The organism is Halanaerobium saccharolyticum, assembly GCF_003259895.1.
In the GTDB taxonomy this organism is placed as follows: domain Bacteria; phylum Bacillota; class Halanaerobiia; order Halanaerobiales; family Halanaerobiaceae; genus Halanaerobium; species Halanaerobium saccharolyticum_A.
Genome location: NZ_QLME01000011.1, coordinates 1 through 57,671 on the forward strand (window position 1 = coordinate 1; position 57,671 = coordinate 57,671).

Genomic DNA, 57,671 nt, shown 5'->3' on the forward strand with positions numbered 1-57,671 from the left:
AATCCCAATTATAAGGAGTTTTTCTATTTTAAGCAAGTATTTTCGCTGAAAATAGAACTTGACTTTTCTTAAATATTTTTATGCAATGCTAGTGATATTTACTCTAAATATTTAAGTAAATATACTTATATTTTTAAAAATTATTTATTTAAATATTAATCTATTATTAAAAACCTTCGTAAGCACTTTCAAAGATTTCAATTACTTCTTCTACAGTTGCCTGTCTTGGGTTAGTAGCACTACTTGCATCAGCTAAAGCATTTTTAGCTAAGGTTTCAAAGTCTTTAGGATCAACATCATCCAGTTCCTCTAAGCTTCCAGGTATACCTAAGTCTGCAGCTAAATCAACAATAGCCATAATTCCTTCATCTGCTGCTTCCATAACTGTCATACCCTCAGTTTTAGCTCCTAATAACCTACCCATTTTAGCTACTTTTTCTGGTTTAGCAAGTTTATTAAAGTTTGTTACATGAGGAAGTAAAATAGCATTACAAACACCATGTGGTAGGTCATAAAATCCACCAAGCTGATGTGCCATACCGTGAACTAAACCAAGAGAAGCATTATTGAATGCCATACCCGCTAAAAACTGAGCATAAGCCATTTTTTCTCTGAGTTCATAGTCAGAACCATTAGCTACAACCTTACGCAAATTCTCTCCAATCAATTCAAATGCTTTTTCTGCAGCTGAATCGGTTAAAGGATTAGCAATAGTAGAAACATAAGCTTCTACAGCATGAGTAAGAGCATCCATGCCGGTATTAGCAGTTAAGGCCTGAGGTTTTTCCAGCATTAATACTGGATCATTAATTGATACATTAGGTGTTACTCTCCAGTCAACTATAGCCATTTTAATATGTCTTTCTTCATCAGTTATAATACAGAAACGAGTCATTTCACTAGCTGTACCAGCTGTAGTATTAACAGCTACTAAGGGCATAATAGCTTTATTAAGTTCATTTAAGCCCTCATAATCCTGAATTTTACCACCATTAGTGGCAACAGTAGCAATACCTTTAGCACAGTCATGAGAGCTTCCCCCACCAAGTGAGACAATAACATCAACATTTTCGGAGTCTATAAGTTTTAAACCATCCTCTACATTAGAAACAGTAGGGTTTGGCTGTACTCCATCAAAAACAACAAAATCTATACCTGCTTCTTCAAGATGATCAGTTACAGTTTCAACTATACCAATTTTAACTAATACTTCATCAGTTACAATTAAAGCCTTTGAACCATTTTGACGTTTAATATGCTCACCAATTTCACTAACTGTGTCTTTACCTAATACATTAACTGAGGGAATAAAATATCTACTTACTTGTGCCATTTACTTAACCACCCTTTTTTGAATTTAGACTAAATTAAGAAAATTTAAATAAGTTGTCTAGATTATAAAAGATAGAGGTCGAGTTGTCAAGAAATTCCATTAAATTATTTTTTTCACATTTTTAATTAATTTTTTCACATTAGTTTTTTTGATTCAAGGACACTGAATAACTCCGCGAGCCCAGAGGCAGTCTCCACAGACCGGAAATTCATTACCATGGCAGTCTTCTGTATTTTCTTTAGACATCTCACAGCCCGAACACTGAGTACAGTCGGAAAAAGGAAATTCCTTAACTTTTTTGCGAAAATCTTTAAATTGCTCCTTATTCCAGATTTCTAAGAGCGATTCTTCTGTTATTTTTCCCAGCGAAAATTTATTAATATGTTTTTCTCGTTCTCTAATATAGAGGTCGTAGCTGTGCATTAAAGCAATACAGGGGCTTATCTCTCCCTGCCAGTTAACTGCAATTGAACCATCCTCTATAAATTTACAGTAACCACGATGTGGATTAAATGGAACCTGGGTTGTGCTGATCGAACTTGATTTTCCTCCCACTGCAGATAGATCACGGATAATATCTTCTCGCAAATCAGTTGGCGGCAGATAAATTTCAGGTCTGTGTTTAGTTCTGATTTCAGGTTGAGAGCGGCTGATAGAAAAAGAATAGAGTATCTCATCTGTCATATCTTCAGTATAGGGCAGTAAATTTGTCAGAAAAATAAATGAGGCTCCCATCCTGAAGGCAAGTTTGCGCAGATCTTTAAGTTCATCCACATTGGATTTCATTATTACATATTCAATCCCAATCTCACACTCTTTCTGTTTTTTATTCCGCAAACTGCGAAAGTTCTGTACATTTTCAATTACAGTTTTTAAATCTGCACCGGAACGAATATCAGCCATAGTTTCCGGAGACGTTCCATCTACAGAAACTACCAGGCTATCCAGGCCGTCTTCAAGTAGGGCTTCTGCTTTTTCCTGATCCAGTAAAAGTCCATTTGTAATTATCTGAGTTTTTACTCCCAGCCGGGAAGCCAGCCCAATCATTTCTGCAATCTGAGGATGAAAAAGTGGTTCTCCAATTCCCCAGAAAGAAATTTTATCCAGCCCCTTAAAATCTTTAAGCTCCTCTATTAATTTCAAATAAGCTGCCATCTCCATAAATCCCATCTCTTCATCCCAGGAATGACGGACACAAGTCTTGCAGTTTAAGTTGCAGTCACTCGTTGGTTCAATATAAACTCTTGTCAGTCTGGGATCAGCTCTTTCGATATAGATCCCATTCTGATTAAATTGAAGCTTAACTTTAGTCCCGGAATCAAGACCTATTTTTTCATTTAATTCTTCCGGCAGTTCAAGTTTACCATCTTTTAATTTAAGTTCCACTGCTTCCGGTAGTTCTTCCGTTAAACCAGCACTGCGCCAGAATTGTGGATTGTTGATTAAAAACTGCATAATTTGCCCCTTTCTGCTGCTAAATATTTTTAGTATTAATAACTTTGTTAAATTAAACCTGAATCAACATTTTCACTCCCAGTCCAGCAATCTCTGTTCTCCTTCTAATTCTCTAAGTTCTGTAAGATCCTGACTGACTTCAATTGTGCCTCTGTAATTTCTATTATCATCTCTTAAAGCATAATATTCAATCAGAATAAATTTGCCCCGCATTTGAATCCAGAAACGGGCTTTATCTTTCTCTCCTTCTTTAAAAGCAGTTAGTATTTTTTCCACAATGTGCACACTTTCCGGTGGATGACAGTTCTGAACTGTGCGGCCGATAATAGCTTTAGAACGCGGAAAAAATCTATCGTCCGGATTGGAAAAAAATTTAACCCTGTTATTTTGATCAACATAGGTAATGTCCAGCGGTAGTTTGTTAATCATCATTTTCACTTCTTCCAGACTTAAATTACCTGTTCCCAGACCCAGCATTACACCTTCTAAAGGAATTTCTCCGGTCACAGTATCTGATTCCATTTCCGGCAGTGAACCTGGATGAGTGTAATCGGAATCTTCTTCAGCAGAAGATCCCGGCTGCCCCTGCTTATTTAAGGCTTTCTGTTTCGATTCTTCATTTTTTATTTTCTTTCCATTTTCGTCTTTTTTAGCAAGAATGTTTTTTTGCGGTGGTTCAATATAAACATAGCCCATCTGCATACTTTCTCGCTGGATTTGCTTCCATTCTTTAAGAGTTAAAGTTTCCATTGCTACCGGGAAAACTACATTTTCCTCTTTAAAAATCATTCTGTACATTAACATTAAAATTTCACCCAGGAGCTGTCTGATCTCCATATCAAAATTATCTCTGTTACTGAGCAAATTTAGTAATTTTTTAAGATTTTTTCGGATATCATCATGCAGTGACCACATAACTTTTAAGGGACGATAATTCTCCCATTTTTTCTCCAGATAGGGAAAGAGAATATTTTCTTTTCTGACAAAGTGTCTATCAAATTCCTGCAGCTGCATAGTCAAACTGCGTAAGTTTTCAATTTCCTCTTCCTTTACTGTTTCTGAATCAAATTCTATCCTTTTTATATTGTCCTTAAATTTTCGCAGCAGTTTTTCCAGTTCCCGGTTTTCGTTCATTAAATAATAAAGAGGGTGGCCTTCTTCCGGCTTATCCCACTCATATTTTTCCAGATGTGGATTTAAGACATTCATTATTTTTTCTATATCCTCTTTGATCTCAGCCGGTTTGACACCCTTTTTGATCTGTAAATCCTCCATAGCAATCATATCATGAGGAGTTACATTTTCTATTGCTTCCTGATATTGATCAATCAGCTCTTTACCATTTTTTCCTGCCATCATTCCCATCGAAAATTCTAGTAACTGCTGAACCCGCTGCTCACTGTTATTTATAAATTCGGACATTAAATCCGCCTCCAGTTAATTAGTTTTAATTTTTAGTTAATTTTATTTTATCTTTTCTAGAAGTTTTTTGCAATGGCATAAGGGGTTTTAGATCGAAAATAGCCAGCCCCGGTTCAGGGCTGGCTTAGTTTGAAAAAATTATAATGGAAATAAATAATATATTGGAAATAATAAAACTACCCTAATAAATAAATCTGATCCATAAATTCTATTTTAAATCTGGCTGGAGTATTTTCTTTTGCTGCTGCTTTTTCACCGGCAAGAGAGTAATAATAGACTGCTGTTTTAGCTGCCTCAAATAAAGATAGACCTGACTTTTTGGCTGCTGCAGCAAAAACCGCCAGAGTTGAGCCCAGCATACAGCCAGTACCAACAACCTTCCCCATCAGTGGGTGGCCTCGATTTATTTCTGCCAGCTGACTGCCCTCAGCAATTAAATCTGTTTCTGAACTGACAACAACAGCTGTATCCAATCTCTGAGCCAGCAGCAATGCATTTTCTGCTATCTCTTCATATTCTCCTATCGACTCTACACCTTTAACCTCCGCTGTCTTTCCGGCCAGTAAAGAAATTTCTCCTTTATTTCCTTTGATCAGGTCAATTTTTAACTCAGATAATATTTGTTGAGCAGCTTCAGTTCTAAATTTCGTGGCTCCAACTCCAACCGGATCTAAAACTATGGGAATCTCCAGTTGATTTGCTCTCCTTCCAGCCTGCAGCATCGATTCCAGCTGAGCAGAAGAAATTGTACCTAGATTTAGAACTAAAGCAGAAGCATTTTCCACCATCTGGGCTGACTCCTCTGCTGCCGGGGCCATCACCGGCAGAGCTCCCCAGTTAAGTGTTAGATTAGCACAGTCATTAACAGTTACATTATTGGTAATATGATGAATTAATGGTTTTTCTGAATTGATCGTCTTTTTTATTAGCTTCCAGTTTTGAGAGAATTCTGCTGCAGTTTTATTATTTTCTGCTGACAATTTAGGGCCCTCCTTTTAGATTTTGCTTTTTTGATTATTTGCTTAAATTCTCGAGCTTCATTTTCTATCTTTTCCGCTTTTGTCAGAGCTGTGATCACCGAAATACAGTCAGCTCCATTTTTAATCACCTGAGGGGCATTGTTTTTATTCAGGCCTCCAATTGCTATCAGCGGTAAATCAGTATTTTTTCTAATTTCAGCCAATTTCTGCAGACCAATTCCATTTTTATCTGGGTTAAGCTGCTTAGATTTAGTTTCAAAAATTGCTCCCACTCCCAGATAATCAGCACCATCAGCCTCAGCAGCTGTGATTTCCTGATTGAGCCAGGCAGAAAGGCCAATAATTTTATCCGGCCCCAGGATTTTGCGAGCAGACCGCAGAGGCAGGTCGCTCTGCCCCAGATGAACCCCATCTGCATCTAGAGCCTGGGCCAGATCTACCCGATCATTGACTATAAAATTAATTCCATACTGGCGGCAGATTTTTTTAATTTGCTTTCCCAGCTGGAATTTTTCTCTCAAAGACAGATTTTTTTCCCGCAGCTGAACCACATCCACTCCGGCAGCAGCTGCTTCTTTAACAACTTCTATAGATTTTCTGCCTGCTGATAAACTTTCTTCTGTAATTAAGTAAAGATCCCAGTTTAACATTTTTATTTTTACCTCCTCAGATATTTTCTCTTACTGCTAGATAAACTTAAGAGAACTAATAAGTTGATTATCACTCTGCTGCTGATTATTACTCTGATTTTGAAGCTGCCAGAGATGATTAACCGGGCTATTACCCTGACCAACAGGAAAATAATTTTTGATGGCTCCGGTGATAAACTCTTTTGCCTGTCCCACTGCTTTTTCCATCTTCATTCCCCGGGCCAGATTGGAAGCAATTGCAGCGGACAGTGTACAGCCCGTCCCGTGAGTATTGCTGCTTGGAATATAATCTGCTTCAAATTCAATAAACTGACTGCCATCATAGAGCAGATCAACAGCCTTCTGCAGCTTCTTTTCTTTACTGCTGTGGCCGCCTTTAATCAGAACATAGCTGCTGCCGTATTTGATCAATTCTTCTGCCAGATAATGAGGATCAACAGCTTCTTCTGGAGCAGCTCCGGTCAGCACCCGGGCCTCATGCAGATTGGGGGTAATAATTTCTGCCAGTGGAAAAAGTTTTTCCTGATAGGTCGTTACTGCTTCTGGTTCTAAAAGCAGATCTCCACTGGTGGCTACCATAACCGGATCCACTACCAGATTGGAAAGGGAATATTCTTTAATTTTTAGAGCTACTTCTGCAATAATTTTACTATTGGCCAGCATACCAGTTTTCAGAGCAGAAAACTCTATATCTCTTAAAACTGATTCCAGCTGAGAAGCTACAGCTGTCACAGAAAGAGTTTTAACATCCTGAACTCCCAGAGTATTCTGAGCTGTAACTGCAGTAATTACAGAAGCACCATAAACCTGATGAACAGTCATCGTTTTCAAATCAGCCTGAATTCCGGCACCACCACCAGAATCAGAACCGGCAATTGTTAACACCTTTTTCAAATTTATCAGCTCCTTTTGTTCGCTTTAATTTAATTAACCAATCTTAAAATTTATTCAGTCATTTTTCTATCTTAAAGTATTAGCCTAAATCTTCAATAAATGTTAAGCTGTCAGCCTTTTCCACAGCTTTTAAGAATAAATAAGCAATAACTGCCCCTCCAGCTGCACTCAAGGAAAAAGGAATGACAAAGAAAAAAACTGCAGAATTGCTGCCCATCAAAAAGCGGGCAATCGGATAGGCGGCTACTGCTCCCAGGAGGCCTGTACCAATTAACTCTCCTGCCAGTGCCCAGCGCTGTTCTTTAAACTTTTGATAAAGCAATCCGGCTATTAAGGCCCCAATCATACTGCCCGGAAAGGCCAGCAGAGAACCGGTACCCAGCATATTTCTGAGCAGAGAAATTGCAAAAGCATTCCAAACTGCATAGGCTGGCCCCAGTAAAACAGCAGATAAAATGTTAATCAAATGCTGGACCGGAAAAGCTTTTGCCACTCCCACTGGAATATAAATTAAGTGTCCGGTCATTGTTCCCAGAGCAATTAAAAGTGCAGAAAAAGTCAGTTTTTTATTATCCATCTTAATCATCCTTTCAGAATTAATTTGATATTTACTTTAATTGTTTGTCTACTATTTTCATCGCACAATAAGAACCGCACATTGTACAGGCATCTTCTGCTTTTAAAGACTGATTATGTTCTTTTCTTGACTCTCTCAATTTCTCCGGAGCCAGGGCCAGCTCAATTTGTTTTTCCCAGTCTAGTTTCTTCCTGGCTCTTGCCATCTTATTATCTCGCTCTTTTGCTCCCTTAACTCCTTTGGCAATATCGGCTGCATGAGCTGCAATTTTGCAGGCAATAACTCCTTCTCGCACATCTTGAATATCAGGTAAACCAATATGTTCAGCCGGGGTCACATAACAGAGGAAATCAGCTCCAGCCGCTGCCGCTGCAGTACCACCAATAGCAGCTGTAATATGATCATAGCCTGCTGCAATATCTGTAACCAGAGGTCCCAGAACATAAAATGGAGCTTCTTTACAGAGTTCTTTCTGCAGTTTAATATTTGTTTCAATCTGATCATAGGGTACATGTCCAGGTCCCTCTACCATTACCTGAACATCTGCTTCTCTAGCTCGATCTACCAGTTCACCCAGAACTAAAAGTTCATGGATCTGAGCTCGATCTGTTGCATCTGCCAGACTGCCCGGACGGAGGGCATCCCCCAGACTTAAAGTTACATCATTTTTATAACAAATTTCTAAGAGACGGTCATAATACTCAAAAAGTGGGTTTTCCTGATCATTATGCAGCATCCAGGCTGCCATAAACGAACCACCCCGGCTGACAATATCAGTTACTCTCCCTTCAGCTGCCAGATGCCTTAGAGTTTCTAAAGTCAGACCACAGTGAACTGTAATAAAATCGACTCCTTCTTCAGCCTGATCTGCAATCACTCCAAATAATTCTTCAACTTCCATTTCTATTATTCCCCGGCCGGACTTTACCGTTTCTACAGCTGCCTGGTAAATAGGCACTGTTCCTACCGGCAGTTTTGAATTGTTTAAAATTGCCTCTCTGGTTTCTTTAATTTTATCTCCAGTTGAGAGGTCCATCACCGCGTCTGCACCAGCCTCAACAGCTGCTTTTAATTTTTCTAATTCATTCTCAATCTGATCACAGTCTTCTGAAGTTCCAAAATTAGCATTAACCTTCGTTTTTAAACCCTGACCAAAGGCTACAGCTTCCAGCTTACTGTGATTTACATTTGCCGGAATCACTATCCTTCCAGTCGCCACTTTGTCTCTGATATATTCTGCACTAACCCCTTCATTTACTGCTGCCAGTCTCATTTCTGCGCTTATCTCACCATTTTTTGCTCTTGTTACCTGAGTCATAATCGTCAGCTCCTTTTATTTTAAATTATTTTTAATTATATTTTTTTGATTCTACTCTTGCTTTTGAAAATAAAGTTTCATATAAAAACAAAAAACACAGCCTCCCAACTAAGGAAACTGTGTTTAATAACTTAAGCAATTATTTAAATAATCACTCCGCACAACTCCCTTCGCTGGTATTATCCAGATCAGGTCCAAAGGGTCAAAGCATCTGCTTTATCTCAACCAAAAGGCTCCCCTGTCAATATTCAATTTTCTGATTAAAGCTTAATTTTTTAACTTACTAGTTTTGCGAACTCGACATTATTTGTTTTCCAGTGCCTTCATTACCATTATCAGCACAATATAGGTTACTATAGTTGTTGGAATCAAAAATGTCGCATTATAAACTGTGGAGTATACCCAGACATTCTGGCCTTCTGGCGCATAACTGCTAAAAAAGATAACTCCTGATATAATGTGAACAATTAACCTTAATGCCGAGGCCACTACCACTGCCCAGAACATTTTAAGAGGCTGAATAATCTTGTCTTTTCTGATCTTAAACATTCCCGCTACTCCTAAAACCATATAGGGTAAAGGATAATCCATAATCAGCTGAACTGGATGAATAATATAGGCTCCAAACATCAGCTGCAGCAGTCCATAGGCCAGACCACTAAACATTCCTGCACCTAGACCCCAGCGAAAAGCAATAACAAAGATCGGCAGCATTTCTAAAGTAACAGAACCACCCTGAGGCATCCGCCAGAGTTTGAGAAAATTAAGCACAACTGCCAGAGCAACAGCCACCCCAATTTCTGCCATCATTCTTGTTGAAAATTTATTTTGCATAGTAAAAACCCTCCTGATTTGTGAGGAGCAAACCGGAGGGTTTAAAGTCTTTATATAGCTACCTACGCCTGCATTACCAGGTTCAGGTTAATGGGTCGATGATTGCTCATCCTCTCAGCCTCCAGTTTGGCTCCCCAGTCTTTAATTTTTAAATCTAGTCATGTAGAAATCTCTATCTAGCTGTATTATACAATAGAAATTGAGATTAATCAAATGAAATCTTGATACTTTTGCCGTCCGGACAAAACTCGCATAATAACAACTTCATTTTCATCTTCATTAACTAAATAAAATGCTACATATTTATTTATTATTAATTTTCTATATCCTTTATTTTGTAAAACTTGATCAGCAACTAAACTACCGGATAATGGAAACTGCTTCAATCTCAAGACTTTATCTTCAATTTTATTTAACAAATTTTTTGCAGAAGCTTTATCATCAAATTCAGAAACAATATAAGAATAAATATTATCTAAATCATTATATGCCTGTTTTGTTATTTTTAAACTATAATCATTCTTCACCATATTTTTCCCTTAGCTCTGAAAAAACCTGTTCACCGTCTAATAATTCTGCTCCATTTTTTATTTCATTTTCTGCTTCAGCCAGTTTTTGATATAAATCTAGTTTAGCAATTGATCTATCATAAGTCTCAACACTCATCACAACAAGGTCACCATAACCGTTTTTTGTAATAAAAATTGGTTCATCACTTTTATGACAGATTTCAGATATTTCTTTAGTATTTCTTAATTCTTTTATCGGTTTGATTTGAGGCATATTATCAACTCCTCTTTTTATTATGTCATAATTATATCATTTAAATGACATATATACAATTATTTAATCTGAAATCTGCAAATAAATATTGTTGCTACTCAACCCGAATAATCACAGTTTCATTTTCATCATCAACCCTTAGAATTTCTTTTTCTTCCGAAAGGTCATCAATAGTCTTGGTCAGAGCATTTAGATCAATATCTTTTGCCGCCATTTTATCTTTTGCTGATTGCGGTACAAAATTCAAAAGACTCTTCGCTACTCCCAGCGGCAGCGACATATTAACCTTATCTTTGCCACCTTCATTGACAATTATTCTTAAGTGTCTTTTCTTTCCAGCCTGCCCATTCTCACTTTCATTTCTGCTTTTTAACTGAACAGCATTTGAATGTCCGGACTCTTCTTCACCTAAAGCAGCCAATAATTTCTCAGTTTCTTCAGCATTAATCTTACCATCCTGCAGCATTTCTAAAATTCTCATTTTCTCTTCTTTCATTATTTTCAGCTCCCTTTTAATTTAATGAAATATTCTTTAATAAAACTTAATTACCTAAAACTTATCACTCAAAATTTAAATACCAGACTAAATCTCCTTCAACTTCTGTGCTGCTTCAACAGCTTCAATTTCGCCCGCTTCTAACTGATCCAGAATCTCTCTTCTTTTTTCCTGCTGTTCTTCTTCAGCAAAATCATCCTCATAACCCAAGCTCTTAATCAGTTCATTCAGCTTATTTCTGACTGTGGGATAGGACATCTCAAGCTCCTTTTCCATATTCTTGATGTTACCTCTGGTTTTAATAAAAATCTTTAAAAACTGCTGCTGCTCGTAATTTAATTGAAAAAGCTCATCCAGGTAAAAATCACCGCTAATTTTAGTCTGACAGTTATTACATCTTAGTTCAGTTACATTTAATTTCCCCTCACAGGTTGGACATTTAGCCGGAATTGGATAACTCATTTAACTTCACCCCTCTCTTGTTTAATATTATAAACTAAAAATTAATATTTGTAAAGTATTTTTTAAAAAAATTAATTATTTTAATAAAAATATTAAATATATTGATTTATACATCAAAAAAAGAGCGAAAGTGGTTAAATTATGACCAATCACTTTTCGCTCCTGAAATAATTATTTATTTTTTTATTTTCTCTGAAATCAAATTTATTATAAGCCACCATTATTTTGGCCACTTAAAAGCCCCAGAACAGCCTGACCAACAGCGGCACAAAGATTGCCAGCAAAAGCTGCAGCGGAGCTCCAACAATAATAAAATCTTTAAACTTAAATCCACCTGAACTGTAAACCATCAGGTTTGTCTGATAACCGACAGGACTGGCAAAGGCAGCACTGGCAGCAAAAGTGGTTATTAAAACAAAGGCAAATGGATTTATCGCCAGCTGCTGAGCTGTCCCAATAGCTATCGGCAGCATCAGGAGGGCACTGGCATTATTCCCCACCACATTGGCCATCACCGAAGTTGCCAGGTAAACAATCATTGCAATTACAATTGCGGGAAAAAGATCTGCCAGGTTCAAAATTTTAGCAGCTATATAAGAAGCAGTTCCAGACTTTTCAATTGCCATTCCCATCGGAATCAGACCTGAAAGCAGAAAATAAACCTCCCAGTCAATGGAGCTAAAAAAGTCACTTTTATTTATCACACCGGTTAAAACCATCAAAAAGGCCCCGCTTAAGGCAGCTATAGCGACCGGTAAAATGTTTAAAGACACTGTCAGAATAAAAAAAGCCAGAATTGCGGCTGAAATTAACATTTTACTTTTATCAAATAAATTTGGATCATATTCGTGGTCAATAATAAAATTGTTATTTTTACTCAAACGCTCACGTGTCTTTTCTGTAGCTAAAAGCAAAATTAAATCTCCAGGTTGAAAGCGATAATCCCGCATTTTCTGGTGAGTTAACTCTTCCCCACGCCGCAGAGCCAGTACATTACAGTTATAACGCTCCAGAAAGTTAATTTCGTCTAAAGTTTTATTAACCATAAATGAGTGAGCAGGAACAACAACCTCAATTAAAGTCTCGCCTTCAAAAGGCTGCTCAATTGACTGATCATCAACCACCATTTCCGGCAGCGTCTTCATTCCTTTACTTTTAACAAGCTCCAGCAAAGTTTCTTCCCTGGCTCTGATAATTAAATGGTCACCAGCTCTAACTGTTTTTGCATTTAGCGGCTCCATAAACTGCTTGCCATTGCGAATAATCCGGATTATATCATAATCAAGTTCTTTATCTTCAGCTATCTCATCAAAGCTTTTACCTACAAAACTGCAGTCTTCACCAATCAAAACCTCTGTTAGATAACCACTCATCTCATACTCATCAGTTAAATCTTCTTCAACCTCCAGCCGGGATGGAATCAGCTTATAGCCGACTGTCAAAAGATAGGTAATTCCAATAAATAAAACTATTATACCCAGACCGGTAAACTCAAACATAGAAAAAGGGTGGTTTAGCATCCGATCTGAAACCTGACTCGCCAGCAGATTAGTTGAAGTTCCGATCAGAGTTACAGTTCCTCCCAGCATGGCTGTATAAGAGAGAGGAATTAATAACTTAGAAGGTGAGACTTTTGTTTTGCGTCCCAGTTCTCTAACCATTGGAATCAGGGCTGCAACTACCGGGGTGTTATTTATAATCCCCGAAGTTGAGCCAGTCAGAGCTGAAATCAGAGCAATCTGTCTTCTGGGATTTTCTCCGGTTAAATCAGAAATTTTATCACCCAGCAGCTGAACTGCTCCACTGCGCTGAATTCCAGCACTGAAGACAAACATTGCCATTACAGTAATTGTAGCTGAGTTGCCAAAACCTGAGAGGGCCTCCTCAACTGACATTCTGGATAAATCGCCAAAAATAGTTAACGAAATTGGAACCAAAACTGCCAGTAAACTGATCGGCATTGGTTCCCAGATAAATAAAATAATAAGTATTGAAATCAAAGCAATAATAAAAATTATACTGCTGTTCAACTGATCCTGCACTTCCAAATTTTCAGCTGCTCCATTCATCTCCAGGTTCTGGGCCGATAAATTAAAAGGAAAAAGCAGCAAAAATAACAGCATCCACAAAACTACAATATATTTATTTTCACTTAACGACATAATAACACCTCTTTTCAGCTAAGAAATATTTTATAAAAACTTTAAACCTTATATTATATTTTAACAAATTATAATTTAAATTTCTAGCTGCCAGAAAGAGTTGTCTAAAAATTATGTTTTAGATAAATAAATTTAAAACTTCACGAATTCAATTGAAACTTTTAAGCTGGCCTGTTAAACTATAACCACAGTTTGAATATAATAAAAAAACGGGGTGGATCACCTTGCAGATTATAAAGGATTTTTTCAAAAAATATAATAACGATATGGTGAGTGGTTTAACAACTGCCACCATTGCACTGCCGCAGAATATGGCCTATGCTTTAATTTTAGGCATCAACCCTATTTACGGAATTTATGCTTCCATTTTTTCAATGCTTTCTGCCTATTTTTTCAATCTATCTTCTTATATAATTGTCGGTCCAACCAATATGATGGCAGTAGCCCTCTACAGTAGTTTAAACAACTTTCAGGGAGAAAATTATCTTCCCATAATATTTTTAACAACATTTTTAATCGGGCTGTTTCAGTTTTTACTGGTCAGCTTTAATCTAAGTGAACTGGTCAAATATGTTTCTCACCCGGTCGTTGTCGCCCTTTCTCATGGGGCAGCTGTTTTAATTCTGTTTTCTCAGATAGAGAATTTTACCGGAGTCAGTGTCAGCGGTTCCAATGTAATTACCAAGGGCTGGCAGTTTATTTTAAATATTTCCCAAATTAACTATCTTAATCTAACGGTTGGAATTATAACATTAATTTTAATTTTCACAATTCCTTTAATCAAAAAATCACTGCCGGAATATCTTCTCACTGTTGTGATCATGACTATCTTAACTGCTGTTACCGGAATTAACCAGTCTATCCCACTGGTTGGTGAGATACCAAGCAGAATTATTGATTTTAACATAATAGACTTTGATCTGCATCTAATCGGCCGGGTTTACTCTAAAGCTTTTTCCATTGCCTTACTCGGTCTAATTCAGACAATGGCGGTTCTGCAGGCAATTTCCCTTAAAGAAGACGAGGATCCCGATTTTAAAAGGGAATTTAAAAGTCAGGGAATTACTAATATGATTATTTCATTTTTTAGCGGCTTTGCAATTTCCGCTTCCTTTTCCAATACTTTTGCTAATTTAAGTGCTGGAGCAACTCACAAAATATCTCAGCTTTTTTGTGCTCTCTCAATTATAATTTTCATTTTATTTTTTCGACCTCTTTTAACTTTTATTCCGGTTTCAGTACTTGCCGGACTGGTAATTGCTGCTGCAATTGGAATTGCTGACCTTAAAGAAGTAATCAGAAACATGAAGACCACCAAAGGAGATGCCCTGATCTTCTGGTCAACTTTTCTGGCCGCAATAGTACTGCCCAACCTTGATCAGGCAATTTATTTTGGCGTAATGGTTTCTCTGGTGGTAGTTTTACAAATTTCCAAAGAAGCTGATATAGACATGTTATATTATGACAAAAAGGATGATGATGAAGGATATCATCTGCACCATGTCCAGCATCAGGAAGCAGATAAATCAGATATTTCTGCAAAGCAGGCCCGGGTTGTTGACCTTAAAGGAGCAGTTCATTTTAGTGCTGCAGATGATATGAAAGATCAGCTGGATGAATTTTTTGAACCAGAGACTGACTTTATCATCAGACTCAGAAATGTGAGAAGAATTGATATTACAATTATCAAAGTTTTAGAAGATTTTGTTGACCAGGTTCAGGCAAATGGGGGAGAAATTATGCTGACCGGAGTTAATCAGCGGCTGCTTAATATTTTCCGCAAAATTGGTCTTGCAGAAAAAGTTGGAGAAGGCAATATTTATCTACCGGAAACTGAATATTTTGCTGCCACCCATAAAGCTCTCGATTTCAGTCATAATGGCTTTGGAGAAAAGGAAATTTCAGAAGAAGACAAAAATGGTGATCATGATAAAAACAAAACTGATGCTGAGCAAAAAGAATAATTAAATAAATAACTAAACTCCCACCAGAGCTGTTAAAGCAGATTATCTCAATCTTAGCTGCACAGCAGTGAGTGGGAGTTTTTTTAGCAAACATTTATTTATTTTATTAAGCTTTTATTTTTTAAAATCTGATATCAATTTTGCCTCAGGCTGTGTCCTTTATCCTGACTGACAAAACGGCCGAGTGAAGCAATAATTCCACCAATACACTGGCGGCAGTCTCCTGCTTCTTCATTGACACAGATTTTTTCTGGATAAATTTGATATTTAGTCCTGTACTTAGAATCTGTCACATTGGGCATTACAACATTGGCCCCGGCCAGCAGAGCTTTCTGGCGGCCTTCGTCATCAATTGTACCCAGAGCTGTGGTTGCCGGAATATGGGCCAGCGGCAGCAGCAGTCTGCTTAAGGCGGTAAACTTTAGAGTCATTTCTACTGTTCCAGTCTTACCATTTTTAAGCGGTGTCTGCTGATGAGGAATAAAAGGTCCCGAGCCAATCATATCAAGTTCTAAATCCTGAGATAAAAGCAGATCTTCAGCCATAATCTCAGGTGTCTGTCCCGGTAGATCAATTATAACCCCACTTCCAATCTGATAGCCGATTGTTTTAAGATATTTAAGGCTTTCTATCCTGTTGTCAAAACTCATCCCCGGATGATACTTTTCGTATAAAGCTCGATCTGCAATTTCATGTTTTAAGAGATAGCGGTCAGCGCCGGCTTCCCGCCAGAGTTTATAGGCAGCAAAATCTCTTTCTCCCAGGCTTAAAGTAATTGCCATCCCGGTAGTATTTTTAATTTCATTAATAATCTCTGTAATTTCAGCTGCCGGATATTCATCTTCTCCCGACTGCAGGACAACGGTCTGATAACCAAGTTCAGCCGCCATCTGAGCTGTTTTAATAATTTCCTCTTTTTCTAACTGATAACGTTCCAACTTCTCATTTTCCTTTCTCAAACCACAGTAATAGCAGTTTTGCTTACAGTAACTAGAAAGCTCAATGATGGCTCTTAAATGAACCTCATCACCACAGATTTCTTCCCTTTTTTGATCTGCCTTTTGCAGTAGATAATCTAAATCACTGATATCTGCAGCCAGCAGAGCCGTAATCTCTTCTTTATCTAATACTGCTTTTTCATAGGCCTGATCAACAAGCCTCTTTATTTCAAATTGATTCAATTAAATCACCTCTTTCATTTCATCTTGCTTGACTTCTGTTTGATCCTGCTGCCAGATTTTCAGTGCCTCTGGAAAAGGCTTTAAAGCTCTATCTAAAATTCCATGCAGCCAGGCAATTGCAATTCCATAATTAATTACCGGAATTCCCACCTTTTTTGCTTCCTCTAATCTTGATAAAACTTCCTTGCGGTTTAACATACAGCTGCCTCTTTCGACACTGTTTCAAAAGCCTGAGAATCTGTCACTACAATTTTAGGCTTCTTTTTCAATTTACTAATTTCGGAACTTACTTCAGCTTTTTTAGTCACCAGAGCGGTTGCATTATGATCCAGAATATCTCTAATTGTCTGGACCTGAGGCAAAATTAATCTTCCTTTAGGTGCTGCACTGTCAATAGGGGTCACTAAAACTGCAACTTCTCCCGCATCGATTAAATCTCCCATAATTGTATCCCGGCTGTGGTCCTCCGGCATTTTTTCTGCCGTTTTTTCTCTAATTAAATCTATATTGATTTCAGCTTCTGCACTGGCTTTTATAAACTCCAGCTTATATTTTTCAAAAAATTGATTGAATTCTGCTGAAACTGCAGCCTGCTCTTTACTTTCTGAATCCAGCAGTTCGATTTTATTTAAAACAGTTATAAAGGGAATATCCCTTTCTTCAAATTCCCTGATCAGCTCAGCTTCGAACTCTCCTGCCCCCTGGACAGCTGAAATAACCAGCAGTGCCAGATCAGTCTTCCGCATAATTTCCTTAGCCTTTTTGATCCGCATTTCTCCCAGCTCACCCTGATCATCAATCCCTGCTGTATCAATCATCATCACCGGTCCAATCGGCAGCAGTTCCATTGCCTTATAGACTGGATCAGTTGTAGTTCCAGGCTGGCTGGAAACAAGGGCCAGATTCTGATTTGTAAGTTTATTAATTAAAGAAGATTTACCAACATTTCGCCTGCCAAAAACTGCAATATGCGGCCGATCTCCCTTTGCTGTAGAATTCATTTTTCCACTTCCTTCTTTATAATGGTTAATTAGCTTAAAATTAGTTGGACTGAAAAATACCATCAGTAAAATAGAAATAAACTTTATCCGTTAAGATTTTAGCTTTAGATTTTAAGTTATATTTAAATTTAAAATCGGAAAATATTTTAGCATCAAATTCTGTTCTGTGACTTAGAAAGATTAATTAGAAGGAGTTGATTATTATGATGATTAAATCTGACTGACAAACACGATGTTTGTCACTGACCGTGCCACAGGATGTGGCAATCGGGAAGGAAGTCAGATTTAAGCTGAAATAATAATCTTACTCCCTTCTTTAATCTTAATTTGGAGCAGATCAGAATTTGATGCTTGAAATATTAACTATTCTAAAATGATGACAGCTTAAAATCTAAAGGTACAAATCGTGCTCTCCATCTGTAATTGCATCAAGTTTATCAGCAATATTTTCAGCTAACTTTGGCTTATCATTTTCCAGCTTTTCCATCAGTTCCGATAGACATTGCTTACCATTTTTTCGACTTTCTTCTGTTCCGAAATCCTCTAAATATTCTTTGAAAGTCAGCATTGCATTGGGGCGACAGAACTCCTGAATCTTACCCGGTTTGGCCAGATCCATAAAGTCTTTTCCAGTCCGACCGAGACGATAACAGGCGGTACAGAAACTTGGAATATAACCATCTTTAGCAATCCCGGAAATAATCTCATCAATTGGACGTAAATCATGGAGTGAAAACTGGGCCAGTTCTTCCTTCTTGTTTTCCTTTTTCTCATAACCACCTGGGGTTGTCCGGGAACCGGCAGATATCTGAGAAACTCCATGCTCAAATAATTCATTTCTCATCTCTGTAGTTTCTCTGGTCGATAAAATCATCCCTGTATAGGGAATTGCCAGTCTTAAAACTGCTACCAGTTTGCGAAAATCAGCATCTGATACTGGATAAGGAACTTCATCCAGAGGAGTTCCCGTAGCTGGATTAAGTCTGGGTACTGAAACTGTATGAGGCCCAACTCCCCACTTTTTATCCAGATACTCAGCATGTAAGAGCATTCCAATTACATCAAATTTATAATCATAAAGACCAAATAGGGCTCCAATTCCTACATCATCGATTCCAGCTTCCTGAGCTCGATCCATCACCGAAAGGCGCCATTCAAAATTACTCTTGGGACCTGAAGGATGGAGTTTAGCATACTGTTTGCGGTTGTATGTTTCCTGAAAACAGGTATAGGTACCAATTTCAGATTCTTTAAGTTTTTTAAAGTCTTCGGTACTTAAGGGAGCAATTTCTGCATTAATTCTTCTAATTTCTCCACCATTTTCAGTTTTGACATCATAGGCAGTTTTAATACTTTCTACAACATAATCAAGATCAGTCACAGGTGCCTCTCCGGTTAGAACAAGTAATCTTTTATGACCTTCCCGCTCTAAAGCCTCAACTTCATTTCTAATTTCAGTCTGAGTTAATTTTTTGCGATCAATCTGATGATTGTCTTTGCGAAAACCACAGTAAAGACAGTCATTAACACACTGATTAGCAAAATAAAGAGGTGCAAAAATAACCAGCCGCTTACCGTAAATTTCTTCCTTAACTTTCCGGGCAGCTTCCAGAAAGCGATCAATCAGCTCTTCATCCTCAACCTGCAGTAAAGTTGCCGCCTCCACCGAAGTTATTCCCTTGAGCTCTAAAGCTTTATCCACAATTCTATTTACTTCCTTCTGATCCGGCTCTTTTGCCTCTGCCAGAATTCTTTCAATCTTTTCATCAGTTATATAGTCACAGACCTCAGTCCGATAATCCTCACCAAATTCTTCTTTAAAATAATTAATATTACTCATAACATATTTTCCTCCTATTAATTTACTGTACCGGGTACCACCCGATTTATGTCGAAAAGTGTCTAAAAAGATTCTTTTTCAACATAGTTTTATATAGATCGACACAAACTGACAGGTGCACGGTGCGCCTGTATGATAATATTTACTCCACTTCTACCGAGGTCAAAGCCGATTTTAAATTAACTCCCGCCAGATTTCCCAGCTGACCTGTCATTGCTCCAATCTCATCCGGCGTTCCCTCTACAATTAAAGAAATCATTGATAGACCATGTTCAACTGAAGGAATTCCCATCCTTCCAATAATACAGTCCGCATTTTTACTTAAAATTTTATTAATTCGGTCACTTACCTTTTCTCTCTTTTCTACAACAACTGCTACTGAGCCAATTCTTTTTTTCATCCTCGTTCCTCCATTAGTTGTGATATTTTTCTCTTGTACCAGGTACAAAAAGGCCTTTTTGTACCTGGTACCTAACGTTTTATATTTATTTAAATTTGGACATAGAAAGACCCCTCCCCTGATCCTCAGAAATTATCCTTAAATTCAGGAAGTGCTAAAATATGATATCCTTTCAGACAGGTGGCCCCGGCTGATCAGATATTAACTTTGATAATATTATAACTCATCTGGGGGCTTTGTTCAAGTTTTCACTAAAAAAATAATTAATTTTTCCAATTATCAAGATTTTAGGTTTTAGGGCTGATATATCCAATAATCCCTGGATAGAAGCTTTAATTGGTTTTAAATGAAGATGCAGATTCTTGCTTTTTATCTTCAGATATAGTAAAATTATATAGGAACACTTTAATCTCAAAAAATAAATAAGTTAAAGTGTTAAAGTATTAAATTAATTTATTACAAGAAGGGAGAAGAGATAATTTATGTTAACAAAGAAAACTAATTTAGTTGTTTTAACTGCTGTTATTGTTTTCAGTCTTTTAATCACAGGGATGGTATCTGCACAGGATACTACTTTCCTCTCAATCGCAACCGGAGGTACTTCTGGTACTTATTACCCAGTGGGTGGTGCGATTGCAAAGGTTCTGAATGAGAATATAGACAATATGAATGCTTCTGCTCAATCAACAGGAGCTTCTGTTACAAATACTCGCCTGATTTATAATCAGGAAGTTGAGTTAGCAATTCTCCAGAATGATATTGCCAGTTATGCTGTAAATGGTCAAAATCAATTTGCAGATAATCAGGTTAATAACATGACTGGAATTGCCGCTTTATATCCAGAAGTTATTCAAATCATCGTTCGTGATGATGCCGGAATCGAAAGCATTGCAGATTTAGAAGGTAAAAGTGTAGCTGTTGGTGCTCCTGGTAGTGGTGCTGAAGCAAATGCCAGCCAGATTTTAGATTTCTTCGGTTTAACTTATGATGATATTGAAGAAGATTATCTGTCATTTGGAGAGGCTGCAAGTAGACTTAAAGATAGACAGATTGATGCCGCTTTCTTAACTGCCGGTATCCCAACTGCAGCGGTAATGGATGTTGCAGCAACTCAGGATATTTCACTGCTTAACTTTAGTGATTCCGATATTGAATCATTAAATGAAGCTTATCCATATCTAACCGGAGTAACTGTTCCAGCTGGAACTTATAATGGCTTAGACAGTGATGTTCAAACTGTAGCTTTAAAAGCTATTTTAGTTGCTGATTCAGACTTAAGTGAAGATGTAGTCTATAACATTACTAAAGCAATCTTCGAAAACAGAGATACTTTAATTGCAGCTCATGATAGAGCCAGAGATATTAAGTTAGAAAGTGCAATGGATGGAATGACAGTTGAACTTCATCCTGGTGCTCAAAGATACTATGATGAGGTAAACTAATTAGATTTTAAAAACGGCTTAGAGTTAAAATAAATCAAATTAATATTAAGCCTCTAAAATCTATTCAAAGGAGGAAAACCGGGTATTGAAAAATACCCGGCTCTCATTTTTATGAATAAAAATAAATTATTTAAATTTTTTTTGTTTGGATTATTGCTTTTTATAGTATTTTCACTCTTTGTTTTTAAAGTCAATACACTGCAGCTTGTTGATTATAGAGCAGATAAAATTATCTGGGAAGAAAGAATAAACGATGGTGATCATTTTGAGATTAAATATCAACACTCAGTTGCCAGAACCCCTGTAATTGAATTTTTTGAAATCAAAGATGGAAAAATATTATTAACAGGAACAGAATATCAGTCTTACGGAGCAGGTCTTCCTACCTCTGCTGAACAGGGAGATTACATAGTAGAAAATGATCGATTTATAATTGAAAATATAGATCAGTTTCTACCAGAAATTATGCTCAGAGTCAGTGATTATGCAGAGCATCAATTTATTTTCAAGCAGGAGAGTTTTAAACTATACAAAAATTTAAAAACAGAAACTCTTTTACAGATTAAGACTGACAAAATTAGCTATTTTACATTTATCTTAAGGAGGTTTTAAAATGGCTGAAAAAGAACATTTAAAAGAAGATGAATTATTAAAAAAATATGATCCCAGTGCAGATTATAGACATTATACTGGACTGGCAGCAATTATAGTTTCAACAATAGCCATAGTTTTATCTTTATTTCACCTTTATACAGCCGGTTTTGGAGTTCTGCTGGCTTTAAAGCAGCGGGCGGTTCACCTTGGTTTTATTTTCACTCTGATTTTCCTTTTATACCCGGCTTTAAAAAACAAAAAAGAGAGTAAGTTTATACTGGGTATTGATTTAATTTTAGCTTTAGGAAGTATTGCAATTTCGTCTTATATTATAGTTAATTACGAAGCTCTGGTCCACAGAGCCGGAATGTACACTCAGGTGGATCACTTTATGGCTATTCTGGCAATCATTATTGTGCTGGAAGGAACCCGGAGAGCTTTAGGTCCAGAGTTGCCTGTAATTGCAATTCTATTTTTGATTTATGCTCACTACGGCCAGCAGATGCCCGGTATGTTAGCACACCGCGGTTATTCCTGGTCCAGAATCGCAAGCCACATGTATTTTACAACAGAAGGTATTTTCGGAATTCCGCTGGGAGTATCAGCAACCTATATCTTCCTATTTTTACTCCTGGGAGCCTTTGCTAAAAGAACGGGGCTCGGTGATTTATTCATTGACCTTTCTCTTTCTCTGACCGGAAGAACAACCGGAGGGCCGGCTAAAGCTGCCGTTGTTTCCAGTGGTTTAATGGGATCCATTTCCGGAAGTTCGGTTGCAAACACTGTAACCACAGGATCTTTTACCATTCCTTTAATGAAGAGAGTAGGTTATAATTCTCAATTTGCAGCTGCAGTTGAAGCCTCCGCCTCTACTGGTGGACAAATCATGCCGCCAATCATGGGAGCCGCCGCCTTTATCATGGCTGAATTTATTGGCGTCCCTTATGTCACAATTGCCAGAGCCGCTATTTTGCCAGCAATTCTTTACTATATTACTGTTGGTTTAATGGTTCACTTTGAGGCAAAAAAACAGGGACTTATCGGGATGAGTGAAGATCTAATTCCCAAGTTTTTAACTGTCTTAAAAAATAGAGGGCATATGATAGCTCCTCTGATTATTATTTTCTATTATTTATTTAGAGGTTATACACCTTTAAGGGCAGCTTTTCTTGGTATTCTGGTCTCTTTTGCCTTAAGTTTTCTCAAAAAAGATACCCGGATGAACTTACAGGATCTGCTTGATACTTTGAGAGAGGGAGCAATTTCTGCGCTGGGAGTTGCTGCTGCCTGTGCCTCAGTTGGTTTTATAGTTGGAGTTACAACTCTGACCGGTCTTGGACTTAAATTTACAAGTTTAACTGTAGCTCTCGCTAATGGTAATCTCTTTTTAGCGCTCTTTTTTACTATGGTTGCCTGTACTATTCTGGGAACTGGTTTACCAACAACTGCAACATATATTGTGCTGGCAACAATGGCAGCTCCTGCGTTAACTCAGCTGGGAGTACCAATTTTAGCAGCCCATCTATTTGTACTTTATTTTGGAGTTGTAGCTGACCTGACACCGCCAGCAGCATTAGCTGCCTATGCAGGTGCGGGTATTTCAGGCTCTGATCCATTTAAAACTGGGTTGACAGCGGTTAAACTTGCAATTGCTGGTTTTGTGGTGCCCTTTGTCTTTGCCTATTCTCCCTCACTGCTGTTGATAGATACTACAGCTGTTCAGGTAATTTTAATTACCGGAAGTTCGATTCTGGGAGTATTCTCACTGGCAGCGGCAGTACTGGGATATTTAAACCGGAAAACTACTATTTTAGAAAGATTACTGCTTCTGGGAAGTGCCTATGGTCTCTTAATTCCAGGCTGGCAGTTAGATCTACTTGGAATTTTACTGCTGGTAGTTGTCTTATATTTACAGTTTAAAGGTAAGGATTTGAAGCCGAAAACTGCTTAACCATTATTAATTTCAGCAGAGTAATGAAAGCTTAAGATCTGGCTTAATTTATAGCTAAATAGTGAACTTAGTTTATATTTGATCCACAAAAAAACCCTCCAGCAGTTTAATTACTGCGGGAGGGTTTTAACTTTATACTTCCAAAATATTATTTATCAATTTCTGCATCATTTCTTCCTCAAATACTTCCAGAGTGTGCCCCGGAGTCAGTACAATTACTTTACCCTTTTTGTAATCTTTAGTCCAGCCGGCAGTGCTCTCTCCAAACTGATCACTTTCTGCTTTCAAAAAGACCTCAACTTCTGGATCCACATCCATAAAATACTGTTCATCTGTAATTTTAAAATCCGTAATTCCCCGGGTCAGAAAATTATCTGCTGCTGCTTTAATTGTGATTTCTGGATGTTCTTCCGGGTGTTGAATAAAATGTCCCCCTGCAATCTCTCTAAAAAGTCCATCTTTAGGGTAGCTTGCTGTTCCAGAATGAACTAAAAATAATTTGCCACCCTCTGCTAAAAACTGATCAATTTTCTTTTCGTGGTATTCGTCAAGCCAGTAGGCTTCATCATCTGGATCGTTTATTTTACCCCAGGTTGCCAAAATTAAAATATCATATTCCAGCAAACCTTCCCAGTTAATTTCCTGATGACTGCTGAAAATATCCAGCTGATAATCATTTTTTATTACCATTTTTAAAGCCTGTTTTAAATAGTCAGAAGGATGATAATAGTCGCCGACCAGGGCCAGTACCTTTTTCATCTGTCAGCCTCCTCGTATAATATACTTAGTGATATTGAATATTTATCACTAATTTAATTAACTCAAATTTCTATTTTCTAATCAAATTTATAATCAAATTTTTATTCAACAATTCAATTTTTAATCTGTAATCAAAATATTATTCTGTAATTAAAATATCATGAGGATCATCAATAATAATCTGGGGGCTTCCCTGATAAAATTCAATTTCACCTAAAACTTTAATCTTTTTATCCAGAAAATATGCTGCTGGCTGATAATCAAATTTATTTAAATCCCTATTAAAAATTACCAGCGAAAGTGTGTTCTGATAAGCCTTAGAAAAGTTAAGATAGTTTACCGAATCAGTGGCTGCAGTATCAACTATCTCTCCTGCTACAATTACCCTTTCGTCTCTGAATAATTCAGCCTGCTGATAGGAAATGACTGGTAGAGATTTTTCCATTTCCAGCACCTGAGACCAGATGCCTTTTCTGGACTCTCTTGCCCTGGAGACAGCATTTTTAAACTCATTTTCAAATTTATCATTGGGCTCAACTATCATCAAAGTTGCATAACCAGCTTCCAGCAGCCTCTGATTAAAATTTTGACCGTCCTGATAAATATAGGCTAAAATCCTGCCATACTGGTCTTCTCTTTCCTGATCATACTCCAGTAAAACATTTTGCCCCTCTAAATTGTCAAAAGTAAATTCCCTGGCTGCTTCCGCATAAAACTCGGACTCACTATTATTATCCCAGTCAATCTCAGGAGTATCAACTCCTAAAAGCCGAATAGAATCACCGGCTGCAGTCTCAACTGTATCACCGTCAATAACTCTTTCTATATAAACTTCTGCTGCCTGCTGACCATCAAGATAAAAGTAGGAACCACCAAGAATAACTACTAAGGCCATTAAAGCTGTAAATGATTTTTTTAACATCAGATCAATCCTTAATTTTCTTCTTTGCTGTCAGAATTACAATTATTGAATAATTACAGAAAAATTACAATTATTACTAAAGCACCATAATTACTGTTGATAGGTGCTTAAAAACTTCTCTAACCGACCAATAGCAATTTTTAGATCTTCTTCTGGTGGTAAAAAGACAAGTCTAAAGTGGTTTGGTTCTGGCCAATTAAAGCCGCTACCCTGAACTAAAAGCACCTTCTCCTGAGTTAAAAAATCAAGAATAAAACGCTCATCATTTGTAATATTAAATCTCTCAGTCTCAATTTTTGGGAAAAGATACAGACCTGCCTCCGGTTTAACACAGCTAATCCCCGGTATATCTGTCAGCAGCTTATATGCTAAATCACGCTGATCCTTAAGTCGACCACCCGGCAGCACCAGATCATCAATACTCTGATATCCGCCCAGAGAAGTCTGAATAGCATACTGTGAGGGCACATTACTGCAGAGCCTCATAGAAGATAACATGTTTAAACCTTCAATATAGCTTTCTGCATGGTATTTTTGACCGCTGAGCATCATCCAGCCGGCTCTAAATCCAGGAACCCGGTGTGATTTGGAAAGTCCACTAAAAGTAACTACCAAAACATCCTCAGTCATAGTTGCAATTGAAGTATGCTCTGCTCCATTATAGGTTATTTTTTCATAAATCTCATCACTGTAAATAATCAGCTCATTTTCCTTAGCAATCTCAATAATTCCTTCTAAAATCTCCTCCGGATAATTAGCTCCAGTTGGATTATTGGGATTTATAACAACAATTGCCCTGGTGTTATCATTAACCTTAGCTCTAATATCATCCAGGTCAGGGTACCACTTTGACTGTTCATCACAGATATAGTGAACAGCCTTACCCCCGGCAAGATTTACCGAAGCTGTCCAGAGAGGATAATCAGGTGTCGGAATTAAAACCTCATCCCCATTATCCAGCAGCCCCTGCATGGCCATTGTAATTAATTCACTGACCCCATTGCCGATATAAATATCATCAATCTCCACGTCCATAATTCCTTTTTTCTGATAATACTGCATTACTGCTTTTCGAGCCGGAAAAATTCCTTTAGATTCACAATATCCCTGCGAATTTTTTAAATTATACATTACATCATGGATAATTTCATCCGGGGCATTAAAACCAAAGGGAGCTGTGTTCCCAATATTCAGCTTATAAATATTATATCCTTCTTCTTCTAACCGAGTCGCCTCATCCAGAACCGGTCCTCGAATATCATAACAAACATTTTGCAATTTAAGCGATTTTTTAATATAATCCATATTTCAACCTCCATTTTTACTCAATACTCGCTGCTCACTGGTCGCTTTCTTTATTCATAATACTTTTTCTTTCTCTTATTATTATACATTATTTTGTCCGCTTTTTTAAATATTTGATCTAAATTTTGTTCATTTTTGGTTTTGACAGCAAATCCAAGTGATAACCTGAGCTCTACTACCAGCTCCTGCTGCTGATTATATTTTTTTAAATTAAATTTAAGCCGCTGGTAGATTTTATCAGCAGCCTCAAAACCTGTTTCCGGCAGAATAATTGCAAACTCGTCGCCACCAATTCTGGCAACTATATCTTCATTCCGACTTGACTCTTTTAAAACTTCTGCTGCCCCTTTGATGTACTGATCTCCCATTTTGTGACCATAATTATCATTTATAAGTTTTAATTTGTCCAGATCAGCCACCATCAACGTAATCGGAAGTCTGCGGGAGGACGCCAGCCGCTTCAGTTCATTTTCAAAATATCTTCTGTTATATAATCCTGTCATTTCATCGTGAAAAGATAAATACTCTACTTCCTTCAGCAGCTCTTTAAGCTCATTATTAGTTTTTTCGAGCTTTCTCTGAGTTTCACTGAGTTTTAAATGAGTATTGACCCGTGCCAGAACCACTTCTTTTTGAAAGGGTTTAACAATATAATCTACTGCTCCTGCTTTTAAGCCCTTAACAATATCCTTGCTTTTATCCAGACCGCTGATAAATATAATAGGAATATTTTTAGTTTCTGGATCAGCCTTTAAACGACTGCAGACTTCAAAACCGTCAATTTCGGGCATCATGATATCAAGCAGTATTAGATCTGGTTTTTTCATATTTACAAATTCTAAGGCCATCCTGCCGCTTCTGGCTAAAGAAATCCTGTAGGACTTTTCCTTTAATATATCACTTAATACCTGAATATTCAATTTGCTGTCGTCTACTATTAAAATAGTTTTATCTCTATTCAACATCCTATCTCCTCTTCCAGCAATATTGTTTACCCATCTTAGATCTGAATAAATTACTGTATCTATTATTTTAGTTTAAGAATTTAAAAAATCTATAGCAGCCTGGGCCATTACAGCAACCCCATCTTTTAACACCGAATCATTAAATTTGAAATTCGACTGGTGATGATTAATTACTTTACCTTCAGGAGCAATCCCCAGGTAATAAAAGGCTGCTGGAACTTCTCTGCCGAAATAGGAAAAATCTTCTCCTCCCATTTCCGCCTTTTCTTTTTCTCGAACTCTGTTTTCACCCAACACCTTTTCTGCCGCTCCAGCCACTATTTTTATCATTTCAGAATCATTAACTACCGGTGGATAACCAAAAATATAATTGAATTCATAATCTGCTCCATAAATATCACAGATATTTTTAATTACTTTTTCGATATTTGCTGCCAGCTGTTCCCGGATCTCACTCTTTAAAGAGCGAACTGTAGCCTTCAGTACTGCCTGGTCCGGAATTACATTATGGGTGCTGCCTGCTTCAAAATTGCAGACAGAAATAACTGCTGACTCTAGAGGATCAATCCGGCGGCTGACAATTGTCTGCAGGGCAGAAATTATTTCGGCTCCAATTGGAATCGGATCAATAGTATTCTGCGGTCGGGCAGCATGACCACCTTTGCCGATTATTTTTAGATCAAAACGGTCAGGTGAGGCCATAAAAGGACCACTTTTATACTCTACAACTCCTTCAGGACTGCTGCCCCAGAGATGAAGACCAATCGCTGCATCAACATCAGGGTTTTGGAGCACTCCTTCTTTGATCATCCCCTCAGCCCCACCTGAGGTCTCCTCCCCCGGTTGAAAAAGAAATTTTAAATTACCATTAAAATCGGCAGCCAGTTCTTTGAGCGCCAGGGCAGTTCCAATCAAAATCGCAGTATGTCCATCATGACCACAGGCATGCATGATTCCTTCATTTTTTGACTTAAACTTAAGCTCATTCTTCTCTTCTACCGGCAGAGCATCCATATCAGCCCTGATTAAAAGAGTTTTAGCCTCAGAGTCACTGCTGTTTCTAAAAGTTGCAGTGACTCCCGTCCCAAAAATATTCTCTCTAACTTCAAATCCAAATTTCTTCATTTCTGCTGCTGCCAGGGCTGCTGTTTTATTCTCTGAAAAAGACAGCTCTGGATTTTGATGAATCTGATGTCTAATCTTAATCACATATTCCTCAACTTCTGCTGCTTTTTCTTTTATTTTCTGACTGAGATCATTCTGATTCATTTTATTTCACCTCAAAATTTTTGATAAGTGACTGTAAATGTTTTGCCATATTTTCCAGTTCATCTGCAGAAGCGGATATTTCCTCTACAGTTGCACTCTGTTCTTCTGCTAGAGCAGAAACCTCCTCTGCACTGGCAGAATTATTTTCTATTGCACTACCTACAGAATCTACCGCATTATTGATTGTATCAATAATTTCATCAAGATGATCTGCAAACTGATGCATTTCTTTTACCTTTTTATTTGTTTTTTCTGAGGCAGTAACCATTTGATCCAGAGAATCTCCAGCTTCATTGATAATCTGAATCTGCTTATTTACCTCTTCAATATTGGTATCCATCGAATTAACAGTTGCAGTAGTTTCGGACTGAATATCCTCAATTAAAGAGCTGATCTGAGTTGTTACTTCAGAAGATTCTTCAGCCAGTTCTCTAACTTCTTCAGCTACAACTGAGAAACCTCTGCCCTTTTCCCCGGCCCGGGCTGCCTCAATTGCTGCATTCAAAGCCAGCAGATTGGTCTGCGAAGAAATGCCTTCTATCATTTCTACCATTTGACCAATTTCTTGAGACCGCTTACCCAGCTTTTCAATGGCTTCAGTCGCAAAGTTTACAGTCTCACTGACCACATCCAGCTGACTGATTGCCTGGCGGATAGCTTTTTGACCCATTTCTGCAGATTCTGCCGACTGATCTGCCATCTTTAAACTTTCTTCTGTGTTGGCTTTTAAAGTTTTACCTTCCTGATTAAGCTGTTTTGCTACATTTTTGACTTCTGCTATTTCATTACCAATCTCGGAACTGCTCTCTGCAACTTCAGTAATACTGCGGGCAATATCTTCAGAACCGCGGCCGGTATCTTCCGAAACTGCATTCAGATCTTTAACAGCTGTCACAACAGCATCGCTATTGTCATCAATATTATTAACTAAATCACGTAAGGTGTCAATCATCTTATTAAAAGCACCCACAAGTGTTCCCAACTCATCAGTTTTCTTTGACTGCACTTTATTCCTTAAATCACCTGCTGCCACTTTATCTGCCTGCTCAACCAGCTGGTTAATCGGACCGACTGTAGTTTTAGTTAAAATCCAGGCAATTAAAGCTGCCAGCAGTAAAGTAATTACAGTCACAGAGTAGAAAATGAGATCAGATAGTTCCATCATTTCATTTTTTTCTACATTCATTTCTTCAATCTCAGCTTCAGTTAGCTGAATCATCTCGCCTAAATTTTCCCGAACAAGCATTAAATTAGGTTTAATATCTTGATTAAAGACTCTTAAGGATTCCTCCTGCTCACCAGAGGTGAAAAGTGTTACAACTTCCTGTCCGTGTCTATGTAAATTTCTATGCGGCTCTTCCATTGCCTCATAGGGTTCTCTAAAATAATCTTCTGGAGTCATATCATAATACCACTAACCCAGGTTACATTCTGTGTGATCACCCAGCTCAGGTGCTGCTCCTCCAACAAACATATCATAAAGACTGATCATCCAGAGATGATGATCAATTTCTAAATTAGCTAACTGTAATTGAAATTCGTTCATTTCTGCTATTTCTTCTTCCATCTCAATTACCTGCTGTGAATAATAATGCTGCACATAACTTCCAACAGCAAACAAAACAATTATAACCAAAAAAGACAGCACAAACTTTGCGAACATAGATCCCTTAATTTTTTTAAACAATGTCTTCCCCCCGTTTGTTAGTTCTCTATATTTTTTGAAATTTTTCCCCTATAGTTTAAAAACTGCTGTTATTTTATTGCCAGCAGAATTAAATTTCATTTGATCTGAAACCTGATTTATCATTTTTAAACCTCTACCTTTTTCTGCAAAACTGGGCTTGATTTCTAAATCACAATTTTCCCAGTCAAATCCTGGCCCCGGGTCTTTTACCTTAAATACAATTTTTTCGCTGCAGATCTGCAGCTCAAGCTTAATTTTAAAATTTTTTAAGCGCCCATTCTTTTCAGCAGCCAGAGCATATCCGTGTTCAATTGCATTTGCCAGCATTTCGCGAGCTGCAATTTCGAGACAAAACTTGATTTCTGCAGCCGAAACAGCCGAATTATCAAGCTCTAAAAATATCTTTTCTAAAAGCGGAGAAATTTCCTCCGCCTTACAAGCTATCTCATAATTTTTTTCCACTCTTGAACTCTGCATTTAATACACCTCAGCCCTGGTAATTAATCTGCTAATTAATAAGTTAAACCGGTTCTTCCTCCATCGCCTCTTCGACTCCGGCATAAACTGGAATTATTTCTTGCAGTTTAGTAACTTCAAAAACTCTTTTGATTTTCTCATTTGCGGCTGCTACAGCTAAAGTCCCCTTTTTGTTACGCATAAATTTAAACAGCGATAAAATTAATCCTACTCCAGAACTATCTAAGTAGGAAACATTGGCCAGATCAATAACCAGCTTGTTAACTCCTTCGTTTTTAGAAAGCATTTGTTTTGCTTCTTCTTTTAACTGATTTGAATTATCAAAAATAACTTCTCCCTCAAATTTTAAAACTGCTTTATTGTTTTCTACCAGCAATTTCAATGATTCTTTTAACAATTTAAACACCCCACTTTTTATTTTTATTATTCCAGGCTGAGAGACTGCACCAGCTATAGCATAAATTCCGGCATTAGCTAAATTCTAATTTAAATCATCTTCTTTGATTAACATTAGATACATTCTGTTATTGGAAGCCGTATGGCTGAAATAAATTTCCTTTTTATTAAATGAAATATCTGCTTCCCCATTTTGAGACCGATTTAAGTCTTTTTCTGCAATTGAAATTAAATCCGGATAATAATTTAAAATCGAATCCCAGCCGGTTTTATCATTTAAATTTTCCAGACTGAACATTAAAAGCTGCTGCTTATTGAGAGCTTTAATTTTAAGTTTAAACTCCGGATTTTTTAAGAGATCAGTTATAATGTCTTTAAATGTCTGCAGCAGAGGGTGCTCAGACCATAAATTCTGATCTAAAAACTCCTTAATTTCAGCTGCTTCTGCATTATTATTTTCCTGATCAAAAATACAGTTAATAATCTCACCTGCAGGTCTTTCCACTAACAAAAATGTAATATCATCTTTACCTGGACTATCATTAGTAAACTTATAAAAATCACTGCGAATTAAATCTTTTAAAAATGGTGCCGGCAAAAATTTATATTTTTTTAAAATTCCCTGCAGCTGCTGAAAATACTGCTGCTGACCATTGCTCTGTTCCAGCAGACCATCGGTAGAAAGCATCAAGGTATTATTTTTTTCAAAATTAAGAGTCTGTTCCTCCCGGCTGTCTGGAAGAGCACCCAGAGCTGCAGAAATAGGGAGCCCGCCAATATTTATTTCCTTTATCTGCTCCTCCTGGTCCAGTTTGTAGATTGGATATTGAAAACCACCACTGCTGTAATTTAAAGTGCTTTTTTTCTTGTCAAGGACAGCAATAAATAGACAGACCAGATAATCATCGGGGAAACCTTCATTCTGATAACGCTGATCAATGTAATTCATCAATTTACTGGTTGATATTTTCTCTCCCGGACTGTGCCGCAGTTTAAAATAGTTTTCAATACTGTCATTAACAAAGATTGATAGGAGAGTACTATCAATTCCATGTCCGGAAACATCGAAAAAATAAAGCAAATATTGGTCAAAAAAAGAATCCAGAGCCCCATGATCTATTTTAAAAACATTATAATAATCCCCACCAATATACTCAGCCGGTTGATAGTAATCACTGATAAAATAATCAGCGGGCTCAGCTAATTTGTCAGGCAGCATTCGCTGGTGAATATTTCTGGCTTTTTTAAGTTTTGATTTGAGATCATCTTCCAGTTCTTTAATTTTACCGTGCTGTTCTTTTAACTTTAAGTTCTTAATTTCTGCCTGAGACTCCAATTTTCGAAAATCTTTTTTATCAATCATAATTTTAACTGCCAGTACTATAATTAAAGCTGTCATTAAAAATAAAAGCAGCAGCATTAATGATAAATTCATAGGGCCCATCCTTCTCGAATCATTATATTTTAAAAATTAAGTTCTGATAGTTTTAAGTATATAATTTTAAGCTTAAAAAATCAATCTCTAGCCGCCATTGAATAAATTAAGCTTCAATTTTTATGACCTTATTTAAATGAATCATCTCAAACATGTTTTTAATATAATCACTTTTTACATTTCTAATAATTAAAGTTCCCTCTTTTTCTTTTAACTTTTTCTGGAAAAGCAGCAGTTTACCTAAACCGGAACTGTCAATGCTTTTAACCTCAGAAAAATCTAAGACAACCTTTTTGTAATCCTGCTCAAATACCTGCAGCAGTTCTGCTTTTAACTGCTGAGAATTGGAAAAATCTATATCCCCCTGCGGACTAATTACAACTTCACTGCTGTCAATTTCTGTTATTTTATTTTCCATTTTTATCCCCCATTTTTTATTAAGTTCCCTCAAATCAAATTGTTTTTAATTTAGACTGCATTTTTCAGGACAGAAATAACATCTGCATCCAGTTTCAAATCCTGCTGCATTTGATCAATAATTTCTAAAGCTCTGGTAATCGAAAAAGCCGACCGATAAGGCCTGTCCTCAGTCAGTGCCTGAAAAACATCACTTACTGCCATAATTCTACTGCCCATATTTAAATCTTTTCCCCGGATTCTAAAAGGATAGCCGGTGCCATCCAGTCGTTCATGGTGAAAACCTGCCCACTGCGGTATACTGCCCAGCCCCTCAATCTTATCCAGCAGTGTATGAGTATAAAAAGTATGCTGTTTTACAACTCTGTATTCTAGTTCTGTCAGCTCTCCCTTTTTTTCGATAATCTCATTGGGAACAATTAACTTTCCCAGATCATGAAAAAGGCCGGCAATTCTAACTGCTCTCTGCTCCTCTAAACTGTAACCAAGATCATTTGTAAGCATGGCAGCAATTGTTGCTACCCCTGAACTGTGGCGGGAGGTAAAGGGGCTGACTCGATCAATTAAATGGGCAACTATACTGGCCAGTGATTCCAGATCACTTAAGTTAATATTAGTTTTAGTCTTTTGACCCCATCTTTCCAGAATATTATTATATTCCTTTACCTTTAAATTAAGCCAGAAAGATTCTTTCTGGGCCAGGGCAGAAAATATTTTTACCAGCTCTGGGTCAAACCAGCTCCCAGATTTAGCATTAATCTCCCGCCTGATCCCCTCCACCTGATTTAAAATGAATGTATCTGACTCAATCAGTGATTCAATTCTATCTGCCAGATGAATAATTCTGCTGGCCAGAGGAATCTGAGTTTTTCTAATTAAATTAAAATTCTTTCCCTCCCATTTGTGATGATGATAATGAATAATATCAGCCAGATCAGGCATAAAAGTTAATTTTTCTATCAGCTTTGAGCCAAGCTTACAGTGGGATTCAGCAAGTTCCAGATCTATCTGAAAAACCCTTTTTGCTTTTGCCTTATTTTCATAATCCACGATACCTACATCATGAACCAGAGCTGCCAGCACGAGTTGATTTAGCTCCTCTGCCTCCAATTCCAGCAGACCTCCAATTTCCAGAGCAATGTAAGCAACTCTGCGGGAATGATCCAGAATTTCAAAATTACCCATATCTAAAGCACTGGAAAGAGTGATAAAAAGCTCACTTAACCTCATTTCAGAATTGGGAAGATTACCTAATTTTTTTATTTCAACTTTTTTTACTCTATTTTTAGTCTGTCTCAAAATAATAGCCTCCAATAAATAATCTAATTATCGTTAACCTGATTGTCTTCAACTACTTATCTTTTAAGTGGTCCTTTAAAGCTTCATAACGAGAACGCAGGAGTTTCTCATGTCCTATCTCATCTTTAATCAGCTGTTCAAAAAGAGCTTTTGCCTGCTCATCATCAGTCTGTTCCTTTAAGTATTGATATTTTTTTTGAGCGGCAATTTCATCATCTATAGCTTCTAATAATCCTTCTAATACTGGGTCCATAATTATCCCTCTTTCTTTTTTTATTTTTAAGTAATCAGCTTTAATTTTTAAGCAATCAGCAAAATATACCTGATTTTCAAAACCTGAACTTTTATCAAAACTTTTAAAGCGATTTAAAAATAAATACCAATTAGATATTCTAATAATATTATTAAACATCAACCGAAAAGCACCTGTTTTTTTCGACAAAAAACCCTAAATTTAACAAATAGCAATTAACTGCTTTTATGTTTAAATTTAGGGAGTCAGTAAATATTTATTTTTAAGCCAGAAAAATTATTATTAAAGTAAAATTAAGATCTTTAAAAATAACTGTAAATCTGCTGCCAGAGTAAGAGAACTATCATAAAAATTGGAATCCATAACAACTGCATTGTAAAATCCTGATAAACAAAGTCATGCAGCTTTTTAGAAGCGTTAAAGATTGCATTATAGAAAAAAGTTTCAAAAATTTTCTCTGTATCAAATTTAACACTTTTGCGGCTCAGACCATATAAAAAGTTTAAAAACAGCTGCAGATAATTTTCCAGGGAAAGATTGCCCCGGGCTTCAACTTTAAAGCCCCTGTTATTATAAAATAAATAGGCTGAAATCCCGAGATAAATCAGGATATCCCGCAGACCACTTAAAAGATGAAAATCTTTTTCCACCAGAGTAGATAAAATTTCACCGGGCATCTCCGGCCAGAATCCAACTACAATAATTCCCAGCATTCCTGTCAGAAGAGCCAGAATATCGTGAGTATAAATTTGATAATGATTAAACCCCTGTTTTAAATCAGCAAAAAAAGTGCTGTAGTCCTGATCCTTAATAAAAAGCCAGTAAAGAACTCTACCTGCATAGAGAAAACTTAAAAGCCCCAGCAGAAAGAAAACTGCTGTGGTCAGTAAACCAGGAGTCTGAGCAGATTTAATTAAATATTTACTATTATAACCGGCTGTGAAAACTACAGCTGCCAGAGAAGCAAAACTCAAAATGGTAGCGGCTGAGGTAATCGGACGGCGGCTGACAGCATCTTTAAAATCATAAATAATCCTGGTCCCATATTCTCTCTGCCAGATACCACTGCTGATAAAGAGAGTAGTTTTGGCAAATCCATGGGCAATAATATGCAGCACCGCTCCATAAAAAGCATACTGACCTCCGGTACCGATGGCCAGAGCAATAAAACCCAGCTGACTGACTGTAGAATAAGCCAGCATAATTTTTAAATCAGCAGAACGCAGAGCCTGCCAGCCGGCATAAATAATCATTGCCAGTCCCAGCAGAAAAAGAAAAGTATTTCCAGTTTCCATCGGAATAATTTTCAGCAAAAATATGTAGCCCAGCTTAACTACCCAGCCGGATAAAATTGCACTAACCGGAGCCGGGGCCTCTGAGTGAATTGGAGGCAGCCAGAAATGAAATAAAAAGAGACCACTTTTCATCCCGATCCCCATAATTAACAAAAACTGCAGCGGCACCGAATCAATGACTCCAATCTCTGTATAACCAAAAGCGTTTGCCGCCAGGGCTCCAAAGAGCAGAATACTGCTGCCGCTGAACTGAATCACAAAATACTGGCGCACCAGCTTCCAGTCACTCCAGGCCAGCATAAAGGTAGTGGCCAGAGTTACCATCTCCCAGGCAAAAAGGAAGAAAAACCAGTCATTTGTTAAAACTACAACCAGGGTACTTAATAAATAAACTAAAGTCAGGGCATAATACCAGAACTTATTTTCCCTGATATAATTCCAGGCTGCCAGAGCTGTCATCAGAGTTAAAATCACTCCTACCTCAGCCAGCAGAGGAAAAAAACTTTCAAATTGAAAACTTACTAAAAACTGCTGCCAGATAACAGCCATACTCTAACCTCCCAACACTAATTCTATATATCTTTCTACATTCATAATGCTCTCAATTGACATTCTAAGTGGTAAATCAAAAAATCTAAAACCAAGTCCAAAGCCAACAATAATTGCTGTATAGGCATAGGTAATAAAGCTGACAATTTTTTCTCTGTATAAAACTGACAAAAGAGGTCTGCTGTAAATTTCTTCTCTTAAGTCATCCTCAGTTAATTTAACCTCTTCAAACCCTTTGGCTATGTAACGTAAATAATAGATAACAGCTGTCAGACTGCCAAAAATAACAATAAAGGCACCAAAATAACTGCGGGCCTCCAGAAAAGCCATTAAAACATACCATTTGCTGGCAAAACCAAGCAGGGGCGGCATTCCAATCATACTTAAAAGGAGGGCTATAAAAGCAATAAATACTGATCTGTTTCGTAAGCCTACTCCCTTAAAATCTCGATAGGCATGGGAACGAGTATACTGAAGCAGATAACCACAGGCTACAAAAAGTCCGGCCTTCATAAACATGTGGCTGATAATATGGAGCAGGCCTCCATAAAAACCGGCATCAGTATTCAGCATAATTACTGCTGTAATCATTCCAATATGGCCGATGCTGGAATAACCCAACAGCCGCTTAATATTATTGGACTGCAGGGCAAAAACATGACCAAAAAAGGAAGAAAGCAGAGCCAGATCAAGCAGCAGCACATTTAAATTTAAAGCCACCAGGGTTTCAAAACCAATTACAGTCCAGAAAAGCCTGATAAAAATATATAGATAAACCTTTGACAGCACACCTGATAAAACCGCAGTCACCGGTGAAGGTGCAGTATCATAACTTTTGGGCAGCCAGAACAGAAAAGGAAATATCCCCATTTTGATTAGAATTGCTGTCAGAAAAATAGCTGAAATAAAAAGTTGAATCCCGCTTTCCAGGGAAGCAAAATTTTGAGAGATATCTGCCATATTTAGAGTTCCCAGATTGAAATAAATCAAAAGCACACCCAGGAAAAAAAGCAGCCCGGCCAGAACATTATAAATTAAATATTTAATTGCTGCCGCACTGGCTTCCTGGCTTCTTTTAAAACCAATCAGCGCACCTGAAGTTATAGTCAGCATCTCTATAAAAACATAAATATTAAACATATCTGCAGTTAAAACAACCCCCATCGAGGCAGCTGTTATTAAAAAATAAAGCACATAATATTTACCCTCGTGGTGTCCAATATAACCAATAGAATAAATAACTATCAGAAAAAGGCTTACAGCTGTAATTACAGCAAATAAAAGACTCAGACCATCCATTGCCAGAGTAATCCCAAGTGGTGGATGCCAGCCTCCAAGATAATACTGCAGAAAAAAATCTCCCTCTCTGAGGCTTTGAAAGTTATTTATTATAATACTTATAATTAAATATGATTCCAGTAAAATTCCGAGCAATACAAAAAAGCGCCTTAATTTAGCATTAATCAGATCAATAAAGGGAATCAAAAAGGCCGTACCCAGAGGAACTAAAATCAAAAATAAAATTCTAATATCCATTAATCAACCTCCCAGAACAAGCTCAATATATTTCTGCGGATTTAACAGTTCAAAAATTGCTGTATTAATTGGCATTTCAAAGATTTTATAACTCAGGCCAAAGAAAATAATCAGCAGGGTAAAAAGATAGATAACATTTTTCATGATATTTGTAGATTTAAAGAATGCTTTTAAAGAAATCAGTTCTTCCCGCAGAGTTTTGCTCTCTGTTTTTACGGTCTCATAGGCCTGCGAAATATAACGCAGATAATAAATAAGGGCAATTATACTCCCGGCTCCAACTACAAATGCACCAAAATAATGACGGGCTTCTAAAAAAGCAAGCAGTACAAACCACTTACTGACAAAACCAATCAGCGGCGGCATTCCAATTGTTCCCAGACAAATAATTATAAAAGAAATAAAGACCAGCCTGTTTTTATGTCCAATTCCTTTCAGGTCATCTATATGATGAGAAAGGGTCGTTCTGAGCAGATAGCCGCTGCTTAAAAAGAGCCCGGACTTCATCAGCATGTGGGCAATAATATGCAGCAGACCTCCATAAAAGGCCGCTTCTGTATTCAGCATTAATACTGCTAAAATCATACCTATATGACCGATGCTTGAATAAGCAAGCATTTTCTTTAATTCGTCTGCCTGCAGGGCAAAAACATGGCCGATCAGGCTGGAAACTAAGGCCAGATCCAGCACAAAAGCACTTAAATGCAGCTCCACTAAAAAATCAAAGGCAATCATCGTCCAGAATAAACGCATAAATATGTAAAGGTAAACCTTTAACAGCACTCCCGAAAGCAGAGCACTGATCGGTGCCGGACAGGCACTGTGAGCCCGGGGCAGCCAGAAATGAATCGGGAAAATCCCCAGCTTAATCAGCACGGCCAGCAGAAAGAAAATAATAATTGTTAACTGCATCGGTGTAGAAATCAGACCGAAATTTTCAGCTACTGCAGCCATTTTCAGAGTTCCCAGGTTAAAATAAATCAGGATAATTGAAATAAAGAAAAATACGCCCCCGGTAATTCCATAAAATAAATACTGCATCGCAGCTCTGGTCGTCTTCTCTGTTTTATTAAAAGAAATTAAAGGAGTTGTAAAAATCGTGATAGCCTCAATAAATAAATACAATGTAAAAAGATCTGCAGTTAAAATACTGCCCTGAATCGAAGCTAAAACCAGAAAAAAGAGAGCAAAATATCGATTTTCCTTATCTCTAATATACTGGGTTGAAAAAATGACTATTAAAAATACAACCGCTGTCACAATTAAAGAAAATAAAAGGCTTAGATTATCCATTGCAAAATTAATTACAAACGGACTATCACTATAACCCATCGTGGACTGCAGAAAAAAATCAGAGTTTTTAACTGCTTCAAAATTAAATATAAATAGTGAAAAGACTAAATAAAGCTCGACACCTGCTCCGACAACTGCCAGAGAATTTCGAGCTCGCTGATTAAAAGCAGAACTAAAATACATAATCACTGCTAAGCCAGCCGGCAGCACAATCAATAAAATAAGTTCAATATTCATCCAGCTCATCAGTCATTCAGCCCCTCTATTTTCTCTCGATCAATAGTACCACTAAATTTATTTAATTCTATAATTAGGGTTAAAAGTAAAGCAGCTGTACTGGCTCCAATTACAATTCCGGTTAAAGTCAGGGCCTGGGGGACTGGATCATTAAACTTTGTCATTTCTTCTCCCATTTTATGAATCGCTACTTCTCCCCCAATATCAGAAAAAGAAATAACCCAGAAAAAAACAGCTGCTTCCATTAGATTTAAACCGATTACATTTTTAATTAAGTTTGTTTTCATAACCAGAGCGTAAAAACCAATCATAAAGAGGATAATAAAAACTAAATTAGTAAACATTAAAAATCCTCCTCAAAAGTTTTTTGAATCATACTGTAGAAAATAATAGCCAGTCCTGCACCAACTTTAAAACCTACCCCGATATTAATATAGGGAATACTGCCGGCAGAAATCAGAGTCCCTGTTTCTGCAGTTAAAAAACCTAAATTATGCAAAAAGGCACCTTCCATAAATATTCCTGCCAGACCCAGACCTAAAAAAGTCAGAGCTCCACCTGTCTCCAGAGCAGTCTTAGTCTGGGGACTGTAGCGTCGGTAGTCAAAGGCACTACCATAAACAATACTAAAAATAATTGAAATAGCAGCCAGAATTACTCCTCCCTGAAAACCTCCACCAGGTGTTAAGTGGCCGTGGGTAATAACATAAAGACCAAACAGGGCAATAAATGGAGTCATAATCCCTAAGGTTCTTTTGACAATAAAAGACAGCCCTTTTGAAGAAACAGGCAGCATTTTCCGGGATAAAATAAGGACAATCCCACTGACCGCTCCAAAAATAACCGTACTCTCTCCCAGTGAATCAAAAGCACGATAATCATAAAGAACCGCAGTAATTAGGTTAAGAGAACCTGTATCCTTAAGTCCGGATTCAATTATATAATTAGAAAGGCCTACATTTAAGCCTTCATATCCAGGCATCAAAGAAAAATTTTGATAAAGGGCAAAAGCAACTCCTGCCAGCACCACTGAGATTAAAGTTTTTTTCATTAATTTATTCAAGCTTTCCACCTCCGGCTGAGTTTCAGTCGGAATCTCCATGTCTAATCTGACTGATTGCACTCATAAAGATTGCTGTATTTAGTCCAGCCCCAATAACTGCTTCTGCTAAAGCTACATCTGCAGCTTTATGGAGCAGATATAGAGCTGTTAAAATTAAAGAAAATATAGATAAAAAAATTATAGAAATCAGTTCTTCATCAAAACGCACCGCCATCAAAGCTGAAAAAACTAAAAAAACAACTAAAATTATCTCAAGCACTGCCATTAAACATCTCTCCCCAGATAATCAGAATAAGCATCAATCTCATATTCTTTTGGTAGAGCAATCTCTCTTTTGTAAGAAGCCCTGGCAATAGCGTGAGTTGCCATCGGATTGGAAAAAAGAAAAAAGATCCCAATCAAAATAATTTTGGCACTTAAAAAGAAATCCCAGACATAAATTGCAGTACCCATGGTCACTAAAACTGCAGATATTGTCAGCACCACAGCTCCAGCATGAATCCGGGTATAGACATCAGGAAATCTCAGCAGCCCCAGTACAGTTACTATTGCAAAAGCGGATCCAGTTATCATTAAAAAATAGGCAGCTATTAATCTAATTGGCATTATCTATACAGCTCCCCGTGTTCAAAGTATTTAGCATAAATCAACATATCAATAAATAACAAAACAGCATAAGCCAGCACAATATCTACCAGTAAACTAATATCATATTCTAAAGCAATCATCAGCATCACCAGAGACATAAAAATTCCAATTGTATCAGCACCGATCAGCCTGTCTGTAATAGTCGGTCCCACAACTACTCTGTAAGAGACTATGATTGAAAGTATAGTGAAAAAAATAGCAAAGCCCATAATCATCTAAAAATCACTCCTACCCAGCGCTCAAAACGAGCAATTATTTTCTTTTTCATCTCAGCCTCTTCCACTGTTTCTACATCAATCCAGTGAATATAGTAGGCACTTTCGCTTCGATCATAATCGAGAGTTAATGTTCCTGGAGTTAAAGTAATTAGATTGGCCAGCAGACTCAAACCCGTAATATCGGTCAGTTCAGTCTTTACTTTTACGATCCCAGGATTAAAGGAAGGATTTTTTTCAAAAACATGTTTAGATACTTTGAGGGCAGCGGTTATTGCTTCATAAAAAAATACAGGAATAAATAATAATAAAAGTGCCAGCTTCCGCAGATAGTGATACCAGGGAAGTTTGCGGTGAACTTCCCTGAAAAGCATATCACTAAAAAATAAGGTTACCAGAAGTGAAGCTGCACTGCCTATTATTAAAACATCTACCGTGATTCTTCCTGCAAAAATAAACCAGACAATTAATAAAAAGATAAAGGCAGAAAATTTCTGCAGCATTTAAACACCTCCAACCATTATTTTAACGCACTCTTATAAATCTTTAAGACATCTTCTTTACCTAATTTAACAAAATTACCAATCGGGCCATTTTCAGTAGCCTTTTCAGCCATTTCTTCCAGACGGTCAGCAGGAATCTCAAGTTCCTCTAAAGTAACCGGGAGGCCAATTGAGCTAAAGAATTCCTTTGTCTTTTTAATTCCCTGACGGGCAGTCCATTCTAAATCTTTAAAATCAGGTTCTACATCCCAGACCCGCACCGCAAACTGGGCAAAACGCTCCAGATCATGCTGATAAACATAGTTCATCCAGGCCAGGAAAACAACTGCCAGACCAGCGCCATGGGCAACATCGTAAATTCCACTCAACTCATGTTCTATACCGTGGGAGGACCAGTCTTCTTCTCTGCCGGTACCTAAAAGATTATTGTGGGCAATTGTACCTGTCCACATAATCTCAGCCCGGGCCGCATAATCTTCATTATTCTCCAGTGCTTGGGGCACATTCTTAATAATTGTTTTTAAAGCTGACTCGGATAATCTATCTGTTAGTTCTACATTTTCGGTATTGGTAAAATATCTCTCCATAATGTGAGCCATAATATCTGCTGCCCCACAGGCTGTCTGATAATCCGGCAGGGTAAAGGTAAGCTCGGGATTCATAATTGCAAACTGAGGTCTAATTAAATCAGATCCAATATCCCTTTTATACATTCCCTCCATTTTTGTTACTACCGCAGCTCCACTGGATTCACTTCCAGCAGCAGGAATAGTTAAAACAACTCCAATCGGCAGAGCTTCATTAATTTCTGCTTCTCTGGTAAAGAAATCCCAGACATCACCATCATAAAAATAACCAACAGCAATTGCCTTGGCAGAATCAATAACACTTCCTCCACCAACAGCCAAGATAAAATCTACTTTTTCTTCCCTGGCCAGCTCAATCCCTTCTTTAACCAGTGACAGTTTGGGGTTAGCTTCCACTCCACCCAGCTCAACATAGTCAACACCGGCCTTTTCCAGAGATTTAACTACTTTATCATAGGTTCCATATTTTTTAATGCTGCCGCCACCATAATGAAGCAGCACCTTATATCCATGTTCGGCTGTATGTTCCCCAACTTCTTTTTCTGTATCTTTACCAAAAATAATTTTTGTAGTGTTTTGAAAAGTAAAATTTTCCATAATAAATAACCTCCCGCTAATTTGATTCTTAAATGAATAAAAACTGAATTAAATCAAAACTGATGCTTAAAATTAAAACTGAGTTTTTAAATTCTTCCCCTGAAAATGTTTTCAGACTAGAAATAGTTACTTATTTAGATTATATCATAACCTTTTTACATAATTCCATTAATTATAGAAATTAGTTAGAATTATTTTCTCGATTTTCATCATCTGCCGCAGATTCTTCATTTTCCCCGTCAGAATCTTCATCTTCTTCCAGCAGTTCTCCCCCGAGTTCTCCTACATTTTCTCCAAATTCCTGAACTCTATTATAAAAATTGGTCAGCAGTTCCGGGCGATCGGTCACATAACCATCTGCACTAAACCAGGAAAATATTTTAAGCTGCCAGGAGCGGTTAATTACATAGGGAAATACAAATAAGCCTCTTTTGTGAGCAGCCCCAATATACCAGGGGAAACTCACATGACCTTTAGGTCCAATTCCATCGGCAACTTCCTCGGTTATATCAAGCCAGCCCTGCCAGCGCCTGGGCGAAACAAAATTTCTTCTGGTCAGCAAAATTCGGGGAGACTCCGGTCTTAATTCGGAAAGCCTCTGTAAAGCCGCCGGGGAAAAGGAAAGAAAAAGAATCCGGGGAGGCTCAGCTTCTGCCTCAAAAATTTCATTTTCTTCCAGGGCAGCTGCAATTTCTTTTTCAATTCCTTCATATAAATAGGGACTTTTTAGCTCGAGTGCAAGTCCAACCCCCGTATTCACAGGATCTACAAAGTCCAGTACTTCTTCTAAAGTAAGTATTGTCAGCTGACTGTAGGAATCTCTGGCCCGCTGAGGATGGCTGATATTAAACCAGGCACCATAATTTAAACTCTTAAGTTCCTCTAAAGTGAAATTCTGCAGTTCATAATTTTCTCGCTCCGGAAACACGGTTTTAGCATTGGTTAAACGCAGGAGATTGGTGTCATGAAAAATAACCAGCTCCTCATCTTTAGTCCACTGTACATCGAGCTCAATGTAGTCAATTCCGCTTTCGAGCGCAGTTTTAATTGCAGGAAGAGTTGACTCAGGGGCTGTATATGATGCCCCCCGGTGAGCCACCAGCACAGGATAATCAAAATTATATTTTTCAATAATTTCTTTTCCCAGTCTAGAAGGTCGAATTAAATAATAAAATTCAAAATAAATAAAGGCAAGTATTAAAATTATGGCCGAAACAATTATAAAGTATTTAATTATTCCACCTCCCTGAATATTTCTCCCTGATTAATAATAAATATACTGCGCATATAATTGATGATTTCAGATAACTGCTCTATTTTCTGCTCCGAAAAAGTAATTTCTCTTTCCTGGTCTTTTAAATGACCAACCTTAATCAAATTATCAAGTTCCTTGATAAATAACTGTCCATCTTTTAGAATATGGGGAGTCTCATGTAAAAATAAGATTGGATCTTCCTGTTCTAAAAATAATGATTTACCGACAAACTGTTCCGGCAGCTCCTGAAACCCTAATAAATCCAGCACTGTCGGGGCAATATCAGTTGTAGTGCCCTCGCGCTCAAAAATAGAGTTCCCAAGCTGTGGGTGTTTAATAAACAAAGGAATATGATAGGGAACTTTAACATTGCGCCAGAGGGTGAAATCGCGTCCGGACTCGTATTCTAAAGTTTTAATTTCCGACTCATGATCAGAATAGATTACTAAAAGAGTATTATCCATGACACCTGCAGTTTCCAGCTTAGAAATAAAATTCTCTAAAGCTCGATCTGTAAAGTTAATAGACTTAAAGTAATTTTGAACCAGATTGTTGCCCACTTCTGCAAAATCTCCTACAGCATTTTTCGGGTAAAACTGAAAAGGGGTATGGCTGGTCAGGGAAATTAAATAAGCAAAAAATGGCTGCTCCTCTGCTGCCGCATTTTTGAGCTGTTCAGCTGCTGAAGCAAAGAAATCATAATCATTAATTCCCAGACCTCTCTGCTCAGGAATCGGATAAATTTCTTCTTCAAAATTACGCTGGCTGTAAAAGTGATCAAAACCCAGATCGGGATAGGCTTCAGCTCGATTAAAAAAGTTGCGATCATTATTGTGAAAAGCCAGGGTTTGATAATTTTCTGCTTTTAATAATTTAGGCAGTGATTGGAAAGCACTTAAGTCAATATCTCTAAAGACATAACTCCGATTAACCGGATAAAGTGAAGTCAGAGTTGATAAATCGGCATCAAAACTGCCGTTAACTTTTTGGGCATAAAAATTTTCAAAATATAAACTTTCATCTTTTAAATCATTTAAAAATGGTGTGATTTCTTTACCCTGCTGTCTGTAATCCACTATTTTAGCATCCAGTGATTCAACCTGAATTAAAATTACATTTGTATTTTCCGGCAGAGTCTGGGTCCCACTCAGCTGTTTCTGCTTTTCATAATAAGGTATATTTTCAAGCTCAGGCCGCGGTTTTTCTTCCTCCCGGCTTAAATAACTGTAAGCCTCAATTGCATAAACAGGTAAGATGCCGTAAACTGAAGCCAGATAAGAACTTCCCGTTTGATAAAGTTCAGCCGGACTTTTTTCTCCCAGAATAAAGCTGCCTGCTGCAACCTGGAGCAGCAGCAAAAAAACAATCAGAGCATAAACTCCTGTCTTTTTAAGCGGCAGTTTTGCCATCGATTTTCCCCAGAAACCCCACTCTGCTGTTAATTCTAAATCAGGAAGAGAATTAAATCCTCCCAGACCTAAAAGGGCCAGATCTAGAATAATGATAATATCTCTAAATCTAAAAATATGGGTAAATAAGACCTGGTACATCGAAAATGAGCCTGTACCTTCTCCCGAGAAAATATCACTAATGCTTAAAAAATTGCCAAAATAATGGTTATACCAGTAATTTGCGAGAAAGAAAAAACTAAATATAAAAAGCATGAAAAACAACCTCTGTCTTATCTTTTTAGAAATAAGCAGAGGCTCAATGAATTTTAAATAAAAAATTGCAAAAAATAAGTTGCGAATAATCACTGCTGTCAGAGAAGGTGCATAAAATATCTGCAGCATTAAATAATTATATTTTATAATAAAGGCCAGGAAAAGTATCAGAGATAAATATCGCAGACGCTTCTCCAGTTTAAAATTACTTAACAATTAAACTCCTCCTGAATGTTAATAGAATGTTAACTTCTTTCAAATTTATCATATCAGAAATTAAAGTTGATGAAAAGTAATTTTTTAACAAGGAAGAGGGTACCGGGTACCTGGGAAATTATTCCAATAGATAAATCTTTTTTTGAAAAGGAATAACTTTCCAGGTACCCGGTACATTAATTTAATAGATCTGATAATCATCCAGCTCACCATTGCTCCAGCTAATATCAATAGTTTTTCCCTTCTTAATTCTCAGACCTTTGACATGTCCATTTTCAAACTCTTCCGGTAAGGCAGGTAATATCTTAACTTCATCATTTCTATCCTGAACCAGCATATTTGCAATTCCTGCAATCCCGCCAAAATTACCGTCAATCTGAAAAGGAGGATGGGCATCCCAGAGATTATCATAGCTGGAACGAGTCAATAAGGTCTTTAAATATTTAAATGCGTTCTCACTATCACCCAGCACAGCAAAAACATTTATAACCCAGGCACAGCTCCAACCTGTATGTCCCCCACCATTTTCCAGGCGTTCCAATAAAGAAATCCGGGAAGCTTCTTTCAGTATATTATCTTCAGCAAATATTTCTGAAGGAAAAAGTCCATAAAGATGAGAAATATGACGATGTCCAGGCTCACACTCTTCAAACTCCTGATGCCATTCCAGCAGCTGACCCTTACTTCCGATTTTAAAAGTTGATAAACGATCCAATCTTTCTGTTATTTCTGCTAAAATATCATCTTCAATTTCTAATATTACACATATTTTTTTAAAATTACCAAAAACTTCTCGAATCAGAGCCAGATCCATAGCAGTTGAGACTGCAACTGCACTGCTGCCCCCTTTTTTAGTCTTAAATCTATTTTCTGGAGAAGTTGAAGGACAGGTTATATATTCTCCATCATATTCAAAAGTCCAGTCCAGCAGAAATAAGGCCGCCTCTCTTAATAAAGGATAGACTCTCTTTCTCAGGAATTCCCGGTCAGGATTATATTCATAATGCTTAAAAAACTCGCTTACCAGCCAGGCACCTCCCATAGGCCACATTGACCAGGTTGCAGACTGCTCCCGGGCTTTTTCTCCTCCATAAACTATACCAACCGGATTTGTATTACACCAGTAATCTGCATTATGATGGTGAGTGAAACCTCTGCAGTTATAATGAATTTGGGCTGTTTTCTTTCCAGCTTCAGCTATCTTCTCTACGAAATTTAGATATGGTTCAAGGCATTCCTCTAAATTACAGTTCTGCACAGGCCAGTAGTTCATCTCTACATTGATATTTGTTGTCCAGTTACAGCTCCATGGTGCTCTAAGTTCCCAGCTCCAGATCCCCTGCAAATTAGCCGGCAGACTCCCTTCTCTGGAAGAACTTATCAGTAAGTATCTTCCATACTGAAAGTACAGTGCGTATAAAGCATTATCTTTTTTACCAGCACGCAATTTTTTTAGCCTCAAATCTGTTGGCAGCTTTATATCTTCGCCAAGATATAATTCTACCTTATCATAAATACTTTTGTAATCTTTAATATGTATTTGCTTTAATTGCTCATAATCCAGATTCTGATCATATTGAGCTTCTTTAACTGCTGAGAAAGCGAGTACAACCTTAGATGCACCGCTTATATCCATAGAATTAGCTCCCACTTCTAAAGAACCATTACAGGAGATAACTTTTAGCTCAGCCTGATATTCCATTCCTTTATCTCCCTGAATAATAGAATTGCCATCACTGTCTATATAAGAAGGGTCAACATGTTCAGGGCATTTACCATTTATTTTGAGACCAGTATTATTATATCTGCAATTGTATACCATTTGTGAATCAAAACTTAAAGAAAAGTTTAGTTCTGACTGATCACAGCTGAGCTTAATAAATATCGCCCCGGCAGGATAGCTGGCAAAATATTCCCGCCTGTAATTATTTTCATCAACCTGATAACTAACACTGGCAGTAGAACTATCAATATCAAGTGATCGCTCATAGTTTTTTATTTTCCTGCTGTGCTCAAAATTTATAAACAGATCTCCAAGCGGCATATATGATTCATTATATTCTCCCAGCATATTTTTTTCTATCAATTTTTCTGCTGCCTGATAGTCTTCATTTAAAATTAACTGCCTTACTTTTTCTAAATACTGAGCAGCACCAGTGTTGTTTTTATCACGATAATAACCAGACCAGAGGCTTTCTTCATTCAAGCCCAGATGCTCTTTTTTAGCTCCTCCCCAGATCATTGCTCCCAGACTGCCATTACCAATAACTAATGTATCTTCCCATTTTTGAGCAGATCTTTTATAATATAATCTCAATTAAACCATTCCCTCTTTATATTTATTATTTATTAACTGTGATTTTTACTTAATTATTTTCATGTATAAATTTATACATTTGATATTGGACTCCTCAGGTGATCATCAGTTAAAATATTTGGCATAAAACTTTTAAGTCTTAAGAGATAATTGTACTAATATTTTAATATTCCTTTATAACCTTTAATTTTTATATAAATATAATAAGTAGTTATTATAGCAGTGACAAAAAAAGAAATCAGAGCAATTAAAAAACCAGATAGTTAAATAAAACCATCTGGCCAAGTTGAAAATATTTAATCCTACTGAATATTTTTTTAACAATGAGTAAATTTAACTTCTCACGATTACTGAAACCCCATCAGGGATTGCTGTAATTGAAGGCTTTTTACTTTCAACCAAGCTTTCTGCTTTCTCAACTGCTTGATTAAGATCTGCAGCCCAGTCCATCCCCATCTCTTCTACAATATTTCTCTTTTCGGGATCTGTAATCATAATTACTTTAAACTTAATCATAATTCGAGCCAGAATCTGGGTTTCCCACTGATCGGGAACTGTTTCTTTGCGTCCCCGGGCCAGAATCTGATCCATAATTTCCTGCACAGTTTCTGTTTCTTTAAATGTACGATAAAATTCTTCTCCTCCATGACCGTCAGAACATTCTGCAGCAATTATGATTACTCCACCTTCTTTACAGGTAGCTTCTGCTGCTGTCATTCCCTTAACTGACTGATAAATATTTTGATCAAGTGGATAACCACCATTGCTGGTAATTACAATCTCAGCAAGTTTAGCATTAACTCCGGCCAGAGAATCAACAAATTCGGTTCCCTTAAGATGAGCTTTTTCGCGGTGGCCGGCAAAAGCATTGATCACTTTCTTTTCCGCATCAATGACTACATTTAAAATGAAGGCCAGTCCTGCTGCTTCAGCTGCATACAGCATATCCTGATGCATTGGATTGCCTTCTAAATTACCTGTTCTGGCATTGTCACTGTCGATAAACTCTGCACAGTGGTTGGCCAGAACTGTAGTTTTACTGGCCACACCGGGAAGCACACTTTTGCGTCCACCAGAAAAGCCGGCGAAAAAGTGAGGCTCAATAAAACCCTCAGCAACTAATAAATCAGCTTCTACTGCTGTTTTATTTAAAATCATATCTCCCCCGGAGGGCAGCTGGCCTAAATTTACCATCTGAGATTCGTCCCGGCTGTCATGCATTTCAATATTTACACTGTCAACTATCTGATCACCATACTTGTTCCGCAGTTCCTCATCAGTTGAAGCCCGATGAAAACCGGTCGCCACTAAAATTGTAATTTCTGCTTCCGGAGCAGTTTTCCTGATTTCTTCCAACAGGACCGGCATTGTGATCTGGCTGGGCACCGGTCTTGTATGATCACTGGAGATTATTACAATCTCTTTTTTTCCCCGGGCCAGCTCTGACAATCTCTGACTGCCAATTGGATTTGCCACTGCCTCTTTTACAATTTCCGTTTCCGATTTTTCTGCTTCAAATTGATGGGCCAGGGAGACTAAAACTCCCTGCAGCCTTTCAGCTTCTACTTTGAGTTCTAACTCCTTTCTTCCAAAAGGAAATTTAATCTGTTTCATCTTAAAATTCACTTCCTTTTTAAATGGTACCGGGTACTTGGAAAATAACTCCATTTTGCAGGCGAGTTTTTTAATCTTTTCAGGAATTATTTTCCAAGTACCCGGTTCCATAACATTTTATTCTAAATCAAAAATCTTACCTGGATTCATAATATTATTTGGATCAAAGGCTTTTTTGATTCCTCGCATTAAGTTAAGCTCGGCCGGATCCAGCATCATTTCCATATACTTTTTACGTTTAGAACCAATACCGTGTTCACCACTTAAAGTACCTCCAAGTTCTTTAGTTGCTCTGTATAAATCTTCCAGAGCCTTTTCTTCAATCTCAAACCATTTTTCCATGGAATGATCAGGATTTTTAACTAAGGTAGCATGTAAGTTACCATCACCGGCATGCCCGTAACAGGGAACCTTGATCTCATATTTTTCACTGATCTCATCTAAATAAGGCATCAATTTGGGAATATTGGCAGTTGGAACCACAATATCCTCCAGACTCTGATGCGGACTGACAACTTTAAAGGCTTCAGCAATATTGCGGCGTACACTCCAGATCCGCTCCCGGGTGGTGTGGTTATCAGCAACATAAACCTCGATTGCATCATTATCCAGACAGAGTTCACCAATTGTCTCACTATCTGCGTTCACTACATCTTCTTTATTTCCATCAACCTCTATTAAAAGCATAGCACCTGCTTCCTGATAGGGCAAATGCTCATTTAAATATTCACAGGAAGTCTTAACCGAAAGCTTATCCATAAATTCAATACTGGTCGGGATAATTCTTCCTTCTGTCATAATTTTGGGTACTGTAGAAATAGCTGTGGCCTCATCCTTAAAGAGTGCCAGCAGTCCTACCCGCTGAGTTGGTTTAGGGAGTAGTTTAATAATTGCTTTGGTTACTATACCCAGGGTACCCTCGGAGCCTACAATCAGCTGTTTTAAATCATAACCGGTTACATCTTTAACTCGCTTACCACCCAGCTGCACAATATCTCCCGTTGGAGTTACAACTTCCAGCCCCATTACATAGCGGCCGGTAACACCATATTTAACCGCCTTACCGCCACCGGCATTTTCGGCAATATTACCTCCGAGAAAACAGGTTTCTACACTCATTGGATAGCCGGCAAAAAAGAGCCCGCTTTCTTCAAGCATTTCATTAACACTATTGGTAATTACACCCGGTTCTAAAACCATCATTAAATTATCATAATCAATTTCTATAACTTCATCCATATTCTCCACGGAGACTACAATCCCTCCGTGGTCTGGAATTGCTCCCCCGGAAAGTCCACTGCGGGCTCCGGATGGAGTTACCGGAATCAACTCTCTATTGGCCAGCTTCATTACTGCTGCAATTTCTTCCGCAGTATTTGGAGTTAAGACAACCTCGGGCATGTGGCCATACTGTTCGGCCGGGGTTTCATCATGAGAATACGCTTCAATTTTTTCCTCATCTGTCATTACATTTTTTTCGCCAACAATTTCTCTTAGTTCTGCTAAAATTTCCTCAGTTACAGGATTATATTTCATTATTTTACCTCCTCAGCCAGCTGCTTGTTCAGTTCAGGTACAATTTCAAATAAGTCGCCCACGATTCCAAAGTCTGATACCTTAAAAATATCTGCATCGGGATCTGCGTTGATTGCAATTATATTTTCGGAAGTCTTCATTCCAGCCAGATGCTGAATAGCACCAGAAATTCCAATTGCAAAATAGAGTTTAGGGGTAACTGTTTTACCACTTAAACCTACCTGATAGGGATAGCTGATCCAGTCTCTATCAACTGCATCCCGGGAAGCACCAACTGCTCCCTCAAAATAGCCGGCAAGCTCTCTAATCATAGCAAAGTTTTCACCCTTTTTCATTCCCTTACCTCCAGCTGCAACTACATCCTGGATATTAACCGCATCACCCTCGTTTTTACGGAAACCGAGCTTTTTGACTCTACCATCTAAGAGTGAGCTGTCAAGTTTAAGATGAACTATCTCACCGGTCCGGCTCTCATCTTTTGCGGCTGGTTTGGTTGAATGTGGTCTCACTGTCGCCATCTGAGGTCTGTGGTTAGGTGATTTAATTGTAGCCAGAATATTACCACCAATCGCTGGTCTGGTCTGCAGCAAATTGCCTGTATCTTCTTCGATATCTAATTCAGTACAGTCAGCTGTCAGGCCTGCATCTGTTTTAATTGCTACATAGGGCATTACCGTTCTCCCCATTGAAGTTGCTGCCGCCAGAATAATCTCCGGCTTATATTCTGCAATTAAATCCTGCAGAACATTACTGTAGTTTTCAACAATAAAGTCCTTTAAAGCGGGGGCATTCATCAATAATACCTTATCAGCTCCACTTTTAATCAATTCTTCTGCCTGCTGATCGCTAATCTGATCACCCAGAATAACTGAAACCAGTTCTTCATCCAATTTATCTGCTAATTTGCGCCCTCTGCTTAATAACTCAAATGACACTTCTTTAATTTCCCCATCTCTTGCTTCTCCAAGAGTCCATACACCTTTGTACTCCATTTATATACCCTCCTATACTAATTCTTTTGCTTTTAAGTAGTCAATTAATTTAGATACTGCCTCTTCTACTTTACCATCTTCTCTGACATCGATAATTGTTCCACCTCTGGTTACCTTGGGGTGGTCAATGTTTACCACTCTGGTCGGTGAACCCTGTAAACCAAGGTATTCCTGATTCAGATCAAGGTTTCCTAGATTCCACTGTGGAATTTCAACCTTGCGTGAGCGCTGCTTTCCTCTTAAGGTTGGCAGACGCGGAAATGAAATTTCTTTAACAACTGTCAGTAAAGCCGGCAGCGGCAGTTCAAGTTTTTCGTAGCCGTCTTCTACCATTCTCTCAACTATAATCGAATCCTGTTCTACATTAGTATAATTGACTTCTTCGTCCTCAACTAAATTTAGATCGACTACCTTAGAAGTATAGGTCGAAAGTGTGAGGTCAAGCCAGGAAGCAATACCGGGGCCAACCTGGCCGGTGTCTCCATCTGTTGCTCTTTCTCCTGCTAAAATTAAATCAAAATCGCCAATTTCGCGGATTGCTTCCGATAAGGCGTACGAGGTGGCCCAGGTATCTGAACCTGCAAATTCTCTCCCCGAAAGTAAAATACCATCATCACAGCCCATGGCAATTGCTTCTTTTAAAGCTTTGTCAGCACTTGGTGGCCCCATTGTAATCACCGTAATTTTACCACCATATTCTTCTTTCAGCTGAATACCTGTTTCAATTGCATAAAGGTCAAGCGGATTAATAATACTTTCTACCCCTTCTCGTTTCATTGTCCCTGTCTCTTCATCCATTTTTACATTACTTGTCTCTGGAACCTGTTTAATTGGAATAACTATATTCAATTTCTTTACCTCCCTGTGTAAAATTCATTTTGGTTTGATGGTCAGACCACTATTCCATATTTATAATTCTTCTTCAACTCTAAAATTCCTGCAAAATTAAATATTTTACACTACTGAAGTTTCAAAAAGCTCCAGCAGTGCTTATTTCAGGCTAAAATATACCCGGGATAAAAAAGAGCGTTATGATCCAGGCCAGTGCTCCGGCGGTTAAACCATAAAAAAGTGCAACCGGCAGGTTTTTGCGGATAATAAGTCCTTCTTTCCCAACCAGTCCAACTGTTGTCGCTGCTGCCACCACATTATGGATACAGATCATATTACCTGCTGCTCCTCCAAGCGCCTGCAGGGCAAGAATTGGAGTCACTGCTGTTCCAGAAGCTACTGCGGTTCCATACTGAAAAGGACCAAACATAATATCCGAAGTAGTATTACTTCCAGATATAAAGGCTCCCAAGATACCAACAAGTGGTGCAACCAGATACCAGATTGAGCCAAGTGTAGCTGCTGCAAATTCTGCCATCACAATTAACATGGAATTTTCTCCAGTTGCTCCACCGGAGTTCATCATAATATAAACCATACCCAGCGCAAAGAAAAGTGCAATCGCAGCCGGCTTAATCATCTTAAATGTTTCCTTCCAGGCTTCTCTGGTTTTGCCGCTGTCCAGACCATGTAAACTCGGAATTAAAAGGGCAACAAAGATAAAGGGAAAGATTCCTGGATTATAAAAGGGAGTAATTACCCTTCCAATCCCTGTCCCAAAAATATCTCTCCAGCCTATAGTCCAGCTCTGCAGCAGTGGAGTTAGATTAAAGATTTCTAATCTACCTACCAGTAAAATTAAGCCAATTAAAGCATATGGTAACCAGGCTTTAAAAGTACTTACCTGTTTTTGAGCAGCATCTACATCCTGCTCACCTGCTTTAATCTCACCTTCCCAGTCTTCTCCCCACTGATCGTGAGAGGGAAAATCCCATTTGTCTTTCGGCACCAGAAATCCTTTAGAAATCGCAAATATAAAGAGCGGCAGTGCGATTAAAGATCCCAGCAGTGATGGAAGTTCTGGCCCCACAAAATAGGCTATAGAAAACTGAAAAACTGTAAATACAAAACCTCCAAATAAGGCTAAAGGTAAAACTTCTAAACCTTTTTTAAATGAGCCGTCTACAATTTTGGTCATTAATAAAACAATGATCAGCGGAATAAACGAACCAACTAAAAAATGTAAGAGTGCAGAAAAAGCACCAATATTGTGTAAAAATTGAGTAAATTCAATCGTTCCCCCCATTGACTGGATAGGAAATTCGATCAGATTCTCTAAAGCAGCAAAGCCTCCCCAGATCGGAACTCCAACAGCGCCAAAGGTTACAGCAGTACTATCTGCAATCAGAGCAGAAGTTGCTGCAATTAAGGGTGGAAAACCCATTCCCACTAAAAGTGGTGCCGCCACTGCTGCAGGTGTTCCAAAACCTGCTGCTCCTTCAAAAAATGAGCCCATTAACCAGGCAATAATTATTACCTGTACTCTTCTATCAACTGAAATTGTAGTCATAGAATGAGAAATGCCATATACTCCTCCACTTTTTTTCATTAACTGTAAAATAAGTAGAGCCCCAAAAACTATAAGTAAAATACTAAGTGCATTGATTACTCCTCCAATTGTGGCTGCAGATAACCATCTAACAGGCATTCCCCAGCCTATAGCGGCTATAATTAAAGCACTGAGCCAGCCAAAAGGCATTGCCTTACTTGCAGGCCACATGTAACCAATCATTAAAACACCAACAATAATAATAGGTAAAGCAGCTAAAAGAGCTAACATAAATTCCTCCTTATAAAATTGTCTGTTCATTATTAACAGATTATATAAAGAAGAAATTTCTAATAAAAATTATCAGCTATAAGAATTTTCTCCACCTCCAATTTTCTTATCCAGCATATTGTTTGATGGTCTGACCATCAGTACTCTATTATATTATTTCAACACTCAAAGCATTATACCTGCCTTCATTTCGCGCTATTCGCAATTGTCTGATAAGTAAAAATTTCACAATGTGATCTTTGTCTATACTCCGGAGTTCTTATTGTTCATAATTGTCATAAAATTTGAAATAGTTGTTAAGCAGTCTCAAATTATGATCTAATCTAGTTTTAGCTATTTAATCACCTTTAACAGCTTTTAATAGTTATAAACAGCAAAATAGAGACGAATAATTATTCTAAATATCACAAAATTAGCTGATTAAATCTTTATTTTCACATTTAAATGCAAAAAAATCCACCTCGGCAGGCGGATTTTAGATGTTAATTCATTATTTTTATTAAATTTACATTATATGCTATTAATTATTTTGATATTTCTCGTCTCATCTTGCTAATTTAAACAAATTTATAACTTAACCTTCAATTTCTTTATTGATTAATTTTTCTACATAATCTAAATGATTTCGCATTTCTGCTCCAGCTTTTTTTGGATCATGATTCTTTAAAGCCTTAAAGATCTGCTGATGCTGTTCGGCAAATTGAGTCATAGTTTCCTCTTTGGAGACCAGTTTAGTTCTTGTATTCTTGATATGAAAATCCATTGCTTCCGAAATAGAACGCATAAAAAACAGCAGTACTTTATTTCCACTGGCCCGGGCTATAGTATAATGAAACATTTTATCTGCCTTAATACTTTCTTCTTCATAACCAGAACTGGAAAGCAGATCATCAATATATAAGCCCATCTCTTCAATTTCTGCTGCGGTGGCCCTTTCTGCTGCCAGTTTAACACAGTCAATCTCCAAAACTCTTCTTAATTCCAATAATTCTTCCGCCACATTATCATTTAGAAGCAAAATGAGAGAAAGTGGATTAAAAAAGTCTTCATCAAAAGAATCACGGATAAAAGTTCCCTCACCCGGCCTGCTTTCGATCAATCCGATCATTTCCAGAGCACTAAAAGCCTCCCTGATTGAAGCCCGGCTGACCCCCAGATCTTTTTTCAATTGTCTTTCTGAAGGCAGTTTATCCCCTTTTTTTAGTTCACCCTCATAAATCAATTCTCGTATTTGCTCAATAATCTGTTCATAGACTTTATTATTTTTAATCTGTTTAAATTCCATTATCTTTCCTCCAAAAATTAAATTGTTAAATTTTTCTTAATATAAGTATACATCGCCGACAGAGCTTTTTCAATTAATAAGCAGGTTTATCAGTAAAAATATAGAAATAATAGAATAAGAATTAATTTATTTTAAAAAAATTATTGTAAAGGAGAAAAATTATGAATAAAAATAAATTGACCTTATTTCTGCTGCTGCTTTCCTTAATCCTTATTTTCACTTTAAATACAACCGCTGAAAATTTAAAAATACATTTTATTGATGTTGGGCAGGGAGATTCAATTTTGATTGAAGAAGTCGGAGGGCAAAATATTTTGGTTGATGGTGGTGACCGGGCAGACAAAATTACAGCCGGAATAATAAATTATCTCAGGGATCAAAATGTAAAAAAATTGGATTATTTGATCAGCACTCATCCTCATGCTGACCACATTGGTGGTCTGGTTGATATAATTGACAGCTTTGAAGTTGGAACTGTGCTGGACAGCGGTAAAGTCCATACCTCTAAAACCTATGAGAATTATTTAATCAAAATTGATCAGGAAAACATTAATTTTGAAACTCCTCGCCGGGGAGATAAATTTAAAATTGGAGAAAGCGAACTCCACTTTTTACATCCCGAGCAGAATTTAGAGGCATATGATTTAAATAATTCCTCACTGGTCTTTCTGCTTG

Annotated in this window: 56 protein-coding genes and 2 riboswitches (1 of these 58 running past the window's edge); of the genes, 5 read left to right on the forward strand and 51 right to left on the reverse strand. The window is 37.5% G+C overall.

The genetic code is table 11. The annotated features are described in order from the left end of the window. Positions 1-166 precede the first annotated feature (166 nt). The 14 genes from C7958_RS08390 to C7958_RS08455 form a co-directional block, all read right to left on the reverse strand. The gene (locus C7958_RS08390; RefSeq protein ID WP_111572232.1) at positions 167-1,333 is read right to left on the reverse strand and encodes an iron-containing alcohol dehydrogenase; all 1,167 of its coding nucleotides are present in this window, start codon (positions 1,331-1,333) and stop codon (positions 167-169) included. Between the two features lie 153 nt (positions 1,334-1,486). Then, positions 1,487-2,788 carry a radical SAM protein gene (locus C7958_RS08395; RefSeq protein ID WP_111572233.1) on the reverse strand — a complete coding sequence of 434 codons (1,302 nt, stop codon included), beginning with the start codon at positions 2,786-2,788 and terminating at the stop codon, positions 1,487-1,489. A gap of 72 nt (positions 2,789-2,860) precedes the next feature. Then, positions 2,861-4,210, reverse strand: coding sequence for a DUF438 domain-containing protein (locus tag C7958_RS08400; protein WP_111572234.1), 1,350 nt, complete (start codon positions 4,208-4,210; stop codon positions 2,861-2,863). Between the two features lie 176 nt (positions 4,211-4,386). Beyond that, positions 4,387-5,190: a hydroxyethylthiazole kinase gene (gene thiM, locus C7958_RS08405; RefSeq protein WP_243834312.1), complete on the reverse strand. Its 804-nt coding sequence runs from the start codon at positions 5,188-5,190 to the stop codon at positions 4,387-4,389. Next, positions 5,136-5,840, reverse strand: a complete 705-nt coding sequence (thiE, locus tag C7958_RS08410; protein ID WP_243834313.1) for a thiamine phosphate synthase — start codon at positions 5,838-5,840, stop codon at positions 5,136-5,138. The genes thiM and thiE overlap by 55 nt, the downstream gene beginning before the upstream one ends. A gap of 36 nt (positions 5,841-5,876) precedes the next feature. After that, positions 5,877-6,734 (reverse strand): bifunctional hydroxymethylpyrimidine kinase/phosphomethylpyrimidine kinase, encoded by an 858-nt coding sequence (thiD, locus tag C7958_RS08415; protein WP_111572236.1) that lies wholly within the window; start codon positions 6,732-6,734, stop codon positions 5,877-5,879. 79 nt (positions 6,735-6,813) lie between these two features. Further along, on the reverse strand, positions 6,814-7,311 hold the full coding sequence (gene thiW / locus C7958_RS08420) for an energy coupling factor transporter S component ThiW (RefSeq protein ID WP_111572237.1): 498 nt from the start codon (positions 7,309-7,311) through the stop codon (positions 6,814-6,816). A gap of 31 nt (positions 7,312-7,342) precedes the next feature. Next, a complete protein-coding gene (thiC, locus tag C7958_RS08425) occupies positions 7,343-8,629 on the reverse strand; it encodes a phosphomethylpyrimidine synthase ThiC (RefSeq protein WP_111572238.1) in 1,287 nt (428 codons plus the stop codon). A gap of 148 nt (positions 8,630-8,777) precedes the next feature. Beyond that, positions 8,778-8,879: riboswitch (TPP riboswitch) on the reverse strand. A 53-nt stretch (positions 8,880-8,932) separates the two neighbouring features. Further along, positions 8,933-9,463, reverse strand: a complete 531-nt coding sequence (thiT, locus tag C7958_RS08430) for an energy-coupled thiamine transporter ThiT (protein WP_111572239.1) — start codon at positions 9,461-9,463, stop codon at positions 8,933-8,935. 42 nt (positions 9,464-9,505) lie between these two features. After that, positions 9,506-9,610: riboswitch (TPP riboswitch) on the reverse strand. 62 nt (positions 9,611-9,672) lie between these two features. Then, positions 9,673-9,993: a type II toxin-antitoxin system RelE/ParE family toxin gene (locus C7958_RS08435; protein ID WP_111572240.1), complete on the reverse strand. Its 321-nt coding sequence runs from the start codon at positions 9,991-9,993 to the stop codon at positions 9,673-9,675. Then, positions 9,980-10,246 (reverse strand): type II toxin-antitoxin system prevent-host-death family antitoxin, encoded by a 267-nt coding sequence (locus tag C7958_RS08440; RefSeq protein ID WP_111572241.1) that lies wholly within the window; start codon positions 10,244-10,246, stop codon positions 9,980-9,982. The genes C7958_RS08435 and C7958_RS08440 overlap by 14 nt, the downstream gene beginning before the upstream one ends. 94 nt (positions 10,247-10,340) lie before the next feature. After that, complete coding sequence (locus C7958_RS08445; protein ID WP_111572242.1) at positions 10,341-10,742, reverse strand: SHOCT-like domain-containing protein; 402 nt, start codon at positions 10,740-10,742, stop codon at positions 10,341-10,343. Positions 10,743-10,829: 87 nt separating this feature from the next. Beyond that, positions 10,830-11,204, reverse strand: a complete 375-nt coding sequence (locus C7958_RS08450) for a DUF2089 domain-containing protein (RefSeq protein WP_111572243.1) — start codon at positions 11,202-11,204, stop codon at positions 10,830-10,832. Between the two features lie 233 nt (positions 11,205-11,437). Continuing rightward, the gene (locus C7958_RS08455) at positions 11,438-13,366 is read right to left on the reverse strand and encodes an SLC13 family permease (protein ID WP_111572244.1); all 1,929 of its coding nucleotides are present in this window, start codon (positions 13,364-13,366) and stop codon (positions 11,438-11,440) included. 224 nt (positions 13,367-13,590) lie between these two features. Between C7958_RS08455 and C7958_RS08460 the strand changes: the two genes are divergently transcribed. Next, a complete protein-coding gene (locus C7958_RS08460) occupies positions 13,591-15,330 on the forward strand; it encodes a SulP family inorganic anion transporter (protein ID WP_111572245.1) in 1,740 nt (579 codons plus the stop codon). Positions 15,331-15,464: 134 nt separating this feature from the next. Here C7958_RS08460 and hydE read toward each other — a convergent pair whose 3' ends face one another. The 5 genes from hydE to C7958_RS08480 all read right to left on the reverse strand — a co-directional run bounded on the left by hydE (position 15,465) and on the right by C7958_RS08480 (position 19,752). Continuing rightward, a complete protein-coding gene (hydE, locus tag C7958_RS08465; RefSeq protein ID WP_111572246.1) occupies positions 15,465-16,511 on the reverse strand; it encodes a [FeFe] hydrogenase H-cluster radical SAM maturase HydE in 1,047 nt (348 codons plus the stop codon). Further along, positions 16,512-16,709, reverse strand: coding sequence for a hypothetical protein (locus C7958_RS16020; protein ID WP_309250756.1), 198 nt, complete (start codon positions 16,707-16,709; stop codon positions 16,512-16,514). Continuing rightward, on the reverse strand, positions 16,703-17,512 hold the full coding sequence (hydF, locus tag C7958_RS08470) for a [FeFe] hydrogenase H-cluster maturation GTPase HydF (RefSeq protein WP_309250757.1): 810 nt from the start codon (positions 17,510-17,512) through the stop codon (positions 16,703-16,705). The genes C7958_RS16020 and hydF overlap by 7 nt, the downstream gene beginning before the upstream one ends. A gap of 391 nt (positions 17,513-17,903) precedes the next feature. Continuing rightward, on the reverse strand, positions 17,904-19,352 hold the full coding sequence (hydG, locus tag C7958_RS08475; protein ID WP_111572247.1) for a [FeFe] hydrogenase H-cluster radical SAM maturase HydG: 1,449 nt from the start codon (positions 19,350-19,352) through the stop codon (positions 17,904-17,906). 142 nt (positions 19,353-19,494) lie between these two features. Beyond that, on the reverse strand, positions 19,495-19,752 hold the full coding sequence (locus tag C7958_RS08480) for a TM1266 family iron-only hydrogenase system putative regulator (protein ID WP_111572248.1): 258 nt from the start codon (positions 19,750-19,752) through the stop codon (positions 19,495-19,497). A gap of 482 nt (positions 19,753-20,234) precedes the next feature. Between C7958_RS08480 and C7958_RS08485 the strand changes: the two genes are divergently transcribed. The 3 genes from C7958_RS08485 (at position 20,235) to C7958_RS08495 (ending at position 23,739) form a co-directional block, all read left to right on the forward strand. Further along, positions 20,235-21,194 carry a TAXI family TRAP transporter solute-binding subunit gene (locus C7958_RS08485; protein ID WP_111572249.1) on the forward strand — a complete coding sequence of 320 codons (960 nt, stop codon included), beginning with the start codon at positions 20,235-20,237 and terminating at the stop codon, positions 21,192-21,194. 153 nt (positions 21,195-21,347) lie between these two features. Then, complete coding sequence (locus tag C7958_RS08490) at positions 21,348-21,806, forward strand: DUF1850 domain-containing protein (RefSeq protein ID WP_243834314.1); 459 nt, start codon at positions 21,348-21,350, stop codon at positions 21,804-21,806. Between the two features lies 1 nt (position 21,807). After that, complete coding sequence (locus C7958_RS08495; RefSeq protein WP_111572250.1) at positions 21,808-23,739, forward strand: TRAP transporter permease; 1,932 nt, start codon at positions 21,808-21,810, stop codon at positions 23,737-23,739. 132 nt (positions 23,740-23,871) lie between these two features. Here C7958_RS08495 and C7958_RS08500 read toward each other — a convergent pair whose 3' ends face one another. The 32 genes from C7958_RS08500 to C7958_RS08655 all read right to left on the reverse strand — a co-directional run bounded on the left by C7958_RS08500 (position 23,872) and on the right by C7958_RS08655 (position 56,996). Beyond that, positions 23,872-24,498 (reverse strand): ThuA domain-containing protein, encoded by a 627-nt coding sequence (locus C7958_RS08500; RefSeq protein ID WP_111572251.1) that lies wholly within the window; start codon positions 24,496-24,498, stop codon positions 23,872-23,874. Between the two features lie 139 nt (positions 24,499-24,637). Beyond that, positions 24,638-25,420 (reverse strand): thermonuclease family protein, encoded by a 783-nt coding sequence (locus C7958_RS08505; RefSeq protein WP_111572252.1) that lies wholly within the window; start codon positions 25,418-25,420, stop codon positions 24,638-24,640. Between the two features lie 90 nt (positions 25,421-25,510). Then, positions 25,511-26,725 (reverse strand): pyridoxal phosphate-dependent aminotransferase, encoded by a 1,215-nt coding sequence (locus tag C7958_RS08510; RefSeq protein ID WP_111572253.1) that lies wholly within the window; start codon positions 26,723-26,725, stop codon positions 25,511-25,513. Between the two features lie 50 nt (positions 26,726-26,775). Next, positions 26,776-27,690, reverse strand: a complete 915-nt coding sequence (locus C7958_RS08515; RefSeq protein WP_111572254.1) for a diguanylate cyclase — start codon at positions 27,688-27,690, stop codon at positions 26,776-26,778. A gap of 72 nt (positions 27,691-27,762) precedes the next feature. Further along, complete coding sequence (locus tag C7958_RS08520) at positions 27,763-28,959, reverse strand: M20 metallopeptidase family protein (protein WP_111572255.1); 1,197 nt, start codon at positions 28,957-28,959, stop codon at positions 27,763-27,765. Position 28,960: 1 nt separating this feature from the next. Continuing rightward, positions 28,961-30,361, reverse strand: coding sequence for a methyl-accepting chemotaxis protein (locus tag C7958_RS08525; RefSeq protein WP_111572256.1), 1,401 nt, complete (start codon positions 30,359-30,361; stop codon positions 28,961-28,963). A 12-nt stretch (positions 30,362-30,373) separates the two neighbouring features. Next, positions 30,374-30,646 (reverse strand): CZB domain-containing protein, encoded by a 273-nt coding sequence (locus C7958_RS08530; protein WP_111572257.1) that lies wholly within the window; start codon positions 30,644-30,646, stop codon positions 30,374-30,376. 48 nt (positions 30,647-30,694) lie between these two features. Beyond that, entirely contained in the window at positions 30,695-31,123 is a 429-nt protein-coding gene (locus C7958_RS08535; RefSeq protein ID WP_111572258.1) for an ATP-binding protein, read from the reverse strand. Between the two features lie 43 nt (positions 31,124-31,166). Then, complete coding sequence (locus C7958_RS08540; RefSeq protein WP_166668504.1) at positions 31,167-31,520, reverse strand: STAS domain-containing protein; 354 nt, start codon at positions 31,518-31,520, stop codon at positions 31,167-31,169. A gap of 84 nt (positions 31,521-31,604) precedes the next feature. Further along, positions 31,605-32,954, reverse strand: a complete 1,350-nt coding sequence (locus C7958_RS08545; RefSeq protein ID WP_166668505.1) for a PP2C family protein-serine/threonine phosphatase — start codon at positions 32,952-32,954, stop codon at positions 31,605-31,607. Between the two features lie 106 nt (positions 32,955-33,060). Further along, positions 33,061-33,372 carry an STAS domain-containing protein gene (locus tag C7958_RS08550; RefSeq protein ID WP_111572261.1) on the reverse strand — a complete coding sequence of 104 codons (312 nt, stop codon included), beginning with the start codon at positions 33,370-33,372 and terminating at the stop codon, positions 33,061-33,063. A 50-nt stretch (positions 33,373-33,422) separates the two neighbouring features. Further along, on the reverse strand, positions 33,423-34,670 hold the full coding sequence (locus C7958_RS08555; protein ID WP_111572262.1) for an HD-GYP domain-containing protein: 1,248 nt from the start codon (positions 34,668-34,670) through the stop codon (positions 33,423-33,425). Between the two features lie 52 nt (positions 34,671-34,722). Then, positions 34,723-35,082 (reverse strand): ferritin family protein, encoded by a 360-nt coding sequence (locus tag C7958_RS15935; RefSeq protein ID WP_243834315.1) that lies wholly within the window; start codon positions 35,080-35,082, stop codon positions 34,723-34,725. Positions 35,083-35,225: 143 nt separating this feature from the next. After that, positions 35,226-36,767, reverse strand: coding sequence for a proton-conducting transporter transmembrane domain-containing protein (locus tag C7958_RS08565; RefSeq protein ID WP_111572263.1), 1,542 nt, complete (start codon positions 36,765-36,767; stop codon positions 35,226-35,228). A gap of 3 nt (positions 36,768-36,770) precedes the next feature. Then, positions 36,771-38,303 (reverse strand): complex I subunit 5 family protein, encoded by a 1,533-nt coding sequence (locus C7958_RS08570; protein ID WP_111572264.1) that lies wholly within the window; start codon positions 38,301-38,303, stop codon positions 36,771-36,773. A gap of 3 nt (positions 38,304-38,306) precedes the next feature. Next, positions 38,307-39,842, reverse strand: a complete 1,536-nt coding sequence (locus C7958_RS08575) for a complex I subunit 5 family protein (protein ID WP_111572265.1) — start codon at positions 39,840-39,842, stop codon at positions 38,307-38,309. Beyond that, on the reverse strand, positions 39,842-40,177 hold the full coding sequence (locus tag C7958_RS08580; protein ID WP_111572266.1) for a sodium:proton antiporter: 336 nt from the start codon (positions 40,175-40,177) through the stop codon (positions 39,842-39,844). The genes C7958_RS08575 and C7958_RS08580 overlap by 1 nt, the downstream gene beginning before the upstream one ends. Beyond that, positions 40,177-40,896, reverse strand: coding sequence for a hydrogen gas-evolving membrane-bound hydrogenase subunit E (mbhE, locus tag C7958_RS08585; RefSeq protein WP_111572267.1), 720 nt, complete (start codon positions 40,894-40,896; stop codon positions 40,177-40,179). Before mbhE ends, C7958_RS08580 begins: the two co-directional genes overlap by 1 nt. Before the next feature lie 22 nt (positions 40,897-40,918). Then, entirely contained in the window at positions 40,919-41,161 is a 243-nt protein-coding gene (locus C7958_RS08590; RefSeq protein ID WP_111572268.1) for a Na(+)/H(+) antiporter subunit B, read from the reverse strand. Beyond that, positions 41,161-41,502, reverse strand: a complete 342-nt coding sequence (gene mnhG, locus C7958_RS08595; protein WP_111572269.1) for a monovalent cation/H(+) antiporter subunit G — start codon at positions 41,500-41,502, stop codon at positions 41,161-41,163. Before mnhG ends, C7958_RS08590 begins: the two co-directional genes overlap by 1 nt. Continuing rightward, positions 41,502-41,759 (reverse strand): monovalent cation/H+ antiporter complex subunit F, encoded by a 258-nt coding sequence (locus C7958_RS08600; protein WP_111572270.1) that lies wholly within the window; start codon positions 41,757-41,759, stop codon positions 41,502-41,504. Before C7958_RS08600 ends, mnhG begins: the two co-directional genes overlap by 1 nt. Further along, complete coding sequence (locus C7958_RS08605; protein ID WP_111572271.1) at positions 41,756-42,262, reverse strand: Na+/H+ antiporter subunit E; 507 nt, start codon at positions 42,260-42,262, stop codon at positions 41,756-41,758. The genes C7958_RS08600 and C7958_RS08605 overlap by 4 nt, the downstream gene beginning before the upstream one ends. A gap of 17 nt (positions 42,263-42,279) precedes the next feature. Continuing rightward, a complete protein-coding gene (locus tag C7958_RS08610; RefSeq protein ID WP_111572272.1) occupies positions 42,280-43,446 on the reverse strand; it encodes an iron-containing alcohol dehydrogenase in 1,167 nt (388 codons plus the stop codon). Positions 43,447-43,627: 181 nt separating this feature from the next. Then, positions 43,628-44,545 carry a glycerophosphodiester phosphodiesterase family protein gene (locus C7958_RS08615; protein ID WP_243834316.1) on the reverse strand — a complete coding sequence of 306 codons (918 nt, stop codon included), beginning with the start codon at positions 44,543-44,545 and terminating at the stop codon, positions 43,628-43,630. A gap of 134 nt (positions 44,546-44,679) precedes the next feature. Beyond that, positions 44,680-46,581, reverse strand: coding sequence for an LTA synthase family protein (locus C7958_RS08620; RefSeq protein ID WP_111572274.1), 1,902 nt, complete (start codon positions 46,579-46,581; stop codon positions 44,680-44,682). 181 nt (positions 46,582-46,762) lie between these two features. Next, positions 46,763-48,898, reverse strand: a complete 2,136-nt coding sequence (locus C7958_RS08625; protein WP_111572275.1) for a glycoside hydrolase family 95 protein — start codon at positions 48,896-48,898, stop codon at positions 46,763-46,765. 333 nt (positions 48,899-49,231) lie between these two features. Continuing rightward, positions 49,232-50,512, reverse strand: a complete 1,281-nt coding sequence (gene larA, locus C7958_RS08630; protein ID WP_111572315.1) for a nickel-dependent lactate racemase — start codon at positions 50,510-50,512, stop codon at positions 49,232-49,234. Between the two features lie 117 nt (positions 50,513-50,629). Then, positions 50,630-52,048, reverse strand: a complete 1,419-nt coding sequence (locus C7958_RS08635; protein ID WP_111572276.1) for an FAD-binding oxidoreductase — start codon at positions 52,046-52,048, stop codon at positions 50,630-50,632. Beyond that, on the reverse strand, positions 52,048-53,040 hold the full coding sequence (locus C7958_RS08640) for an electron transfer flavoprotein subunit alpha/FixB family protein (protein WP_111572277.1): 993 nt from the start codon (positions 53,038-53,040) through the stop codon (positions 52,048-52,050). Before C7958_RS08640 ends, C7958_RS08635 begins: the two co-directional genes overlap by 1 nt. A gap of 12 nt (positions 53,041-53,052) precedes the next feature. After that, positions 53,053-53,889, reverse strand: a complete 837-nt coding sequence (locus C7958_RS08645) for an electron transfer flavoprotein subunit beta/FixA family protein (protein WP_111572278.1) — start codon at positions 53,887-53,889, stop codon at positions 53,053-53,055. 151 nt (positions 53,890-54,040) lie between these two features. Further along, positions 54,041-55,711: an L-lactate permease gene (locus C7958_RS08650; RefSeq protein WP_111572279.1), complete on the reverse strand. Its 1,671-nt coding sequence runs from the start codon at positions 55,709-55,711 to the stop codon at positions 54,041-54,043. 574 nt (positions 55,712-56,285) lie between these two features. Further along, on the reverse strand, positions 56,286-56,996 hold the full coding sequence (locus C7958_RS08655; RefSeq protein ID WP_111572280.1) for a FadR/GntR family transcriptional regulator: 711 nt from the start codon (positions 56,994-56,996) through the stop codon (positions 56,286-56,288). Between the two features lie 161 nt (positions 56,997-57,157). Here C7958_RS08655 and C7958_RS08660 point away from each other — a divergent pair, with 161 nt between their 5' ends. Beyond that, positions 57,158-57,671, forward strand: the start of a protein-coding gene (locus C7958_RS08660; RefSeq protein WP_111572281.1) for an MBL fold metallo-hydrolase. Its footprint extends 620 nt past the window's final position; the window shows 514 of its 1,134 coding nt (coding positions 1-514); the start codon lies at positions 57,158-57,160; its stop codon lies beyond the right edge, outside the window.

Bases quoted from the DNA above. Each gene is read 5' to 3' on its own strand.
- C7958_RS08605 (WP_111572271.1), bottom strand. From the start codon at position 42,262: ATGCTGCAGAAATTTTCTGCCTTTATCTTTTTATTAATTGTCTGGTTT.
- C7958_RS08395 (WP_111572233.1), bottom strand. From the start codon at position 2,788: ATGCAGTTTTTAATCAACAATCCACAATTCTGGCGCAGTGCTGGTTTA.
- C7958_RS08655 (WP_111572280.1), bottom strand. From the start codon at position 56,996: ATGGAATTTAAACAGATTAAAAATAATAAAGTCTATGAACAGATTATT.
- larA (WP_111572315.1), bottom strand. From the start codon at position 50,512: ATGAAACAGATTAAATTTCCTTTTGGAAGAAAGGAGTTAGAACTCAAA.
- C7958_RS08480 (WP_111572248.1), bottom strand. From the start codon at position 19,752: ATGAAAAAAAGAATTGGCTCAGTAGCAGTTGTTGTAGAAAAGAGAGAA.
- C7958_RS08650 (WP_111572279.1), bottom strand. From the start codon at position 55,711: ATGTTAGCTCTTTTAGCTGCTTTACCTATTATTATTGTTGGTGTTTTA.
- thiT (WP_111572239.1), bottom strand. From the start codon at position 9,463: ATGCAAAATAAATTTTCAACAAGAATGATGGCAGAAATTGGGGTGGCT.
- C7958_RS08575 (WP_111572265.1), bottom strand. From the start codon at position 39,842: ATGAGCTGGATGAATATTGAACTTATTTTATTGATTGTGCTGCCGGCT.
- C7958_RS08520 (WP_111572255.1), bottom strand. From the start codon at position 28,959: ATGAATCAGAATGATCTCAGTCAGAAAATAAAAGAAAAAGCAGCAGAA.
- C7958_RS08455 (WP_111572244.1), bottom strand. From the start codon at position 13,366: ATGTCGTTAAGTGAAAATAAATATATTGTAGTTTTGTGGATGCTGTTA.
- C7958_RS08550 (WP_111572261.1), bottom strand. From the start codon at position 33,372: ATGGAAAATAAAATAACAGAAATTGACAGCAGTGAAGTTGTAATTAGT.
- C7958_RS08570 (WP_111572264.1), bottom strand. From the start codon at position 38,303: ATGGATATTAGAATTTTATTTTTGATTTTAGTTCCTCTGGGTACGGCC.
- C7958_RS08500 (WP_111572251.1), bottom strand. From the start codon at position 24,498: ATGAAAAAGGTACTGGCCCTGGTCGGCGACTATTATCATCCTTCTGAC.
- C7958_RS08565 (WP_111572263.1), bottom strand. From the start codon at position 36,767: ATGGCTGTTATCTGGCAGCAGTTTTTAGTAAGTTTTCAATTTGAAAGT.
- C7958_RS08390 (WP_111572232.1), bottom strand. From the start codon at position 1,333: ATGGCACAAGTAAGTAGATATTTTATTCCCTCAGTTAATGTATTAGGT.
- thiW (WP_111572237.1), bottom strand. From the start codon at position 7,311: ATGGATAATAAAAAACTGACTTTTTCTGCACTTTTAATTGCTCTGGGA.
- C7958_RS08515 (WP_111572254.1), bottom strand. From the start codon at position 27,690: ATGTTGAATAGAGATAAAACTATTTTAATAGTAGACGACAGCAAATTG.
- C7958_RS08485 (WP_111572249.1), top strand. From the start codon at position 20,235: ATGTTAACAAAGAAAACTAATTTAGTTGTTTTAACTGCTGTTATTGTT.
- C7958_RS08435 (WP_111572240.1), bottom strand. From the start codon at position 9,993: ATGGTGAAGAATGATTATAGTTTAAAAATAACAAAACAGGCATATAAT.
- C7958_RS08590 (WP_111572268.1), bottom strand. From the start codon at position 41,161: ATGGCAGTGCTTGAGATAATTTTAGTTGTTTTTTTAGTTTTTTCAGCT.
- C7958_RS08545 (WP_166668505.1), bottom strand. From the start codon at position 32,954: ATGAATTTATCATTAATGCTGCTGCTTTTATTTTTAATGACAGCTTTA.
- C7958_RS08400 (WP_111572234.1), bottom strand. From the start codon at position 4,210: ATGTCCGAATTTATAAATAACAGTGAGCAGCGGGTTCAGCAGTTACTA.
- hydF (WP_309250757.1), bottom strand. From the start codon at position 17,512: ATGAATTCTACAGCAAAGGGAGATCGGCCGCATATTGCAGTTTTTGGC.
- thiE (WP_243834313.1), bottom strand. From the start codon at position 5,840: ATGTTAAACTGGGATCTTTACTTAATTACAGAAGAAAGTTTATCAGCA.
- C7958_RS08580 (WP_111572266.1), bottom strand. From the start codon at position 40,177: ATGTTTACTAATTTAGTTTTTATTATCCTCTTTATGATTGGTTTTTAC.
- C7958_RS08510 (WP_111572253.1), bottom strand. From the start codon at position 26,725: ATGGATTATATTAAAAAATCGCTTAAATTGCAAAATGTTTGTTATGAT.
- C7958_RS08495 (WP_111572250.1), top strand. From the start codon at position 21,808: ATGGCTGAAAAAGAACATTTAAAAGAAGATGAATTATTAAAAAAATAT.
- C7958_RS08525 (WP_111572256.1), bottom strand. From the start codon at position 30,361: ATGACTCCAGAAGATTATTTTAGAGAACCCTATGAGGCAATGGAAGAG.
- C7958_RS08610 (WP_111572272.1), bottom strand. From the start codon at position 43,446: ATGGAAAATTTTACTTTTCAAAACACTACAAAAATTATTTTTGGTAAA.
- C7958_RS08440 (WP_111572241.1), bottom strand. From the start codon at position 10,246: ATGCCTCAAATCAAACCGATAAAAGAATTAAGAAATACTAAAGAAATA.
- C7958_RS15935 (WP_243834315.1), bottom strand. From the start codon at position 35,082: ATGTTTAATAATATTATTAGAATATCTAATTGGTATTTATTTTTAAAT.
- C7958_RS08635 (WP_111572276.1), bottom strand. From the start codon at position 52,048: ATGAAATATAATCCTGTAACTGAGGAAATTTTAGCAGAACTAAGAGAA.
- C7958_RS16020 (WP_309250756.1), bottom strand. From the start codon at position 16,709: ATGTTAAACCGCAAGGAAGTTTTATCAAGATTAGAGGAAGCAAAAAAG.
- thiC (WP_111572238.1), bottom strand. From the start codon at position 8,629: ATGACTCAGGTAACAAGAGCAAAAAATGGTGAGATAAGCGCAGAAATG.
- C7958_RS08535 (WP_111572258.1), bottom strand. From the start codon at position 31,123: ATGCAGAGTTCAAGAGTGGAAAAAAATTATGAGATAGCTTGTAAGGCG.
- C7958_RS08600 (WP_111572270.1), bottom strand. From the start codon at position 41,759: ATGATTATGGGCTTTGCTATTTTTTTCACTATACTTTCAATCATAGTC.
- C7958_RS08450 (WP_111572243.1), bottom strand. From the start codon at position 11,204: ATGAGTTATCCAATTCCGGCTAAATGTCCAACCTGTGAGGGGAAATTA.
- C7958_RS08445 (WP_111572242.1), bottom strand. From the start codon at position 10,742: ATGAAAGAAGAGAAAATGAGAATTTTAGAAATGCTGCAGGATGGTAAG.
- C7958_RS08640 (WP_111572277.1), bottom strand. From the start codon at position 53,040: ATGGAGTACAAAGGTGTATGGACTCTTGGAGAAGCAAGAGATGGGGAA.
- C7958_RS08505 (WP_111572252.1), bottom strand. From the start codon at position 25,420: ATGTTAAAAAAATCATTTACAGCTTTAATGGCCTTAGTAGTTATTCTT.
- mnhG (WP_111572269.1), bottom strand. From the start codon at position 41,502: ATGCCAATTAGATTAATAGCTGCCTATTTTTTAATGATAACTGGATCC.
- hydG (WP_111572247.1), bottom strand. From the start codon at position 19,352: ATGAGTAATATTAATTATTTTAAAGAAGAATTTGGTGAGGATTATCGG.